Below are 53,979 nucleotides of genomic sequence, written 5' to 3' on the forward strand. Positions count from 1 at the left end.
GCGAAGCTCGACGTGCGCGTGGTGATTCCGGGCCATGGCAAGCCGTTCACAAACGTCGAGGCGGCGCTGGAGCGCGCGTTCTCGCGCCTCGCCTGGCTGCGCGCCGACCCTGCCCGCAACGCGAAGAACGCGCTCAAGGTGCTGATCGTCTTCAAGCTGCTGGAAGTGCGCGCGATGACCTTCGACGCGCTACTGGCGATGCTGGAAAACGCCGCCTCGCTGCGCGCCGCGGCGCAACAACTCGCCCCGCGCAGCGCGTGGCCCGGGCTGCTGCGCGAGCTGGCCGGGGAGCTGGCGAAGAGCGGCGCCCTGGTCATAAACGGCGAACGCTTCGAAGCACCGGCGGCAGCGGTCTAGCCGCGCCGCAGGACAAACGCTGGGAAAGCGCAAAAAAAAACGCTCGTCCGTTTTCCGGACGAGCGTTGGAATTAGCTCTGACGTGATCAAACTGTCGAGGTCATCATACTCGCGCCGGAATTTCCGAAGCATCGGTGATTTCCCTACAGATGACCTACGAGCGCAGGCCTGGCGCATCTTCGCACAAACTATTCATCTGGAATCCGAATCAATCTCACTGCCCGAGCTTGAGCCGCACGAGTTCGAACAGATGCGAACACAGGTAGAGTCCGAGCCCGATCGCGCCGCCGATCACCGTGCCGTTCACGCGGATTTTCTGCAGATCCTTGCCGATTTTCAACTCGATGAGCCGGGCGGTCTCGCGCGTGTCCCAATTCTTCACGGTGTCGCGAATGTGGTGCGTAAGGTAGCGAGCAAAGTCGGGCGCCATGGCGCGCGCGGCGTCTTCGAGATGGCCGTTGAGCGAGGCGCGCAGGTCGGCGTCGGCGGCGAGCGTCTCGCCTAGCCACTGGCCAGTGGCGGCGACCTTCGCGTGCAGCGCCGAATCTTCGCGCTCCAGATCGTCGCGCAGCCACGCACGCAGGCTGTCCCACAGCGCGCGCGTGTAATCGTTGAGCGCGCCGCCCTCGCTCAAGCTCGCCTTCAGCTCCTCGCCCTTGCGCAGGAACGCCGGATCGCTCTTGAGCTTCACAATCAGCTTTTCCACGACTTCGTCGAACTTCTGGCGCAGACGATGTTCGCGATCCTCGCTCACCTGCAGCAGCAGCCGGTTCACGGCGCTTTCCACCACGCGCGCGCCGCTCTCGCCGATCCACTCGCTCGGCAGAAACTTCTCGGTCGTCGGATAGTCGCTCTTGAGCCAGTCGACGATGGCCGACGCGACGAACGCGCGCGTGCCCTCGTCGCGCAACAGGGTGGCGAACTGCTCGAGCATCTGGTCGAGCAGCTCCTGGTGGCGGCCATCCCGGGTAAGGGTGTCGAGAATCGCGCCCGCCGACTTCGAGAAGTCGACGCGCGCGAGCGCCGCGTGCAGGCTGTCGCGGATGAAGCTCTGGATGCGCGCGTCATCGGTTAGGCCGAGCACGCCCGACATCATGCGTACCGCGTAGTCGCCCAGGCGCTGCGCATTCTGCGGCGCGGTGAGCCAGCTGGAGAGCCGCGCCACGGGATCGTGACGCCGGATCAGCCCGACGAGCGAACCCACGTCGAGAAACTTGTCGCGCACGAAGGCGGCGAGTTCGTCGGCGATGCGCTCCTTGTTGCGCGGAATCACGCCCGTATGCGCCGAAACGAACGGAATCGGGACGCGCCGGAACAGCGCGACCACCGCGAACCAGTCGGCGAGGCCGCCGACCATGGCCGCTTCGCTCACGGACTTGACGCCATCCGTCACGACGCCTGGCGGGAAAAAGAGTGCCGTGCCGGCGAACACGAGCGCCGCAACCAGCAGAAAGGCCAGCGCCTGGCGCTTGGCGCGCGTGAGTTCGGCTTCGTCCCGTGGGGCGTGCGAAGGCGTCATGAGGAGCAGGGAGTCGCGGGTTCGAATCGCAACATTATGCTGCCCGCGCGCCAACCGCCGCATGCCGAAGCGCCGCGCCAGCGCGGCGCGCTCGCGACGCCTCAGGCGGAACGCGCGCTGCGCCGCTGCGGCACGATCCGCCAGCCGAGGTTCACGCCCGCCGCCGCGACGAGGATGAGCGCGGCGCCCACCACCTGGATCCACGCGAGACGCTGGCCGAACGCGAACCAGTCGACGAGGATCGCGACCACCGGGTAGATGAACGAGAGCGCGCCCGTCATCGCCGTAGGCAGCTTCTGGATCGCGCCGTAGAGCAGCACGTACATGATGCCCGTGTGCACGATGCCGAGCGTGACGAGCTGCGCCCAGTGCAGCGGCGTAGCCGGCAGCGTGCCGTAGTGGATGAACGGCGCGAGCGCGAGCGCGCCGAATGCGAGCTGCACGAGCGCGATGAGGTGCGGCGGCGTGCCCTTGAGATGGCGCGTGATGATCGACGAGATCGCGTAGAGAAACGCCGCGCCCGCCGCGCAGGCCACGCCCTGCAGATACTCGCCGGGCACGGCGAGCACGGCAGGCTGCACCTCGACCACGCACACGAGGCCGAGGAAGGCCACCGCCAGCCACGCCACCGTCGAAGCGCTCACGCGCTCGCGCAGAATGACCACGCCGAGACCGACGAGCATGAACGGCTGCGTGTTGTAGACGGCCGTGGCCATGGAGATCGAAGCACGCGAATAGGCGGCGAACAGCAGCACCCAGTTCGCAACGATGGCTGCGCCTCCCAGGACGGCAAGCGCGAGCGTGCGTGGCGGCAGGTGCTTGCGGCGCAACAGGCCGAGCGCGGCGCACACGAGCGTGAGCGTCGCGCCGCCCAGCACGCAGCGCAAAAAGGCGATGTTGATCGGAGCCTGGCGCGAGGCGACCACGAGCCAGCCGATGGTGCCGGACATCAGCATCGCGACGACCATCTCGGCGGCGCCGCGGCGAATTTCAGGGGTGGTGGAAGACATGAGCTTGCATCCTCGTTGTAGCGGACGAAGGGCGCGCGGCCCTTCGCATCTGCAAGTCAGTTTATCGGCTGCAGGGCGAGGAATACATGGCTAAACTTAGGCGATAGGCAACCCTTGCCTTCGATTGAAAGGCCAACCTGGCGGAGCACCCGCGCAATCATGAACCGACGCCCGAACCCAACGCCCACCGCCGCCCCGCTCGACGACATCGACCGCATGCTGCTCGCGGCGCTGGCCGAGGACGCCCGCGCGAGCGTCGCCGAACTGGCCAAGCACGTGGGGCTGTCGGCGCCTAGCACGTCCGAGCGGCTGCGCCGGCTCGAAGCGCAAGGCGTGATTGGCGGCTATACGGTGCAGATCGATCCGCGCGCGCTCGGCTACACCTTACAGGCCATCGTGCGCGTGAAGCCGCTGCCCGGACAATTGCATCTGGTGGAAGAGGTGCTGCGGCGCATTCCCGAATTCGTCGAGTGCGACAAGGTCACGGGCGACGACTGCTTCATCGCCCGGCTGTATCTGCATTCGATCGAACAGCTCGACGAGATTCTCGCGAAAGTCACCGAGCGCGCCGAGACCAGCACGGCCATCGTCAAGTCCACCCCGGTGCCGCGCCGCCTGCCGCCGCTGCGTTGAAGCGGCATATCATCAGATTGACTTGCTTTGGGCAACGCCGGGAGTTGGTGGAAAGCTGAGCCAATCAATAGTCGACGGTGTCTCCCTCAAATACGGCCACCCAAATACAGCCCATTAGCGGCGGGAGGCTTTCACGCTACCAGCGATGCCGGCAATGAGGACCATCCCAAGCCATAGAAGAAAGAACCGATTGGCAGCGTCAGGATTTGCGTCGAACAAACTACCGGGCCCCCGAATCATTCCGAATAAAAACAGGCCGCTCCACGCAAGCACCGTCGCTCCGACGGCGCCCAACATTGCTCCGAGGACAACGCGTAACAGCTTCATTTGATCGGGAAGAACAGAATCGTCCTCGAACTTCGGAAGTCCGACCATATTCCTGGGATAACAATGTTCCAGCTGACTCGTACTCCAGTCCCGAACCCTGTCAATTTTTCGCCGTTCCACAAATCGATGTGGCCGCCGCTTGCATTGCCTTGCGATTCGCCATCACGCGTCCAGTAGCCGTCAAACATGATGACCCCAGCACGATCTTTGACCTTGGATACCCAATTGGCGCCAGTGATATTTTCCGCCTTGCCGAGACCGGCGAACGGTTGGAGCTTGAGCCACTCCCCGAGTTCGTTCGCACGAGTCGCGGTCACTTCTCCATCCAGAAGAATGCGTCCGATCGAAGGCTGCCCAGACAGCGGTTTAACGAGCTTCGAGGAGAACGATTTCATGTCGACTCCTACACGATGAAATGCGACACTCATACGAATTGCGCACTGATCTGGGTACGCTGGATTGTCATAGGGATTACCATCAGGATAGTTGTCCCACAATTCCTGAAAGGTCACGGCCTTAAGTTGCACAGCTTTGAGCGAATTCGATGTCGAATTGGTGCGCACGACGGTAGGTCTATTTGGCATGATTAACCCGCATTCGCCTTTATGAGGGCGTCTTCGCCCCAATAAACGATGTAGTCGTCGCGACTTGTCCCTGTCGACATTCGGGGCAACACACCGCCTGAATCGACGCGACCAAAGAACGATTGACCGTCCACCATTTCGATGAAATATGGGTATCCGTCGAGCACACCAGAATTCGCCCAAACCCGAACTTGCTCATCGAATATTTTGGCTCCTCTTAGCGGCTTGTCGCGGATCGGGTCTGCGTCCTCCTGATTCGCCCGATCTTTGCAGCTTCGGACAGTAAGCCAAACACCGGGACTACCGCCAACGATTACCCGGTTTCTGCCACAGGGGCACAAGACCCTGTCGTCGTCCACAATGGCGTAGCGCCCAGCGTTGAATATTTTTTGGCCAGTGCCATGGACCGGAAAAACGCCTTCGCAATTTCCGCAGCTCGCTTCACTCCCATCGAAGGCAATTGATCGACCTTTGTCCTTGATTGGCGATGCACAAGCGAATACACGGCCACCTGTGGTTGTCAAATCACCATCTCGAGCGGCTGCCTTACGCATCGGAACACTCCTCCGATACCGCGGGCCTCATAAAGTCGACGAGATCCACCGCTTTCCTACACCTTTTTTGCATACACCCTCCCTTCGCTGGCGAATCGCACAGTAGTGGAATACCAGACTAAAGGAGCCTCATAACCTCGAATCGAATATGCGTCAGGAAATTGCCGAGTTCGACAAAATTTGACATCTTTGGCGATGTTGCTCGTCGGCGCTTGCGTCGCATTCGGCAATGTCCATTGATTCGTGGCGCGGCAGCCCGTCAGCGCTCCGTGGTCTCGAAGAAGGCCAGCATCTCCTCGACCAGCGCCTCGCTCGCCTCCTCGGGAATGTAATGGCCGCACGGCAGCGAGCGCCCGCTCACGTCGCGCGCCACCTTGCGCCATTCGGCGAGCGGGTCGAAACAACGCTCGATCACGCCTTCCGCGCCCCACAGCACGCGTAGCGGGCACGCCACCTTGTTGCCGCGCTCGAGGTCGGCGCGGTCGTGCTCGAGGTCGATGGTGGCCGAGGCGCGGTAGTCCTCGCACATCGCATGCACGGCGCCCGGCTGGCGCAGCGCAGCGCGGTAGGCGCCCAGAGCCTTCGGCGCGAAGGGCGCGAGACCCGCGTGACGGCTGCCCATGACGCGCTCGATATAGACGTCGGGGTTCGCTTCGATCAATGTTTCCGGCAGCGGCGCGGGCTGGATCAGGAAGAACCAGTGGAAGTAGAGCGTGGCGAACTCGCGGTCGGTCTGCTCGTACATGGCGAGCGTGGGCGCGATGTCGAGCAGCATGAGCCGCTCGACGGCGTCGGCGTGGTCGAGCGCCATGCGGTGCGCCACGCGCGCGCCGCGGTCGTGCGCGCATACGAGAAAACGCTCGTGGCCGAAGTGGCGCATGGCTTCGACCTGATCGGCCGCCATCGCGCGTTTCGAATAGGCGGCGTGCGTGTCGTCGCTGGCCGGTTTCGAGGAGGCGCCATAGCCGCGCAGATCCGTCGCGATGACGGTGAAGTGCTGCGCGAGCGCGGAAGCGCACCGGTGCCAGATCATGTGCGTCTGCGGATGGCCGTGCAGCAGCAATAGCGGCGGTCCATCGCCGCCCTTCACGCCGCAGATGTCTACGCCGCCCGCAGTGCGAACGGTGAAAGGCTGGAATCCGTCGAAAGGCATGGGGCTAGTCTCTTGTGTTTGTTGGTCTGCGGTCATTGTATGAGGCGAGCGCGGCTCGAAAATGTGCTTTTGAGCCCATTGCGGTAGAAACCGAACACTCCCTCGAATACCGCACGAGGGATCCGCACGCGCGATGCCCGAACGACCCCACGCCTATAATCGAACGGCCGATTTCGCGCCCCGCCGTCTATCGAAGCGCCGCAAGGAGACCTCTCCATGGCACTGCCTGCCGTCCTGCAAAACCTCTCGCTGCCCGTCGTGGGCTCGCCGATGTTCATCGTCAGCTATCCGGAGCTGGTGCTCGCGCAGTGCAAGGCGGGCATCGTCGGCTCCTTTCCGGCGCTCAACGCGCGCCCCGCCGAAGAGCTGGGTGTCTGGCTCACGCAGATCCGGGAGGAACTCACCGCTTACAAGAACGCGAACCCCGAGGCCGTCATCGGGCCGATCGCCGTCAACCAGATCGTGCATCAGTCGAATGCGCGGCTCGAGCACGACGTGCGCGTCTGCGTCGAGCACCACGTGCCGATCTTCATCACGAGTCTGCGCGCGCCGCCGCGCGAGCTGCTCGACGCCGTGCACAGCTACGGCGGCATCGTGCTGCACGACGTCATCAACCTGCGCCACGCCGCCAAGGCGCTCGAAGCGGGCGTAGACGGCCTGATCCTCGTGGCCGCGGGCGCGGGCGGCCATGCGGGTACGACCTCGCCGTTCGCGCTCGTGGGCGAAGTACGGCGCATCTTCGACGGCCCGATCGTGCTGTCGGGCGCGATCGCCAACGGCGGCTCGATCCTCGCCGCCCAGGCCATGGGCGCGGACCTCGCCTACATGGGCACGCGCTTCATCGCGACCAAAGAAGCGCACGCCGTGGACGACTACAAGCACGCCATTCTCGAAGCAAAGGCCGCGGACATCGTCTACACGAACCTCTTCACGGGCGTGCATGGCAACTACATCCGCGAGAGCATCGTGAACGCCGGGCTCGATCCGGATGCGCTGCCCGAGTCGGACAAGTCGAAGATGGATTTCGGCGCGGGCACCTCGAAGGCAAAGGCCTGGAAAGACGTGTGGGGTGCGGGCCAGGCGGTGGGCCTGATGGACGACGTGCCCTCGGTGGCGGATCTCGTGGCGCGCCTGAAGCACGAGTACGAGGCGACGAAGGCGCGGCTGGGCGTGGGCCGCTGAGCGCGAGGCGCGCCCGGTTTCAGCGCCGGGCAGACATAACGCGCGCGGCGTCGGCACTGAGCGCCGCCGCGCGGATCGCCTCGACGCCCGGCCACAGCTCGCGCTCCGAAAAGCGCGCGGCCAGGAAATCGACGAACGAGCGCACCTTCGCCGACAGATGGCGGCGGCTCGCGTACACGGCGTAGATCGGCAGCTCGCGCGGCGGCAGTGCGTCGACGAGCAGCGGCACGAGGCACCCTTCGGCGATATCGTCGCCCACCACCTCGGTGCCGAGCATCGACAGCCCGCCGCCTTGCAGCACCACCACACGCAGCGCTTCCAGGTGATTGACGATGAGGTTGCCGCCCGGCTTGGGCTTCACGCCGCCCGCGCCCTCCGCGAACGGCGCGAGTTCCTGGGCCGAAGCCCCCGCGTACTGGACGAAGTTGTGCCGCGCGAGATCGGCCACGCTTTTCGGCGCGCCGTGGCGGCGCAGATACTCGGGCGAGGCGCACAGCACGATGTGCGCGGTGGCGAGCGGCCGCGCGATCAGCGAAGAAGACTTGAGCCCCGACGGCGCGGCGCGGATCGCCACGTCGAAGCCCTCGTCGATCAGCTCTACCACGCGGTCGGACAGCGTGATGTCGACCGTCACCTGAGGAAATCCGGCGGCGTAGTCGGCGACCGCGCCCATCACATGACGCAGCCCGAATGCCGTGAGCGACGACACGCGCAGCCGCCCCTGCGGCACCACGCTCGCCGCGCCCACGGCCTGGCCGGCCTCGTCGAGTTCGGTTAGCGCCTGGGCCACGCGCTCGTAGTATTCGCGCCCCGCCTCGGTGGGCGCGACGCGGCGCGTGGTGCGGTTCAACAGCCGCGCGCCGAGCTGCTGCTCCAGATGCATCACATGCTTGCTCGCCATCGCGGCGGACATGTTCAAGCGCTCGGCCGCCGCGACGAAGCTGCCCGCCTCCACCACCTGGCGGAACACTTTCATGCTGACGAGGGTATCCATTGCGCGGCCTTCAACTCGAACATCAAAGAATGGGAATCAATCGGCGATATTTTCCTCGTTTTATCAAATGCGGGTGTTCAAACGCGCAGGCGCGCTTCCTATGTGAGGCGGCCCAGAAAGCAAAAAACCCCGCGCTGCAAATAGCGCGGGGTTTTCGCGTCGAACTTCGAACTGACAGGCTGCGCCGCTTAGAACTTCGCGCGCATGCCCACGCCGTAGGTCTGGCCGCTCGACATGTTGTCGAAGTGGTCGTACATGTACGCGGCGTAGACGTCGGTGCGCTTGGAAAGCGGGTAGTCGTAGCCGATCGCCGCCGTCTGGCGCGTCTGGTTCAGGCCGCCGCCGTCGCGCGAGTACGCATACGACGCCATCACCGTGCCCGGGCCGGCCGGGACCGTCACGCCACCCTGGGCGGTGTTGACGTGCCAGCTGCCCACCTGCTGCCAGTTCGCCGTGTACATGTACTGGCCGAAGAACTTCACGTACTTGAGGTCGTAAGAAAGACCGACCTGCGCCACGCCCTGGCTCTTCAGGCCGATGATGGTCGTGTCGCCGCTCACGATGCTGCCGATGTCGCCCGGCGTGTTGTTGAAGTTCACGTACTGGTAGACCGCCGTAGCCGCGAACGGGCCGTGGAAGTACAGACCCTGCACGCTCCACTTCTTCGAGCCGTTCTGGCCGGCCTGGTTGCCGAACGCATACATGGCCGAACCCGAAAGGCCGTTGAAGTTAGGCGTCGAGTACTGCACGGCGTTGTTCCAGCCCGAGTCGCCCACCACGCCCTGATCGGTCGTGTAGGTCGGGAACGTCGAGAGGCCGAGGTACACGTGGTACACCATCGGCGAGAAGGTGTACGAATCGATGAACGGGTTGAAGAGAATCGTCGAGACGAACAGCTGCGTCGTCAGGCGCCCCGCCGTGACCGTGCCGTACGGCGACTCGAGGCCGACGTACGCATTGCGCGCGAAGAACGTGTCGCCCGCGAAGCGGCCGTACTGACCGTTCTGCGCGCGGAAGAAACTTTCCAGTGTGAAGATCGCCTTGAAGCCGCCGCCCAGATCTTCCGATCCCTTCATGCCCCAGTACGACGTGGACATGCCCCCGCCGCTCACGTTCCAGGCGGTCTGGCCGCCCGGAAATTTCGTCGCCCCGACCCACTCGTCGACCTGGCCGTAGAGCTGGACGCTCGACTGCGCAAACGCCGACGACGACGCGGCGGCAAGAACAGCGGCGAGCGCGCTCGCCTTCAGGGTAGTGCGCAGCGCGCGGCTGACCGTTGTATTCATGGGTTCTCCAGTCTTTGTCAAAAAAGGGTGTCGGGCGGCTGAGGCGCTCGCGCAATGCCTGGTTTTTTCGTCGTTCGCAGGCGTGGCCGTTCTGGGCGGATCCATCTTTGCGGACCATTTTTATGGTCAAAAATAACCGGTGTTATTGCCGGTATATCGGGCGGATTAGTTTGCCGCCGATAGCACCCGGTTTGCCGCTGTCGACTTTGCTTTGCGCTGCGCTGCGTCACGGTTAGTCGCAGGCTGCCGCGCCGCGCCCAGTGGGGCGCTGCCGCACGCGCGTAGCTGCGAATGACGCGCCGCCAAAACGAAAGCGAGATTTGAGACGAAAGGGTTCTGCATGACGAGGGATTTCCAAAAAAGTGTGGTATCCGCGCGTCAGTTTTCGCGGCGTGGACGAACGCAACTTGTTTTGGACGTGTTTCGGCGGCGCTAACAGGTCAATGCCTGAAGCGAATCCTGAGGAGAGTCAAACGAAGACAGCGGGATAAAGCGTGCGGAGGGAAGAAAGCGAAAGCGCGCGGCGTGGCACCGCTCAATTACGGTAGGGCGAAGGCATGGGCGGACGCGGGACCTCGCCGCCGTTGCGCGTGAAGGGCCGGTAGGTACCGCCGCGCTCCTCGTTGTAGCGCGCGACGTCTTCGCGGATCGAGCCCGCGCGCACCGGCGACTCGGGCGGCGGATGCGGCACCTGGCGCGATTCCGCGCTCACGGGCGTGATGGGATTGCCGCGATAGCCACCGTAGCCGCCGAACGGCGTGCCGTAGCTGTAATCGCGATGCGGGGCCGGCTGCTGAACCTGGCCTTGCCACTGGTTCGGCGAGCGGTTACCGCCGCGCTCGTACCGGCCGCCCTGGTCGGCCACGCGCATGGGCGAAGCGGCACCGGTGTAAGCGGCGGGGCCACGGCCGCGTTCAGGGGCGCCGTGGTAGCCGCTGCCCCACGCCATGCCGCCGCCGCGTGGCGCGGGCATCGATTGCATGGCGGGCCTCGTGGGCATGGAAGGGGCGCGCGCGAAGCCGCCGCCCCCGCCGTGCCCTGGAATACCGGGCTGAGCATGGGCGAGCGCAACAAAGGCCGCAAATCCGGCCCCCAAGACCCACTGTCCGAGTTTTGACAACCCTGCCTGCATTGTGACGTTTCACCTGCCCGACGTTCGCGCCTGGCACCCGCCGCTCGGGCCATGGCGGGCCAGTCCCGGGACGCTCGCCGCGCTGGCGCGTAACGATTGCCGCCACAACGGTCGCGGCGTCCCATTGACGGTAATTTATGGGCGTGCTGTATGGGTGTCGAGCCAAAAGATGTTATGCCGCCCGAAGGGTTGTAACACCATGTTACTGCTGGGTTTTCTGCCTTCGGGCAAGCCCTGGGAAGGCCGCCAGGCACGCCTCTCCGCGCAGGTCTGGGAACGGTTCGTTTTATGGTTGATAGACGTCTGAAGATCTGAAGAATGCGCGGAGTCCTGACGGCTTTTGCGGCCCGGGAATGCCCCTCGCACGTCGATAAGGAATCCGGCATAAAGGTGAGATCGATGCCGGCGATACATGCGCATCCGTCATTAATCGATGCTTCAAATGAATTTGCTTTTTCAATCGGCTTGCGCCGACAATAGACGATCCGATTCACCCGTTGCACGCACATCGATCTGCGCGCAGCCAGGCGCCCAGGCGCGCACTTGAGATTGTCCGATGGCACGTCCGAAATTCCTGCCCGATAACTTCACCCTTTGCCTCGTCGGCACGGTGATTCTCGCGAGCCTGTTCCCCGTGCACGGCCAGGCCGCCACCGGTTTCAACTGGCTGACCAATGTGGCGGTCGGCCTGTTGTTCTTCCTGCACGGCGCCAAGCTCTCACGTGAGGCGATCATCGCCGGCGCGACGCACTGGCGGCTGCACATCGTCGTGCTGCTCAGCACCTTCGTGCTCTTTCCGGCGCTGGGCCTGGCTCTCAAGCCCGTGCTTTCGCCGCTCGTCACCCCGGCGCTCTACGCGGGCGTGCTGTTCCTCTGCACGCTGCCCTCGACGGTGCAGTCGTCCATCGCGTTCACCTCGATCGCGCGCGGCAACGTGCCCGCCGCCGTGTGCAGCGCTTCGGCGTCGAGCCTGATCGGCATCTTCGTCACGCCCGCGCTCGTGAGCCTGATCGTCACGAACCAGAGCGCGAGCGGCGGCTCGGCCTGGCACACCGTGTGGAACATCGTGCTGCAACTGCTCGTGCCGTTCGTGGCGGGCCAACTGCTGCGCCCGGTGATCGGCCGCTGGATCGAACGCAACAAGGGCGTGCTCAAGTTCGTCGATCAGGGCTCGATCCTGCTCGTGGTGTTCGGCGCGTTTTCCGAGGCCGTGAACGAAGGGCTCTGGCATCACCTTCCGCTCACCGCGCTCGGCGGCCTGCTCGTGGTGAACGCCGTGCTGCTCGCGCTCGCGCTCGGCATCACGATGTTCACGAGCAAGAAGCTCGGCTTCTCGCGCGCGGACCAGATCACCATCATTTTCTGCGGCTCGAAGAAGAGCCTCGCGGCCGGCGTACCGATGGCGAAGGTCATCTTCGCCTCGAACGCCGTGGGCGCGGTCGTGCTGCCTCTGATGCTGTTCCACCAGATCCAGCTCATGGTGTGCGCGGCGCTCGCCCAGCGCTGGGGCGCCCGCGACATGAGCGCCGAGCGCGCCGCCAGCGCGGGCGACGAATCGCGCGCCGGCGCGAACGAGCGCACGGCTACTGCTGCGCGCCGTTAAGCGGCATCAAGTACGTCACCCGGGGCGGCGAGAGGCCGCCGCCCCGCAGCAGCAAACGCCGTGGCGAGCGCCCGGCATTTCACCCTCCCCCGCCAGCCTCCCCTCCCCGCGTCACATGCCCAAAGATTGGGCTTCGCGGCGCTGTCACCAAAATTTCATTTAATTCATCCGATCATATGCCGTTAAGTTCATCGTCTTCGCCCGTTCCGGCCTGTCCATGTCTGCTCCCGCGCCACTCCTGCACGCGGCGCCCGGCGTCGGGGCGCTGATCGCCCAGCGCCAGCTGCGCGCCGTCTTCCAGCCCATCGTCGATTTCGAGGGTGGCGCGATCCTCGGCTATGAAGGCCTCATTCGCGGGCCGACCGGCTCGCCGCTCGAAACGCCCGCCGCCCTCTTCGCGCGCGCCGGCGACGAACAGTGCACCGCCTCGCTCGAACGCGCCGCCGCCCGCACCTGCATCGAAACGTTCGCGAAACTCGACTGCCCCGGCAAGCTGTTCCTCAATTTCAGCGCCGACGCGCTGCGCCAGCTGACCGCCGACGGCGACGCCGCACTCGCCCTCTTCGACGGCCCGATCGACCCCACGCGCGTCGTGATCGAGCTCACCGAGCAAAGCGCCATCCACGACCTGCGCAACTTTTCGGCCGTCGTCGAGACGCTGCGCGCGGCCGGCGCCCAGTTCGCGCTCGACGACTACGGCACGGCCAACGCCAGCCTCAACCTCTGGGTGCAGCTGCAGCCCGATGTCGTGAAGATCGACCGCTTCTTCATCCACGACATCGCCAACGACGCGCTCAAGTTCGAAGCCGTGCGCGCCGTGCAGCATTTCGCGCAGGCGAGCGGCACGCGGCTCGTGGCGGAAGGCATCGAGAACGCGGCCGATCTGATCGTGCTGCGCGACATGGGCATCGACTGCGGCCAGGGCTTTTTCTTCGGCCGCCCCAACGTGGAGCCGCTGCGCGTGCTCGCCCGCGAAGCGCGCGAGGCGATTCGCGCGGATCATATCGCCGTGTTCCCCGAGGCCACGCGCAGCGCCGCCACGCAGCCCGCGGGTGGCGGCGCGCCGGCCAGCAAGATGCTCGTGCGCGCGCCCGCGCTGCCGCGCGAGGCGACCAACAACGACGTGCTCGAACTGTTCAACGGTCAACCCGACCTGCACGCAGTGGCCGTGGTGGAAGACGAGGCGCCCGTCGCGCTCATCAACCGGCGCGCGTTCATGGACCGCTATGCGCTGCCGTATCACCGCGAGCTGTTCGGCAAGAAGGCCTGCCTGCAATTCGCCAACGCGCAGCCGGTGGTGATCGAGCAGTCGATGACGGTCGAGCAGATGGCGACGCTGCTCGTCAGCGACGACCAGCGCTATCTCGCCGATGGTTTCGTCATCACCGATAACGGCCGGTACGCCGGGCTCGGCACCGGCGAGAGCCTCGTGCGAGCCGTGACGGAGGTGCGCATCCAGGCGGCGCGCTACGCCAATCCGCTCACCTTCCTGCCGGGCAATATTCCCATCAGTTCGCATATCGAGCGGCTGCTGTCGCACGACGCGGGCTTTCACGCGTGCTACGTCGACCTGAACCAGTTCAAGCCCTTCAACGATCAGTACGGCTACTGGCAGGGCGACGAGGTGCTGAAGTTCGCGGCGACGGTGCTCGCCGACGCCTGCGACCCCACGCGCGACTTCCTCGGCCACGTGGGCGGCGACGACTTCCTGATCCTGTTCCAGAGCGAGACGTGGCGCGAGCGAGCGCGCCAGGCGATCGAAACGTTCAACGAGGGCGCGCAGCGCTTCTACGCGCCGGGCGACCGCCTCGCGGGCGGCATTCACGGCGAGGATCGCCACGGCAACGCCACCTTCTTCACCTTCGTGACGATGGCGATCGGCTGCGTGCACGTGGCACCGGGCGAAGGTGCACAGCACAGCAGCGACGCCATCGCCTCGCTCGCGGCGCTCGCCAAGCGCCGCGCGAAACAGGAAGCGAGCGGCCTCGTCGTGATCGACGGCAACGCGAGCGCCAACCTCGTGCCCACGCTCAGTTCGGCATCAGGCGAAACGGCCGGTACAGCATAGCGACCTGAGCCTCCCCTGCGGCAGCCCGCAACATCAACGGGCCGACCGCGCGGCTCGTGCCGCGCGCCGGCCCGTTTTGCTTGCGTTGCTTGACTGCTGCGCAGTCGCTAGATCGTCCCCATCAAGACCAGCACGACCACCACGACGACGATGATGCCGAGCGTGCCCGAAGGCGCATAGCCCCACGAGCGGCTATACGGCCACGCCGGGAACGCGCCAATGAGCAGCAGGATCAGAATGACCAGAAGCAGGGTGCCGAGCATGAGGCCTCCGAAAGTCGAATGTTGGCATCCGCCTTTCCGCAACCGTCGTGCCCGCACGTGTTTAGCTAATTTTACTAAACACTAATGTTTGCGTTTATTTCATTGTTTACTGGTATTTACCTGGAATTCGAGACGTCGATTCGGGTTTTTCGAACAGATTTTTACTATACAATCGCCGCACACCTGACCACACCCGGAACGCTCACCGCGCCACCGCTAGCCAGGAATCATGGGGACAACCATTCGCGACGTCGCGCAGGCCGCCAACGTGTCGATCGGCACGGTGTCGCGCGCGTTGAAAAATCAGCCGGGCCTCTCCGAGGCCACGCGCGAGCGCATCGTCGAGATCGCGCGCACGCTCGGCTATGACTGCGCGCAACTGCGTCCGCGCATTCGCCGGCTCACCTTCCTGCTCCACCGCCAGCACAACAACTTCGCGGCGAGCCCGTTCTTCTCGCACGTGCTGCACGGCGTGGAAGACGCGTGCCGCGAACACGGCATCGTGCCCGCGCTGCTCACCGCCGGCCCCGCCGACGACACCGTCCAGCAGTTGCGCCTGCACGCGCCCGACGCCATCGCCGTGGCGGGCTTCGTCGAACCGGAAATGCTCGCCGCGCTCGTCGCGCTGCAACGCCCGCTCGTGCTAATCGATCTGTGGGCGGCGGGTCTGCGCTCGGTGAACATCGACAACGCGGCGGGCGCCGCGCTCGCCATGCAGCATCTGTTCGAGCTGGGACGGCGGCGCATTGCGTTCATCGGCGGCTCGCTCGCGCACTACAGCATCGCGCAGCGCGCGCTCGGCTACCGGCGCGCGTTCTTCGAGGCGGGCCTGTTGTTCGACCCGTCGCTCGAAACGACGATCGACGGCGGCCTCGATCCCGACACGGGCGCGTCGCTCGCCATGCAACGCTTGATCGACACGGCGCGCGCCGCATCGCGCCCGCCGCCCGACGCGCTTTTCGCCTACAACGACGCCGCCGCGCTCGCTGCCATGCGCGTGTGCCTCGCCAATGGCCTGCGCGTGCCCGAGGACATCGCCATCATCGGTTTCGACGATATCGCGGGCGCCACGCACGCCACGCCGCCGCTTTCGACGATCGCCGTCGACAAGGAAGCACTCGGGCGGCGCGGCGTCGAACTGCTGCTCGAAGAAACGCCTGCCGCGAACGAAATCCGTTTGCCGGTGCAGCTCGTCGCGCGTGCGAGCACGCTGGGTGCGGCGTCATCGAATCTCGTTGCCGCGCAGGCCGTCCACCACGCTGCAGGCGCGCCGCAAAGCGCCTGACGCGCGCCGTCGAAAACACGCTGAACACACACGAAATACGCTGAAGCCACGTCCAGGACAGAAGAGAAAGCCATGACGATGACCGCCGACACCGCCACTCCCGCCACCGCAAACCCCGTCGCCGTACCGGGCGTCGCGAGCTTTCGCGACCGCGGCTTCCTGCTCGGCCACGTGCAGGACACGCTGCGCTTTTACGCGCCGAACGTGCTCGATCCCTCGGGCGGCTTCTTCCACTACTTCCGCGACGACGGCTCGATCTACAACGCGCACTCGCGGCACCTCGTGAGCAGCTGCCGGTACGTCTTCAACTACGCGATGGCGTATCGCGAGTTCGGCGATCCGCAGCACCTGGAATATGCGCGCCACGGGCTGCAGTTCCTGCGCGAGGGCCACTGGGACCCGCAACTGCAGGGCTACGACTGGGAGATCGACTGGCGCGACGGCAAGAAGCGCGTGCTCGACGCCACGCGCCACTGCTACGGCCTCGCGTTCGTACTGCTCGCTTACGCGCATGCGGCGATGGCCGGCATCGAGGAAGCGCGGCCGATGATCGGCGCGACCTTCGATCTGATGGAACACCGCTTCTGGGACGGCGCGGCGGGCCTCTACGCCGACGAGGCGAGCGCCGACTGGATCGTCTCGGGCTATCGCGGCCAGAACGCCAACATGCACACGACCGAGGCGCTGCTCGCGGCCTACGAAGCGACGGGCCATCTCGTCTATCTCGACCGCGCCGAGCGCGTCGCCTCGAACATCACGCTGCGCCAGGCGAAGCTCTCGCAAGGGCTCGTGTGGGAGCACTTTCACGCGGACTGGTCGGTGGACTGGCACTACAACGAGGAAGACAGCTCGAACATCTTCCGCCCGTGGGGCTTCCAGCCGGGCCATCAAACGGAGTGGGCGAAGCTGCTCTTGCTGCTCGAACGGCACCGGCCGCTGCCCTGGCTGCTGCCGCGCGCGATCGAACTGTTCGACGCCGCCATGGCGCACGCCTGGGACAACGATCACGGCGGCCTCTACTACGGCTTCGGCCCGGACGGCACCGTGTGCGATCACGACAAGTACTTCTGGGTGCAGGCGGAAACCTTCGCCACGGCGGCGCTGCTCGGCAAGCGCACCGGCAACGAGCGCTTCTGGGACTGGTACGACGAAATCTGGCGCTACAGCTGGGCGAATTTCGTCGATCATCGTTACGGTGCGTGGTATCGCATCCTCACCTGCGACAACCGTAAGTACAGTGACGAGAAGAGTCCCGCCGGCAAGACCGACTATCACACGATGGGCGCGTGCTACGAAGCGCTGAACGCGCTGCCCGGACGCGGCATGGCGCCGGTCATCGGCCGCGAGGAAGCGACCGCCGCCGACGCCGGTGGCGCGAACGCATGACGGGCACGAGCGGCCAGAACTAGAGAGAGGAACACGACGATGAGCACCTGCAGCACCGGCCCGGACTTTTCGTCCGGCTTCCCGGCCTTCATCTCGGCCGGCGACATTCTCACCGATCTCGTGCGCACTCCCGCGCCCGAGGGCACGCCGCACACGTCGCAACCCGGCGCACCGGGCATGGACTCGCACTGGCGCGCGCATCCTGGCGGCGCGGGCTGGAACGTCGCGCGCGCGGTCGCGCGCCTCGGGCTGCCCACGGCGAGCGTGGGGGCGCTCGGCGTCGACAACTTCTCGGACGAGCTCTGGAACGCAAGCGTGGCCGCCGGTCTCGACATGCGTTTCATGCAGCGCGTGGAGCGCGCACCGCTGCTCGCGATCGTGCATCAGACGCATCCGCCCGCGTACTACTTCATCGGCGAGCACAGCGCCGACCTCGCCTTCGATCCCGCGAAGCTGCCCGAAGGCTGGCGCGCGCATGCGAAGTGGGCGCACTTCGGCTGCATCAGCCTCGTGCGCCAGCCGCTCGGCGAAACGCTCGCCACGCTCGCCGCCGAGCTGCGCGCAGCCGGCGTGAAGATCAGCTTCGATCCGAACTACCGCAACCTCATGGCGCACGGCTACGAGCCGATCCTTCGCCGCATGGCCGCGCTCGCCGATCTCATCAAGGTCTCCGACGAAGACCTGCGCATGCTGTTCGCCGGCAAGAGCGAGGCCGACGCCATCGACGCCGTGCGCGCGCTCAATCCGGCCGCCACGCTGCTCGTCACGCGCGGCGCGCAGGCGGCCACGCTCTATGTGGGCACCGAGGTGATCGAGGCGGCGCCGCCGCGCGTCGAAGTGGCCGATACGGTGGGTGCCGGCGACGCGTCCATCGGCGGACTGCTGTTCAGCCTCATGAGCGCGCCGCAGCGCAACTGGCGCCAGCATCTCGCCTTCGCGCTCGCCGCGGGCGCGGCCGCGTGCCGCCGGCCCGGCGCGCATTCGCCGACGCTCGACGAAGTCGTCGCGCTGCTCGCCGACTGAAGGCGCCCGCGGCGCGCAGTCTGGCGCGCCGCCCGGACACGGCGCGGGGCTGACACGAAAGCGCCGCGCCGTCGTCATATGGGTGTCCCGCAGCCGCGCGGGCAACGTGCTAGCATGGAATCTCCCTCTTGTTGCGGGTCAGGCGCGACGCTTGCGCGCCTTCATCCACTGTGACCCGTCGAGGGGAGTTTCCTTCCACGAGGAGCACGTTATGGAAGACGTCAGCTACACCAAGGGGATCTACACGGCCGTCGCCACAGTGCGGCCCATGAACGCCGGCCAGTACCAGGGCCTGGTCTCCCTGGCGCGCGACGACGGCGAGGAACTCGAAAACGCGGTGTATGAAGTCGAAGCCGCATCGGGCACGCCGGAAGAAGCTCTCGAAGAAGCCAAGGCGCTGGCGCATCGCATTCTCGGCGAGCTCGAGCTGTAAGTCGCCCGGTGAGCCCAGGGCCCGCTCGGGGACTGCCGGCAGCGCTGCAAGAGACGGGGGCTCTGCATGGGGCCAGAGTAATGGCGTTGCATGGGCCCGGAGTAAGTGCTGAAGCACTAACTCCGGCCGACAGCTAAAGCGCCAACTCTGGTCGACAGCTGTGCATGGGACCAGAGTAAGTGCGTTGCATGGGCCCGGAGTAAGTGCTGAAGCACTAACTCCGGCCGACAGCTCAAGCGCTAACTCTGGTCGACAGGAGGTTAGCCATGTCCGAACAGCTCTTTCTATACGGCGTTTACGCCATCCACGTGCATCCGCTCGAACTGCAGGGCGCTCGCTGGGACGCCGAGTATCAGATCACGCATCGCGACAAGGCCGTGCAGCCGTGGGTCACGGTCGGCGGCAACTCGGGATTCGACGCGGCGACGCTCGCCGTGGACGCCGCGCGCCGCCAGGCCATCGCCGATATCGAACATGGCGCGGGCATTCCGAAGCCGCATGGGTTTCCGTAAGCCTTTCGTTCGACGCCGCTCCTGCCGCGTCTCGCTGCTGCTCTCGTCGCGCTAGCCCTGCGCCCTGCCAGCGCCCGTCGGCGCGTGCCCGCTTGTCCTGTCCCTGCGGCATTGCTACGCTCTTCTCCTTACTTCAGATCCGCAGGGACCATCATGACGTCCGAGACGCCGGAGCGCTTCGCCAACCAGGAAGCAGCCCAGCAAGCCGATTCGGCATCCGGGGCTTCGCCCGGCGTGGATATGGACGCCTGCAAGGCCGAAACGCCCGCGGGGCCCAGGAAAAGAGCCAGACGCGGCACGCCGCGCAAGCTGATGATCGGCACGCGCGAGGTGCTCGTCTACGGCATGCCGCAGTCCTGGGGCGACTTCTATCACACGGCGCTCACCATGCGCTGGCCCACCTTCTTTGCGTCGCTCGCGGCCCTCTTCCTGCTCATGAACGGCGTGTTCGCGTGCCTCTACCAGCTCGGCGCCGCACCCATCGCCAACCAGTATCCAAAGGGCTTTCTCGGCGCGTTCTTCTTCAGCGTGGAGACGCTCGCCACCGTCGGCTACGGCGACATGCATCCGCAAACGCTCTACGCGCATATCGTCGCCACGTTCGAGATCTTCGTCGGCATGTCGGGGATCGCGTTGGCGACCGGCCTCGTGTTCGCGCGCTTCTCGCGCCCGCGCGCCAAGATCATGTTCGCGAGCCAGGTGGTGGTGCACCCCATCGAAGGCCGCATGACGCTGATGGCGCGCGCGGCCAACGCCCGCCAGAACGTGATCGCCGAAGCGGGCGCGAAGCTGCGGCTCATCCGCATCGAAACCTCGTCGGACGGCTTTCGCGCGCGGCGCATCCACGACCTCAAGCTCGTGCGCGACCAGCATCCGCTCTTCACGCTGGGCTGGAATCTCATGCACGTGATCGACGAGTCGAGCCCGCTCTACGGCGTCACACCCGAGATGCTGGCCGAGCAGCACGGTACGCTGCATGTCGTGATCGAGGGCTCCGACGAATCGACCGCGCAGACCATGCAGGCGCGCTTTAACTGGTCGGACCGCCAGATCCGCTGGGACTACCGCTACGTCGACCTGATGAGCGACGCGGACGGCGTGAGCACGATGGACTACACGCACTTTCACGATGTCGTGCCATTCGATCGCGCGAAGCCCTACGCACCGCGGACGATCTGACGGATTGTCCCGAAGGCCGATCCGGGCGGGATCGCGGCCGCGCAGGGAAAATCTCTCTCCAAATTCGCCCGGCGCGGGCAGGCTCTCGCGCGAATAGGCGGCAGCGCCGGAGAGTTAGCAAAAAATTTCCGTCATTGGCGAGAAAAAATAGAGTCTCTTTCGCCGCTCTCCTCGGAGGGCGTACGACAGCAAAGCTAAGCATGAGATCGCAGCAAGTGCTCTGCATGGGCCCGGAGTAAGTGCTGAAGCACTAACTCCGGGCGACAGCTGAAGCGCTCACTGCGGTCGATATATGGAGACTCCCCCAATGACCGCGCGCCCCGCGTTCGGCGACACGTCCTCGCCGCTTGATACGCCGCCCCTCGCTGATTACAAGCTCACCGACAACCTCACCGCCACGCGCGGCCGCATCTTCCTGACCGGCACCCAGGCGCTGATCCGCCTCGCGCTCATGCAGCGCGCACTCGACCGCGCGCATGGCCTGAACACCGCGGGCTTCATCAGCGGCTATCGCGGCTCGCCGCTCGGCATGGTCGATCAGCAGGCGTGGAAGGCGAAGAAACTGCTCGAAGCCGCCGACGTGCGCTTCCTGCCCGCCATCAACGAGGAGTTGGGCGGCACCGCCGTGCTCGGCACGCAGCGCGTGGAAGCGGACCCGGAGCGCACCGTCGAAGGCGTGTTCGCGATGTGGTACGGCAAGGGCCCGGGCGTCGATCGCGCCGGCGACGCGCTCAAGCACGGCAACGCCTACGGCTCGTCGCCGCACGGCGGCGTGCTCGTGGTGGCCGGCGACGACCACGGCTGCGTGTCGTCGTCCATGCCGCATCAGAGCGACTTCGCGCTGATGGCGTGGCACATGCCTGTCGTGAATCCGTCGAACATCGCGGACATGCTCGAATTCGGCCTGTATGGCTGGGCGCTCTCGCGCTACTCGGGCGCGTGGGTGGGCTACAAGGCGATTTCGGAGACGGTGGAGTCGGGCTCGACCGTCGATCTCGATGCCATCAAAACCGACTGGCAAGCGCCCGATTTGGCCACTGCGGGCTTCACGCCGCCGCCGGGCGGCCTGCACAACCGCTGGCCCGATCTGCCGAGTCTCGCCATCGAGCAGCGCCTCGCCGCCAAGCTCGACGCCGTGCGCCACTTCGCGCGCATGAACAGCATCGACAAGTGGATCGCGCCGAGCCCGCACGCGAACGTGGGGATCGTCACCTGCGGCAAGGCGCACCTGGATCTGATGGAAACGCTGCGCCGTCTCGATCTCACCGTCGACGACCTCGATCGCGCGGGCGTGCGCATCTACAAGGTGGGCCTGTCGTTCCCGCTGGAGATGTCGCGGATCGACGCGTTCGTCTCGGGCCTCACCGACGTGCTCGTGATCGAGGAGAAGGGCCCGGTGATCGAGCAGCAGATCAAGGACTACCTCTACAACCGCAAGGAAGGCGCGCGCCCCACCGTGATCGGCAAGCACGCCGAAGACGGCACGCTGCTGCTCTCCGAGCTGGGCGAGCTACGTCCCTCGCGCATCCTGCCCGTGTTCGCCGCGTGGCTCGCGAAGCACCGTCCGGCGCTCGACCGCCGCGAGCGCGTGGTCGATCTCGTCGCGCCGCAAATCCTCTCGAACGCCGCCGACGCCGTGCGCCGCACGCCCTACTTCTGCTCGGGCTGCCCGCACAACACGTCGACGAAGGTGCCCGAAGGCTCGATCGCGCAGGCCGGCATTGGCTGCCACTTCATGGCTTCGTGGATGGAGCGCGACACCACGGGCCTGATCCAGATGGGCGGCGAAGGCGTGGACTGGGCCGCGCACTCGATGTTCACGAAGATGCCGCACGTGTTCCAGAATCTCGGCGACGGCACCTACTTTCACTCAGGCATCCTTGCGATTCGCCAGGCAGTCGCGGCGAAGACCAACATCACCTACAAGATCCTCTACAACGACGCCGTGGCGATGACGGGCGGCCAGCCCGTGGACGGCAGCATTTCCGTGCCGCAGATCGCACGCCAGGTGGAAGCCGAAGGCGTCTCGCGCTTCGTGGTGGTGAGCGACGAGCCCGAGAAGTACGACGGCCATCACGGTCTGTTCCCGAAGGGCACGACGTTCCATCACCGCAGCGAACTGGACACGGTGCAGCGCGAACTGCGCGAAACGCCGGGCGTGACCGTGCTGATCTACGACCAGACCTGCGCCGCCGAAAAGCGCCGCCGCCGCAAGAAGGGCGAATTCCCCGACCCGGACAAGCGTCTCTTCATCAACGAGGAAGTGTGCGAAGGCTGCGGCGACTGCGGTGTGCAGTCGAATTGTCTTTCGGTCGAACCCGTGGAAACGGAGCTGGGCCGCAAGCGCCGCATCGACCAGTCGTCGTGCAACAAGGACTATTCGTGCGTGAACGGCTTCTGCCCGAGCTTCGTGACCGTCGAGGGCGGCAAGCTCAAGAAGGCCGCGGGCGCCGCGTTCGATCCGCAGGCGCTCACCGCGCGCGTGAATGCGCTGCCCATGCCGGCCACGCATCTCGACAACGCGCCCTACGACATCCTCGTGACGGGCGTGGGAGGCACCGGCGTCGTGACCGTGGGCGCGCTCATCAGCATGGCCGCGCATCTGGAAGGCAAGAGCGCTTCGGTGCTCGACTTCATGGGCTTCGCACAGAAGGGCGGCTCGGTCCTCTCGTTCGTGCGCTTCGCGGCCACCGACGCGCTGCTCAACCAGGTGCGCATCGACACGCAGCAGGCCGACCTGCTGCTCGCCTGCGACATGGTGGTGGGCGCGAGCGCCGATGCGCTGCAAACCGTGCGGCACGACCGCACGCGCATCGTCGTGAACACGCATGAGATTCCGAACGCGTCGTTCGTGCAGAATCCCGAAGCGAACCTGCACGCCGACGCGCTGCTCGCGAAGATGCGGCATGCGGCGACCGGCGGCGCATCGAACGCGCAGGATCCGCTCTCCGCATGCGACGCGCAGGCACTCGCGCAGCGTTATCTCGGCGACACGATCGGCGCCAACATCGTGATGCTCGGCTTCGCCTGGCAACTTGGCCTCGTGCCGGTTTCGCTCGCGGCGCTCACGCGCGCCATCGAACTGAACAACGTGGCCGTGCAGGCGAACCTGTTCGCGTTCTCCATCGGCCGCATGGCCGCCGCCGATCCCGCTGCGCTCGAAGCGCTCGACACGCAACGTGCGGCCGCCGCGAAAGCCACGGCGCGCAAGCTCACGCAAACGCTCGACGAACTGATCGCCGACCGCGAAGCGCGTCTGCTCGCGTATGGCGGCGCGAGCTACGTGAAGCGCTATCGCGCGCTGGTCGATGCCGCACGCAGCGCCGACAAGAGTGCGGAGAAAACGCTCGCGCGCGCCGTCGCGACCACGTTCTATCGGCTGCTTGCCGTGAAGGACGAATACGAAGTCGCGCGCCTGCACGCCGACCCGGCGTTGCGCGCCGCGCTCGAGGCGCAGTTCGAGGGCACGGCGGGCAGCGACTTCACCGTGAAGTTCAACCTCGCGCCGCCGCTCATCGCGCGTGAAAAGAACGGCCAGCCTCCGCGCAAGATGCAGTTCGGCCAGTGGATGTGGAGTGCGTTCGGGCTGCTCAAGAAGGGCCGCAGCGTGCGCGGCACGTGGCTCGATCCGTTCGGCAAGACACTGGAGCGCCGCATGGAGCGCGCCCTCGCCGGCGACTACGAGGCGACGCTGCGCGGTGCGTTCGCGAGCCTCACCGCCGAAAACGCCGACGACATCGCCAAGCTCGCGAATCTGCATCAACGTGTGCGCGGCTATGGGCACGTCAAGCTGGCGAACCTCGCGGCGGTCAAACGCAGCGAGCGCGAACTGGCGGCGCGCCTTGCCATCGACGTGAAGACGAGCGCCGCGGTCCAGGAAGCCCTCGCGTCGTTCAAGGGCGCCGGCGCGTTGCGCGGCATTCCGGTGGTCGTGGCGAAATAAGGTGAAGTGAGCCGGCAGGCGCGCGCCGTTCATCTGAATGGCGCGCGCTTTTTTATGGGTCAGGCGTCGAGCAGGTTCCGCGCGCGCCGCACCTTGTTTTCGTCGACGGGAGCGAGTCCCTTGCCGTCGATGCGCACGCCCGAGCCGAAGTGAACCGCGCGCACGCGCGTCGAACTTACGAATTGCGCCACGCGGTCGAGCGTGAGTCCCGCGCCCGCCAGCACCGTGCAATGCGTGTGCGCCGCGCGCTGCACGAGCGTTGCGATCTGCGCCTGCGCGTCAAGCACCGAAGGCTTGCCGCCCGAGGTGAGGACGTTCGTCACCGCGTCGAAACCGAGCAGCACGTCGAACGCCTCCTGCAGATCGCGCGCTTCGTCGAACGCGCGATGAAACGTGAGCGACATGCCGTCGGCGGCGTCGATCGCGCGCTGCAGTCCTTCGCAATCGACTTCATGCGAAGGCGTGAGCATGCCGATCACGGCCGCATGCGCGCCCGCGAGCTTCGCGGCGCGCACGTCGCGCAGCATCACCGCGTAATCGTTCGAATCGTAAATAAACGAGCGGCTGTGCGGCCGCACGATCACGTTCACGGGAATCGCCACCGCCGCGACCACGGCTTCGATCATGCCGATGCTGGGCGTGAGGCCGCCCTCGCCAATTGCGGTCACGAGTTCGAGCCGATCCGCGCCGCCGCGCTCGGCGGCTTGCGCATCGGCGACGGTGGTCGCGATGACCTCCAGCAGGACCCGTTCATGTGGCATGTTTGCGCGCCATGTCGTGAGAAACACGACATGATCGCAGATGCACGCCTACTCGAACCAGTCGATGTCGCCGCACAGCACGCACAGGCGCTCGCCCACCTGCACGGCCATCGAAAGCGTCAGGCACGGCAGCGCCTCGTTGATCGACAGATACGGTCCGGTCACGTGCACGCGCCCCGGCGTGACGAGCGCCGTGCGGAAGTACGGCCTGCGCAGCCAGCTCGCGCCTTGTGCGTCCTCAAGCGGCAAAAAGCGCGCATCGCGCTCCGCGCGGTCGACGCGCAGCACCACGTTGCGGCCCGCCTGCCGGCCGTTCGAATCGAGCAGATAGCAGCGCGCCGCATGATCGAGCGCGAGGAAGTTCCAGCACACCTCCTCCATCGATTCGCCGGCCGAAAGCCGTTCGGCCGCGCGCTCGAACGCACGCAGATAAGGCACGAGGCGATTCGTCTCGCCGCGCTCGCGCGTTTCGGTCTGCTGACGAAAACGCTCGGTCGCCTCGGCGATCACGGCTTGCGCCTGGGCGGCGTCGGCGAGTCCGGGCGCGGGCCGCGCGAAGAAGAAGCCCTGCACGAAGTCGGCGTTGCACGCGAGCGCGAGCTGCGCCTCGTGTTCCGTCTCCACGCCTTCGATCAGCACGAGCTTGCCCGCGTCGTGCAACAGCGCCACGAGCGCGGGCAGCGTCGCGGCCATGTCGGCGCGATGCTGCGCGTGCATGAGCATGATGCGGTCGAGCTTCACGATGTCGGGATTGAGCTGCCACACGCGGCCGATATCGACGTTGCCCGCGCCGAAGTCGTCGAGCGCCACGAGAAAGCCGCGCTCGCGAAACGTCGCCACGGCCTGCGCGAGGGCGTCGAGATCGGTCGCGTCGTCTTCCAGCACCTCGAGCACGACGCGCCGCGGCGCGATGTTCAGCCGCCGCAGGTTCGCGAGCAGCGCCGCCGAGTGATACGGCTCGATCAGCGTGCCCGGATGCACGTTGAGAAAGAGCCACTCGCGCTCCGCGCCGAGCAGCGCGAAGTTCTCCAGATGCAGCCCCTGGGCGAGCCGGTCCACCAGCAGCGCTTCGCCCACGCGCGCGGCGTCGCCGAACACGTCGAGCGGCGAAACCGGGCGGTCGAGCGGATCGTGCGCGCGCAGCAGCCCTTCGTAGCCCACCGCACGCATGTGCGAGAGGCTGAACACCGGCTGGAACACACTCGTGAGCGTGAGGTCGCCATGGTGTGCGCTGTAGCGCTGCAGCCCCGAAGTGACGCTGAGATCGAAGCCGTGAGGGGTCACGGCTGTTTTGTCCTGTTGCTCTGTGATCATGCCATCCTCTAGCGCGTAGGAAGGACGCTGCAGTCCGCACAGCCTCTGCACGGCCCGCGCTCGTCCTCCATAGCCTGATTTTCGTTGCGTCACAGGAGGGGTTAAGCAAGGTCCGTGCTCGCTCGCACCGCGATCTGGCACGCATCGCGAAATGCGTTCGCGCCCATCGCGTGCGCCGCGAAGGGGCACGCCGTGCACCGCGCGAGACCTCGCACGGCGCACCGATATCGTGCGCCTTTCCACGCGCCTTTGCTTCGGTGGTGGCGCACACAGGGCGGACAAATTGCCGCATTTTCGGCACATATCGGGCTTGCCACGCGCTCGCCCTGCGCGCTTCGCGGCAGCTTACAGACGCGTCAGGCTACACTGTCCCTCGACCGGCGCGCCCTCCTCTAATGCGCGCCAGAACGCCGTGCCGCACCGCGCGTGAAAAGAGGCGTCGTCCCCTCTTCCACGCTTCCCCCTGGTCCCGTTTGGCCTCGTTTGGCCTCGTTTGGCCTCGTTGGGTCCCGTTTGGCCCCCGCTACGTTTTTCGATGGACATTCTCTTCACCGTTCTCATTCTGCTGCTCGCCGTTGCCGTGTCCGGCATCCTCGCGCGCACCGTGCCACTCAAGCTTCCGCTGCCGCTCGTGCAGATCGGTATCGGCGCGTTGCTCACGTTTCCGCTCGTGAATCCGCACGTCACGTTCGATCCCGACATCTTCATGGCGCTGTTCATTCCGCCGCTGCTGTTCGCGGACGGCTGGCGCATGCCCAAACGCGAGTTCTTCTTGCAGCGCCGCGCGATCCTCATGCTCGCGCTCGGGCTCGTGCTGCTGACGGTCGTCGCCGTGGGCTATTTCGTGCACTGGCTCGTGCCGCAGATCTCGCTGCCCGTGGCGTTCGCGCTCGCCGCCGTGCTTTCGCCCACCGACGCCGTCGCGCTCGCGGGCATCGCCGGCAAGGACCGCATTCCCGCGCAGCTCATGCACATCCTCGAAGGCGAAGCGCTGATGAACGACGCCTCGGGCCTCGTCGCGCTCAAGTTCGCCGTGGCGGCCGCGCTCACCGGCTACTTTTCGCTGCGCGCGGCGGCGCTCAGCTTCGTCGTGATCGCGGCGGGCGGTCTGGCGCTTGGGGCGGCGATCGGCTGGCTCTTCAGCTTCGTGTCGGCGCGCTTTCTCAACACGACCGAAGAGGGCGACCCCGCGCCCGGCGTCGTGCTCACCTTGCTGATTCCGTTCGCGGCGTATCTGTTCGCCGAGCACCTCGAAGTGTCGGGCGTGCTCGCGGCCGTTTCCGCCGGCATGACGATGAACTTCACGAGCGTCGCGCACAAAGGACCGGTATCGACACGCGTGCGCGCCACGAGCACCTGGTCGATGATCGAATTCGTCTTCAACGGCATGGTGTTCACGCTGCTCGGCCTGCAGTTCCCGGGCATTCTCGGCAAGGCGCTGCTCGACGCGCACCACACGAGCAACGTGCAGATGCTGCGCCTGATCGGCTATATCGCCGCCGTGCTTGCGGCGCTCTACGCCATGCGCTTCGGCTGGGTGTGGCTGCTGCGCTGGGTGGCGAGCCGCGGCGCCGCGCGTCACGGCGTGGCGAATGCGGTGCCGGGCCTGCGCACCGTGGCGATCACCACGGTCGCGGGCGTGCGCGGCGCGGTGACGCTCGCGGGCGTGCTCTCGCTGCCCGTGGCGCTCGCCAACGGCAGCCCGCTGCCCGGTCGCGACAGCGCCATTTTCATCGCGACGGGGGTGATCCTCGCCTCGCTGCTGGTGGCGATCGTCGGCCTGCCGCTCCTGCTGCGCGGCGTGCGGCGCGGCGCGCAGGGACCGCACGCGGCCGAGGAGCGCGCGGCGCGCATCCAGGCGGCGCAGGCGGCCATCCGCGCCGTGGATGCGGTGCACGAAAAGGTCAGCGAGGATCTCGACGAATCGCAGGCCGCCTACGCCGCCGACACGACCGCACGCGTGATGGACGCCTATCGCCGCCGCCTCGCCTCGCTCGACGCCGACCGCGACCGCAGCGCGAACGCGCGCCGCTCGGACGCGCTGGAAATGGAAATGCGCCTCGCCGGCATGCGCGCCGAACGCGCGACGCTGCTCAAGCTGCGCAACCAGATGCAGATCAACGACGAGACGCTCGCGAAGCTGATGCGCGAAGTCGATCTTTCGGAAACGGCGATGACGACACGTGGGCGCAATCGCAACTGAGGGGGCGCCTCGCGCAGAGCGGGAAAAAACGGGAGAGAGAAAAACGCGGCGCCGAGGACCGGCGCCGCATGTCACGGTGAGGCTTAAACCGCCGCTTCCTGCGCCGGCTTGCGACGCAGCAACGCGTAGAGAATGATCGCGCCGAACGTGGCGGTGCCGATGCCGCCCAGCCCGAAGCCGCCGAGCTTGAGGGAGAAGTCGCCCGCGCCGAGCACGAGCGTGACCGCGGCGACGATGAGATTGCGATTGTCCGAGAAGTCCACCTTGTTGACGACCCAGATACGCGCGCCCGTCACGGCGATCAGACCGAACACGACGATCGAGACGCCGCCCAGCACCGGGCCGGGAATCGTCTGAATGACGGCGCCGAACTTCGGCGAGAAGCCGAGCACGAGCGCGATGAGCGCAGCGATCACGAACACGAGCGTCGAGTAGATTTTCGTCACGGCCATCACGCCGATGTTTTCCGCGTAGGTCGTGACACCTGTGCCGCCCGCAAAGCCCGAGACGATCGTGGCGAGCCCGTCGCCAATGAACGCGCGGCCCACATAGCGGTCGAGGTTGTAGCCCGTCATCGCGGAAACCGCCTTGATGTGGCCGAGGTTCTCCGCCACCAGAATCACGGCGATCGGCACGAGCAGCGCCATGGCGTGCGGGTCGAACACCGGCGCGGTGAACTTCGGCATACCGAACCAGGCGGCGTTCGCGACAATCGAGAAGTCGATCGGCTTGCCCAGGCCCATGCCGTTCGTGACGATCGCGTAGATCACATAGGCGATCAACAGGCCGACGAGAATCAGCAGACGCTGCAGCATGCCGCGCGTGAACACGGCCACGCCGCCCACGCAGAGCACGGTGACGATCGCCATCCACGAGTCGAAGATCGAACCGCTCACGCCCTTCACTGCGATGGGCGCGAGATTCAGCCCGATCACGCAGACGATCGCACCGGTCACCACCGGCGGCATGAGCGTTTCGATCCATTTGGTGCCGACGGCCGAGACGAGCAGGCCGATCAGCGTATAAGCCACGCCGCACGCGATGATGCCGCCGAGCGCGACCGGGATGTTGGGATTGGGTCCCTGCCCGCCGTAGCCCGTGACAGCGATCACGAGACCGATGAACGCGAAGCTCGAACCGAGATAGCTCGGCACGCGCCCCCCCACCACCACGAAGAACAGCAGTGTGCCGACACCCGACATGAAAATGCACAGGTTCGGATCGAAGCCCATGAGCAGCGGCGCAAGCACGGTCGAGCCGAACATCGCGACGACGTGCTGCACGCCCATGGCGAACATCTGCGGCCAGGGCAGGCGCTCGTCGGGAGCCACGACGCTGCGGGCGTCACCCGTCTGCGCGCGCCAGCGGGGGAAATAGGAGTCGGACATGGGTTCCTCTTGTCGGCGTGATTTGCGGTCTGGTTGTGGTTTTGATTGTTGGCGCGCACGCATCGAAGCAACGGCCGCCCTTGATGCAGGTCAGGCGGGAGTGTACGGAGCCGCAATCAGCGTGGCAAGCCGGATGTCGGGCATCCGAAACACTCCCGGCGGCCGTCGACCCGAGCCGTGAAGTCAGCACCGAATGGAGTTTCAGACTCATCCTATATTAGGGGTGGGATGCCGGATCTAGACTGTCCTTGCTGCGTGACCCTCACGAGAGTTCATGCAGTGTTGGCAAGCAGCAAACTCTCCGACTTCCCCGCTCCAGTTCCCCGCTGGAGCGGCTTTTTTTGCCCACACGATTGGAGCCCTTCGCGCGTTCAGGCGAATGCGGATTCCGCGAGTTCCCGCGCGTAATCGCGCACGTCTTCTGGCCAGGGTGCATTCGCCGCTTCGAAGCGGCTACGCTCGCCCGCGTACAGCGCGCGCAACGCCTCCTCGTAATTCGGCATATCGCCGGCCAGTGCAGTCATGAAGCGATGCGCGGCTTCCTGGGCCGCGCGCACGCGTTCGCGTGCCTCGCTCGCATGGCGCGCGGCATCCACGAGCCGGCGCAACACCACCGAGGCCCCGCCGGGCTGCGCGCCGAGCCAGTCCCAGTGGCGCGGCAACAGCGTCACCTCGCGCGCCACCACGCCGAGCTTCGGGCGGCCGCGGCCACGCGGGGCGTCGTCTGGGGCGGCTTCGTCCATGACGTCCGGCGCGGTTGCGCCTTGCTCGCGACTGGCCTGTGCGACGATGCGCGCCTCGATGTCCTTATCCGTGCCGCGCAGATCGAATTCGACCGGACGCGCGTCGCGGTCGTCGAAGACCAGCACCGTTGCGCCGTTTTCGTTTCCGTTTTCGTTCCCTTCACGTTCGAGCTCCGCCTTGACCGCCAGCGCCACCTGAAGCGGTGCGCCGCGCGCGATCAGGCGCGTGCCCGCAAAAGCCGTACAGCCGTTCGCCACCACCATGGTGTTCTCCTTGGTATCCAATGATGGGCGAATATTACCCGGGTAAATTGGGTGGTGCAATATCATCCGGGTAAAATTTGATGACGGTCAGCCGGAGCGGCCTCTTAGATCCGCGCCGCGCGCGTCGTCGGTCGCGGCGGGCAGCCATGCCGCCACGCGGTTGCGGCCCGAGCGCTTGGCGGTGTAAAGCGCCGCGTCGGCGGCATCGGTCAGCGCGCGCCAGTCGGCAAACGCACTTTGCGTCGTGCAGGCCACGCCCACGCTCACCGTGAGCACGCCGTTCGGGCTGTCGGCATGCGGCAGCGCCAGCGCCTCGATCGCGGCGCGCACCTTCTCGGCCAGTGCGAGCGCCTGGGCCTCGCCCGTGTCGGGCAGCACCAGCACGAATTCTTCGCCGCCGTAGCGCGCCGCACAGTCCGCCGCGCGGCGTGCGTGTGCGCCGATCGCGTGGGCGACGGCCGCGAGCGCGTCGTCGCCCGCGAGGTGACCGTAGCGGTCGTTGTAGAGCTTGAAGCGGTCCACATCGAGCAGCACGAGCGCGAGCGGGCTGCCCGAGCGGCGCGCGCGCGCCCATTCGTGGTCCGCGCGGGTTTCGAAGGCGCGCCGGTTCGCGAGCGACGTGAGCGCGTCCGTGCCCGCCTGCGCGCGCAACTCCGCCTCCACTGCGCCGCGCTGGCGCAACTGGCGCGTGAACATCAACGCGAGCGCGATCAGCGAGACGTCGAGCACCGCCGTGAGCGTGCCGATGATCCAGGCGCGCACGCGCCATTCGCGATAGATGTCGTCCGCCGCGACCGCGACGCTGAACACAAGTGGATAACCCTCCACGCGCCGCAGCGCGAACCAGCGCCGCACGCGGTCGACCGGACCGAGCGAGAAGAAACCGCTAGCCTGGGATCGCTGGAACCGCTGGAAGAGCGCGGATTCCGCAACGCTCTTGCCGATCAGATCGGGAACGTACGGGCGGCGCATGAGCAGCGTGCCATCGGCGAGCGTGAGCGCCAGCGCGCCGTTCGTGCCGATGTCCACGCCGCTGAACAATTGCCGGAAATAATCGAGCCGCATCGTGCCCACCACCACGCCCGCGAACGAGCCGTCGGGGTTCGAGAGACGGCGGCTCAATCCGATGGTCGCGTTGGCCGGTCCGTCGCGTGGAATGAACGGGTGGCTCAGAAAGAGGCCCACGTGCGGCGAGTCGCGCTGCGCGATGAAGTAGTCGCGGTCGGCCACATTGAGCGCGCGCGGCGGCACCGCGCGCGAATCGAACACCACGTCGCCCACTGCGTTGGTCACGAAGATCGCGCCGAGATTCTTCGCCGTGGCCGAGCGGTCGAACAGCACATTCTGGCGAATGTCGGGGGGCAGCGAGGCGAGACGCGGATCGTCGATGGCGTCGATGACGGCCTGCAGCGAAAGGTTGTAGACGTCGAAATTGCGCGCCGTGTCGCGCTCGAAGAGCAGCGCCATATTGGAGGCGGAAGCGCGGGCGCTCGCGAGCGCGTCGTGCCGCATCTGCGCCATGACCCACGCGGCGATCAGCGTCAGCACTGCGGCCAGCGCGATGCCGATGGCAAGCACGGCGTTCGGTCGGCGGATCATCATCTCGGGCCTTCGGGGACTGGCCTTGCAGCAGCGCCGGTTGCCGGGCGCTTGCTGTGCGTATGCATTCATCCTCGCATGCCATGTGAGTCGTGGCTATGCGGGCAAGTCCGGTCGAGCGCCCCATTCTCCTGAATAAAGTGCGCTTCGAGTGCCGTGCGTTTTGTTAGTTTGGATTCCTCTGCTTTATCGTGTGAGTCCGTTTGCGCTTGTCATGCTGCAGGGTCAGTCGTCGCGCACGCCGACGATTGCGCGCGCCTCGATCCATGCTCGCCACTGGCCGCCGAAGTCGAAAGCCGGGTCGATGTCGAAGGCTTGTGCAAGCGCATCGTCGAGCGTGGCGCCGTCGCGCAGCGCCACAAAGGCCGCGTGGGCGGCATGCGTGTGCACGAGCGGCGTGGGCCGCCATTGCGGCCGGACCACGAGCGTCCACGACGGCATGTCCACACGCTCGGGCCAGACGCCGCCCGGCTGGTGCGCCCGCCAGATCGCCACGGCATCGAAGCGTAACGCGAGCGCGGCGCAGGCGGGATGCACCGCGAGACGCGCCTGCGCCAGACGCTCCGCGCCGAGCGCTTGCCATTGCTGCGCGTTAAGTGACGTGGCGTTCGCTGCGTAACTGGCGGCGTGCAGCGCCCATTCGAGCCGCGCGACGTCGCCGAAATACGCATAACGTATGTCGGTCTCGTAGCGCTCGACGAATTCGGGCAGTCGCGCGCCGAAGCGGTTCAGATCGGCATCGCGAGAAGGATGCGCGCGCGCGTAGGCTAGCGCGAGTGCATCGAACCAGGCCTCGCCAGACAGGGCCGCGAGCACCGGATACGCGTTCGCAAGCGCAAGCTGCCGCGCCGCCCGCCCATTGCCGCGATACAGGCCCATGCGCTCGTGCAGCAGCGCGGCATCGGCGGGAAGCAGTTCGTGGACGAGCGCCGCATCGGCGGCGGCATCGTCCAGCGCGGCGGCGAAGGCTTGTTGCGTCGCTTCCAGTGTGTTGCGCGCAGTCACGAGCGCAGCTCCGATGCTTGACGCGCATGTTTCGCGAAGCGTTCGCGCGCGAGACGCGCCTCGTCGAGCAGCACCTCGAGCGCCGGCACCGCCGTGTCCCACTCGATGAGCGTGGGCGTCGCGCCGAATCGCTCGAGCGCGGCCTCGTACAGCGCCCAGACCGCCGGCGCGACGCGCGAACCGTGATCGTCGATCACGGCGGCGGGCGTCGCGCGATGCCCTGCCAGATGGATTTCGCCGACGATCTGCGGCGGCAGTGCGGCCATGGCCGCCAGTGCATTTTCACCGTGGTTGCATTGATTCACGTACAGATTGTTCACGTCGAGCAGCACGCCACACCCCGTGCGCTGCGCGAGCGTCGCGAGGAATTCCGCCTCGCTCCAGGTATCGCCGCGAAATCGTACGTAGGTCGAAACATTTTCGATCAACACGGTGCGGCGCAGCGCGTCCTGCATCTGCGAGACGCGCGCGCTCATGTGATCGAGCGAGGCTTGCGTGAGCGGCATCGGCAGCAGATCGTGCAGCGCGCCTTGTGCGCTCGCGCCCCAGCATAAATGCTCGGAAACCACAGCGGGGTCGATGCGCTCCACGAGCCGCGCGAGCCTCGCGAGATGCGCTGCATCGAGCGGCGCGGCAGAGCCGAGCCCGAGCCCCACGCCGTGCAGGCTCACCGGCAAATCGCGGCGCACGGTTTCGAGCACGTGCAAATCGTAGCCGCCTTCGCCGAAGTAGTTTTCGCTGTGGACCTCGATCCAGTCGACCGCAGGGGGCTCGGCCATGAAGGCCTCGTAGTGCGCGTGACGCAGGCCGATGCCCACGCCACTGAGTGCGCCTGGCGCGCTCATCTTGCGCGTCCCGCGTTGCGCGCCGCCTCAGCCGCGAGGCTCATTGTTCCGGCGTGCCGCCAAGCTTCTCGCACGTGCCCTTCGGCATGGTCTTGAAGTCGCCCTTGTCGTGATCGACCTTGGCCTGGCCCGCGCAGTCGTGCACACCGGTCTTGCTCGAACAATCGTTCTGGCCGGCCTTGGCGACGCCGTAGCAATTCACGGTGTCGTCCGCGCGGGCCACGCCCGCGCCGGCCGTCGCCAGACCCGCGAGCGCGGCGGCGATCAGCGCCTGGCGGCCGAGAGAGTTCTTCATAGCGTTTCTCCTTGAACTTCGAAATGGGTTTCGCAGCAAGCGATCGGCTGCGCAGCCGTCGCAACGCGCGGCCCTGGGTGCCCTATTTTGCCTCACCAGAGCGCGACCAGCCCGGTCGAAGCGCCGCTGATCGGCGGAATTATTGCAATCTCGGTAATGAAGTTTGCTGGACTGCGGTATTTTTCTTTGAAGTGCGCTGCAATAAACTGTCATCAACGGTTCGAACAGCACGATTGTTACGGATCGACAACATAATTTTCGGAGGTTGTTACCATGAAGAATCTGTTTGCTGCTGCACTCGCCGCTACCGTCCTCGCCGCTCCGGCCCTGTCGTTCGCACAAGCCGAGCAAGCGCCCGTGACGCGCGCTCAAGTTCGCGCCGAACTGGTCCAGCTGGAAAAGGCCGGCTACCGCCCGAATCTGTCGAGCCCGTACTATCCGGAAGACCTGCAGGCTGCCCAGGCGCGCGTCGCCCAGCAGAACGGCGCTGCAGAAGCCACGGCCTACGGCGCATCGACGAACGGCAGCGCCCAAACCGGCACCCGCGCACCGAACATCAAGCCGACCTACTTCGGCCAGTAATCGCGGCTCACACGTAGTGCCGGCGCACTACGCGAGCAACGCCTGGCGGGCCCGCTCTCCCGATTGGGAGAGAGCGGGCCCGCCGTTCATTTCTGCGCCGCCCGTGCAATGCGCGCGGCGGAAATAAGCGGCACGCCCACGAAAACCTCCGCCGCCGGAAATCCGGCGGCTTTGCCCGGACTGCGGTCCGGGCCTTTTTCCTCTTCCCTCTCGCGACGCATGCGGCCCGCTTTATTAGCGCGGGCCGCGCACGAAGGCGGCTCACTCGCGGGGCCTAGAAGCCGTGGGTCACGAGCGAGAGCACGGAAAGATCGGGGTGCGTGCCGTCGATTATGCTGCGGCCGACGTGCACCGCCTCTTCGATGGCATCCTGCTCGCTGCGCCAAGTTTCGTCGCCATCCGCGTGATACGTGACCGTATGGCCCGGCTTCGCGGGATTCGCGCCGGGATGGCAAACGTAGGCCGTGTAGGTGTAGCGGTTCGCGCCTTCCTCGGCTGGCGTGGCGCTGACGTGAATCTCGAAGCCTTCGTAGTCGACCTCATGCATCGCAAGCGGTTGAGCGCTCATGGTGACCTCCGGGTGCCGCGGGTTGGCGGCTACGGGCTAACCGGCCGATGGGTATGCGGCCAGGTGTTCGGTATTGATTCGGTATTGGGAAGTTTAGGCGATGGGTCCCGGGCAGGTGGCCTACTATTGCAGGGCGATCCACCACCCTTGGAGCTTAGACATGGCATCGAACACCGTCCGCCTGCATCGTGTGCTGCGCGCGCCGCCCGAGCGCATCTATCGCGCCTTTCTCGACGCGAGCGCAGTCGTGAAATGGCTGCCGCCCAACGGCTTCACCTGCACGGTTCATGAACTCGACGCGAAAGTCGGCGGCCGCTACCGGATGTCGTTCAAGAATTTCACGGCCGGCCACGGTCATTCGTTCGGCGGCGAATATCTCGAGCTCGTGCCGAACGAGCGTTTGCGCTACACCGGTGTGTTCGAGGATCAGCACCTGTCCGGCACCATGCAGACGACCGTGGAGCTGCGCGCCGTGTTCTTCGGCGCGGAAATGACCGTCGTGCAGGAAGGCATACCGGAGATCATTCCGGTCGAGGCGTGTTATCTGGGCTGGCAGGAGTCGCTGGCGTTGCTCGCGAAGCTGGTCGAAGCCGAAATCCAGCAGTAAAGAAAAAGGGGCGCTCGCGCCCCTTCTTTCCGACCGTGTGCTGCCTCAATACCCGAGCGCGCAGCCGTCCTTGCGATGATCGGACGCGCCGGTCAACACGCCCCGCTCCCAGTCGATGCGGATCGCCTGCGAACCGCCAATCGGCCCGGCAGCGGGCACGAGCTTGAAGCCGCGATCCGCGAGCACGGCGCGCGCGGTGGCGGGCAAGGTCGATTCGATTTCCACGGTGCCCGTGCCCGGGCGCGGAAAGACGCGCGGCAGATCCATCGCCGCCTGCATGTCGAGGCCGTAATGCAGCACCTTCGAGAGAAAGTGCGCGTGCCCCATGGCCTGATAGTGGCCGCCCATCACGCCGAAACTCATCTGCACGCGGCCGTCACGCGCGACCATCCCGGGAATGATGGTGTGCATCGGACGCTTGTGCGGCGCAATCGCGTTGGGGTGTCCTGGCGCGACCGAGAAACTCATGCCGCGGTTGTGCAGCATCACGCCGGATTCCTTGCCCATCAGCCCGCTGCCAAATGGATAGAACAACGAATTGATGAAGCTCACGCAGTTGCGGTCGCGATCGACGACGGTGATGTAGACCGTGTCGCGGTGCTCGACCTGGGTAAGCGCGGCGGCCGGGTCCACAACGCTTTCGAGGTCGATGCGGCTGCGGAGTTTGTCCACGTAGTCGTCGGATAGCAGGCGCTCGACATCGACGCCGCCATGGCGCGGGTCGCCCAGCACGGCGTCGCGTACGGCGTAGGCGAGCTTCGCCGCCTCGATCTCGCGATGTAGACGATCGGCGTCGAGCGGGCTGCCTTCGGCGTCGTATTTGTCGAGCAGACGCAACAACAGCAGCGCGATGACGCCCTGCCCCGCCGGCGGGCATTCGATCACGTCGTAGCCGCGGAATTTCGCGCGAATCGGCGTGACGTATTCGCCGCGGAATTCGGCGAAATCGTCCAGCGTGTGCAAGCCGCCGTGCGCTTGAAGCTGCGCGACGAGATCGGCCGCGATGGCGCCGCGGTAGAACGCGTCCCGGCCCGATTCGGCGATGGCGCGCAGCGTGTTCGCGAGGCGCGGTTGACGGTGCGTCGAGCCGGCTCGCGGCGCAGCGCCATCCACGAGCATGGTGGTGCGCGCTACGGCGTCGCGCGAGAGCGTTTCCACTTCTGCCGCCCAGTCGTGCGCGGTGCGCGGCGCGACGGCGTAGCCTTCTTCAGCGAAACGGATGGCCGGAGCCAATACGTCGCGCAGCGGCAAATGGCCGTGATCGCGATGGAGCGTGGTCCATGCATCCACCGCGCCCGGCACCGTGACCGCGTGCGGCGAATGACGCGCGATGGTTTCCACGCCCATGGCGCGCAGACGCTCGGCGCTCGCGGCCGCGGGGGCCCAGCCGGAGCCGTCGTAGGCGATCACGCCATCGGTGCCGCCGCGCGAATAGAGCGCGAAACAGTCGCCGCCTACGCCCGTCGAGCCGGGTTCGACCACACACTGCACCGCGCACGCGGCAATCGCGGCATCCATGGCGTTGCCGCCGGCGGCGAGAATCTGGACGGCGGCGAGCGTCGCGCTCGGGTGCGAAGTCGCCGCCATGCCGTTGCGTGCCATGACGAGCGAGCGGCCCGGCGTTTCGAAGTTACGCATCGAAGCGTTCTCCTCTTTGGTGTCCTGATGATGTTTTATTTCAGCTGATGCAGCATTGCGGCTATTGCCTATGCAGAAGCAGGCATGGCAGTTCGCAACGTGCGCTTCAAGAACGTCTGCGTACGCGGATGCGAAGGCGCGGTGAAAATGCGCTCGGGCGGCCCCTCTTCGATCAACTCGCCCTGGTCGAGCACGACCACGCGATCGGCCACCTCGCGCGCGAAGCCCATTTCGTGCGTGACGACGACCATCGTCATGCCGTCTTCCGCAAGCTCCTTCATGACCTGCAGCACTTCGCCGACGGTTTCCGGATCGAGCGCGCTGGTGGGCTCGTCGAAGAGCAGCACCTTCGGCTGCATGGCAAGCGCGCGGGCGATGGCGATGCGCTGCTGCTGGCCGCCGGAAAGCTGCGACGGATAGTGGTCGGCGCGATCGGCAAGACCCACGCGGGCGATCAGCGCCTTTGCCTGCTTGATCGCCTCTTCGCGCGGCATCTTCAGCACATGGATAGGCGCCTCGATCACGTTCTCCAGCGCCGTCATGTGCGGAAACAGATTGAAGCGCTGGAACACCATGCCGATATCGCGGCGCTGCCGTGCGAGCTGACGCGCCGAATCGCGCACCAGCGTGCCGTTCGGGCGTTCGACAAAGCCGAGCAGATGGCCGTTCACGCGCACCCGCCCGCTGTCGTACGACTCGAGCAGATTGAGGCAGCGGATGAACGTGGTCTTGCCCGACCCCGACGAGCCGATCAGCACCACCACTTCCCCCTTCGCGACGCTCAACGAAATGCCGTTGAGCACCTTGGTCGGGCCGAACGACTTGTGAATGTCCGACGCCTCGATGACGATTTCGCGTGCTTCGTTCATGTCAACGCCCCCGCAGCAGTTTCATCGTTTGCGCGCCGAACAGACGCGTATTCGCAGCCGGCTTCGCCTCGCCGCGGCCGAAGTGCGCTTCGAGCCGCCGCTGCACGAAACCCCAGAGCGTGGTGAGCGCAAGGAAGTAGATGCCGAGCACGAGATACAGCTCGAACACGCGGAAGTTCACCGACGTAATCATCTGCGTGCTGAGCAGCAGTTCCGGCACGCCGATCACGCTCACGAGCGTGGTGTTCTTGAGCATGACGTTAAACTCGTTGCCGAGCGGCGGCACGATCACGCGGAACGCTTGCGGCAGCACGACCCGGCGCATGAGCAGCACCGAAGTCATGCCAAGCGAGCGCGACGCTTCATACTGCCCACGATCCACCGAACTCAAACCCGCGCGAATGATCTCCGCCTGATAGGCCGCCGAATTCATGCCGAGCGCAAGCACGGCTGCCTGAATATTGCCGGGAAGCGAGACGATGCCGAAGTCGAGATCGTGAAAGTGAAAGATGTTCGCCGCGGCAAACGCGGTGTACAGGAACACGATCTGCATGAGCAACGGCGTGCCGCGCATGACCCAGATATAGCCGCGCGCGAGATACTGCACGGGCAGACTCGACGAAAGCCGCATGAGCGCGACAATCAGGCCGAGCGAGGCGCCGAACGCGATCGCGCAGGCGCTGATCGAGAACGTGAGCCACAAGCCGTGCAGATACGCCGGGCTTGGGTCCAGCAGGAATTTCCGGAAGATTTCCCAACTGAAATTCATGGCGTCACTCCACGCTCACAGGCGATCGTTTTCGAGCTTCCAGGTGGCGAGCATCTTGCCGTAGCGATCGCTCTTCACGAGATCGGCGACGGCCTTCGCCACGGCCGGCGAAAGCGGCTCGCCCTTGCGCGCGCCAATGCCGGTCGCGATGCGATTGAAACCGGGCACCGCCTCCTCGAACATGTCGCCCGAGACCTGCTGGAAGTGCGCGGCACTTTCCGAGGTGGTGCCGTAGGCATCGACCTGATTCAGACGGAAGGCCTGAAATGCATCGGCATCCGAACTATAGACAACGATGTTCATGGGCGACTTGCCCGCAGCCTTGAGCTTCTCGTTTTCCTTGTCGAGCAGCGTGCTGATGGTCGTGCCGTTGAGCACCGCGACCTTCATGCCCGAAAGGTCGTCGAGCGAGCGCACGTGATGCGGATTGCCGCGCGGCACCATGATCGACTGGCTCGAATACATGTAGTCGACGATGTCGATGATCTGGCGACGCTCGGGCTTGTCGAAGAGCTGGCCGATCACGAGATCGCATTGCTTCGCCTGCAGCGCCGGAATCTGCCCGCTGAAGGACATGACCTTCCACTCGACCTTGAGATTGCCGAGCTGCTTCGCGACGTCATGCGCCACGTCGACGGAGAAGCCACGCGGCTGTTGGTTCTCGTCGTAGGATGCGAGCGGCGGCGCGTCCATGCTCGAACAGTAGGTGAGCGTGCCGCCTTTCACGAGACCCAGATCGGCGGCCTGCGCCGCGGAAGTTCCAGCAACCTGCGCGAGGAGCGCAAAGCCTGCGCAGGCGGCGAGACGGAGACGCTTGAACTGTTTTGCTGACATCGAGAGGCTCCTGGTGTGAGCTGCGTGAGGTACGACGACAGTTAGGACGCCGACGCGTTACGCTCGTGACGCGGGCGATTCGAGGAACTTGATGATCTGGGGAACGGTTGATTCGAGGTGCTCGCGCAGCGCTTGCTCGGCTTGCGCGGGGTCGCGGGTGCGCAGCGCGTCGATGAGGATCTGGTGGGCGTCGCGCGCGCGTTTGCGTCTGAAGGTGGCTTGCTCGATCCACAAGCGCATGGGGCCTTCGATCAGCGTGTAGAGCGAGTGAACTTGCTGGTAGAGGCGCGTGCGGCCGCTGATTTCGCACAGGTATTCGTGGAACGCGCAGTGGCGTTGGACCCAGGTGTCGGTATCGCCTACGCAGGCGTCCATGTCTTCCAGCAGGCGTTGGAGCTTCGTGAGATGTGCTTCGGTGCAGCGCGGGGCGGCGACGCGCATGGCCAGGCATTCGAGCGCGATGCGCATGTCGAAGATGTCCTGGACTTCTTCTACTGTGAGGCCGCGGACGATGGCGCCGCGGTTGGGGCGCTGGATGATCAGACCTTCGGTTTGAAGTCTTTTTAGTGCCGCGCGGATAGGCATGCGGCTCATTGAAAGCTCTTCTGCAACCGTCTCGGCGACGATGCGCTGGCCTGCGGCGTAGCGGCCTTCGATGATGGCCTCCAGCAGGAAGCGGTAGGCCTCTTCCTCGGCGGTTAAGGCCAGACCGGCGGTGTTGCGGACGTTGGTGGCAGGCATTTTTGTGCGCTTGATCCGTTTTGTGCGGTGCGGGAGGATGCCATTGCGGTTGCTGAGTCGTTGGGGCAGATTACTCCAAGTGGATTTGTGGATCCAGTCTTTCAAAAAAGATTTGGTGATGGCTGCAGATGGCGTGAAGGCCACGAACCTTGTGGGTTCGTGGCCTTCTTTGTGGGGCTTTGGTCTGACGGGTGGGCTAGTCTGGGGTGATCACAAGCCTTTTGTCTTCTACCGTGATTCGGACGCGCTGGCCTGGTTCAAAGCCTGCGACTTCGAGCCATCGGCCAGAAAGCTTGAGCCAGGGGTAAAGCGGCGGGTCATTTCTTGCCCGTGAACTGGACCTGCGGTACCGCCAGGACTGCTGGATGGTTACGCGGCGCTCGGGATGTGCGTGCGATGCATTAAGATTGGCGTCAGCCATGGTCAACTCCTCAGTTGAGTTGGTTTTGGTTAGCGGGCCGTGAGTGCTGGTAACACTCATGGCCCGCGCTTCGTTTACTGCATTGAGACTTCTACTACTTCCGAGCTTGGGCGAGCACGGTGTCCAACATTTCTGAGACAAACTGCTGTTTGGGCTTGGGTAGTTGTTCGATTGCGGCGATTTGCAGTTGTAGGCGCGATATCGAACTTCCTTTGCCTGGCTGTCGCGCGACTGGCCTGCACAGCAACTCTTCGAAAGAGGACATCAACCGGTCCACTAAAGCTGGCAACAGCGATGCCGGCACGCGCGAGCGCCCGACTTCATAGTGGGCTAGCGTTTGCTGTGCGATTCCGAGCGCTTCGGCTAATTCTTGTTGCGTCATGCCGCGCGCTCTTCGCGCCCTGGCAATGCGTTCGCCAAGTTCAATAAAATATTCTCGATCTATTGCGTTCATGGTTAAATCCTGCGCTGATCATACACAGGTCTAAATAATCCGCTCAATTCCTGAGTCATGGCTAATTGTAGCGAATCCACTATCGCTAAAATCTAGAGTTGCTTTTACTCGGATCATTATTTAAGGTTTATTAATCGCGATCAAATTGCAGATGCGCACCTCGCAGGGAAGAGATAGATACATCACCGGCAATCGCGCGCTGGAACCGACGGGTTTGCCGCATTTTTCGCTGCATGGCCTGCGCCGCTCATTCGGCACATTGTCAGAGTCGGTGGAGGTCCCGGTCGGCGTTGTCGCACAAATCCAAGGGTACAAGCCGTCGGCAATTGCCAAAAAACACTATCGCCGACGCCCTCTCGATCTGTCGCGCATGTGGCACGACAAGATCAAGGCTTAGAGTGCGGAGGAGGATCGAACTCACGACCTTCGCATTGCGAATCAGAAGCTCACATCAATAAAATAAAGGGCGATTGACCATATTTCGAATAATTGGGACAATTCTGAGACACCGACGTCCCACAAACGAATGCTAGCGAGCAATTGGCCTATGGCGACCTTTACCAAACGCGGCGACCTGCAGTGGCAAGCCAAAATTCGCAGAAAGGGCTATCCCCAACAATCAAAGACCTTCGACACCAAAGCAGACGCTGAAAGGTGGGCAAGGTCGGTCGAAGGAGAGATGGATCGGGGGCGCTTCGTTAGCAGCGCGGAAGCGGAGAGCACTACCTTTACAGAAGCGTTGGATCGCTACGAGCGCGAAATTGCATCGAACAAACGAGGCGCGACGCAGGAGAAGTCGATCATCCGACAACTGCGCGACTCATGGCTCGCAATGCGCCCACTCGCCGGGATTCGGCGGGCTGACATTGCGAAGCTGCGCGACGAATGGTGTGCTACTCATAGCCCAGCGACGGTCGTGCGCCGGCTTGCCGTAATCTCGCATCTTTTCACAATTGCGCGCAAAGAATGGGGCTTGGAGAGCCTCTCCAACCCAGTCGAGCTGGTTCGAAAGCCTACAATCAAAAACGAACGCACTCGACGCATTTCTAGCATCGAACGTGACGACGAGAGAGGCGCCACGACCGACGAGCTCACTTACGTAAAGGCGGCGACCGCTTCTGCTTTCCTGCCAGCCCTCATCGACATTGCAGTCGAAACAGCAATGCGTCGAGGCGAGTTGATCTCACTCGGCCCAAGCCAGGTGGACCTAACAAAGCGCGTTGCACGGCTTTCAATGACCAAAAATGGCAGTTCCCGCGACGTGCCCCTTTCGAGCAAAGCGATTGCCGTCTTTAAAGAACTCGCTAACGACGACCGGCAATTATTTTTCCCACTCCGAGCCGATGCGGTAACACGAGCGTTCGAAAGAGCGGTCGCAAGGGCAAGGCAAACATACGAAGAAGATTGTGCAAGTAAGGGCGTGGGACCCGACCCAAAATTTCTAGTTGACCTGTGTTTTCACGACTTGCGACACGAGGCAACATCACGCCTTGCCGAGAAATTTCCACTCCACGAGCTGGCGAAAATTACGGGTCACCGAGACACGAAGATGCTTATGCGGTACTACCATCCGAGGGCGGAGGATCTTGCAAAGAAGCTAGACTAGTGCCGCGGCTTGAGGTCCCCGGCGCTAGCCAACAAGGTGCTCAACTTGACCTGAAAACGCACAACCGCCCCATCGCCGCAATTGCAGTAGTCGCCGTGAACAGTAGGCCCTGAAAGACGCGAATTCCGATTCCACCGCCGTGTTACATCTCGTCGTCGGGCGCACATGTACTGAAGTCGATACTGACGATTAAAGCCGAACGGTAAAATGGCACCGTGAATGCAACGAAGCACCACGCCACGCGCCCCGACGCGGAGAGCGTTAACAAGCGTTGAAATTCGCCCTCCGTCATATCAACCACGCCCTGCAACTCTGGCTTTACCGATATAAACGCCCCAACGTTTGGCACGACGGCATTCCCCATCTCCGGCTTTTCTGTTGGAGAAACCTGGATCAAGAACCGTCCAACACCGCGCACCGCCTCGGTGAACTCTCCTTCAAACCGAATTGAAGCGCGACTCTCTCGTCCCGGCGGATGTCCACGAGGCCTGTCTGCCCGGACTGATACGCTCGCGTGCCAACTAGTGATGCGCCCATAGCGACTCAGCAATTCGCGCCGCGGGCGCTGGTCCCTTGCCTTGGTCATAGCGTCCCTCCCAAACTTAGCGATCCCGTTCACACGAACAAGCGCGCCGTACCGGCACTGAGCGCCGCCGGCACCGCGCTGCAGGCAAAAAAACTCCGAGCGATCCAATCTTGGGGAGCCCCCGCGTCCCCATGGACAGAGTGGGACAACTCTACGAGTTGCCCCACTCTGCCCACAGGTCCCCTCGCGGCGTGGAGCCTACGGCGTGACTCGCTTCGCTCGCCCAATGCGAGGATACGCACCTTCAACATTTACCCCTGTACGCTTAGGAGAAGTCCCCGGCCTCGATTAAAGAAATAGGCTACTCAGGGAAGTGCAAGAGGTAATTATTGTTCGGCTGTATGCGCTGGTCTTGTCCACAGCCCGACAGCCTGTGTGCAACCGGCCGGGCGGCCATGCCGCACGCAAGAGGCCGGTTGTGCACAAGTCGTGGCCGTAAGGCCACGAGGCTGTGGGCAAGGGGGAACGGAGCATTGAGCGATGCTTACGCCGGTGGTCTCGGCAAGCAGCTCCGCATCAAATCAGTTTTCTGATTGCACATTGACCGCTGCTGCGAAAGCTATCACTTCGTTGATATCATTTTTTGGCATGCAAGGCAGATTGCACGGACACCCGACAAAGAACGCGATACAACCGCGGCTTCCAGGTTGGCAGTCAGCCGACGCGTACCAACGATTTTTGGGGGCCGCCGAACGGCGGGCGTAGGGCCAGGCGGCCCGGAGCTCCGCGCGTCTTCGCGCGGGCCGGGGGGGAGCCGTTCGACGCTGGGCGCCCCAGCGCCCAGAGGCCGCCCTAGCGGCCGGCAGTCGAATGGGGGGGCGAAGCCCCAGAGCGCCGAGTGAAGCGCGGCCCCCTGCTTGGCGAGTGGCCCGAACCAGGGCCACGTGGTCGGCGTTCAGCCGAGTCCGAAGGACCGAACGAAGCGCATCGCGCGTAGTGAAGCCCGCGAAGCAGGGGGCCGCGCTTCGCGCGGCGCTCCCCCGAGGGTCGGCAACGCTGACCCGCTGGAGACCCGGCCAACGAGCCGGGTCGTGAAGGCAACTGGAGACGATCGAGACGGGCGTCCAGCCCGTCAGGCAAGGGAATCCGGGCATCCAGCCCGGACGGCGAAGCCGCCTTGCCGGTCGTTCGACGGAAGGCGCAGGGGCCGCATTGCGGCACCGCAGCTCGTAAAATAATTAATCCACGAATCTTGTTGCGAATACTGTAGGTGGTGGCACAACACCCACTACAGGATGACACGGTTGATGGAACAACAGGATCGGGCAAGCAAGGCACGCGCACGTATCGCTGAAGCGCTTGGAGAGAAAAGCGCAAGGCAGCGGGGTGAAGAGAAAACACTGCTCGCCCTCGACTGGATATATCGATGGGGATGCTCCTCGCCGTCGATTGTCGACATGCTGAGCGGAGCCGCGGCGGCAGGCTTGGCAGCACGCCTCGTTCGGCGCGGACTGCTCGTCAAAACGAAGACCGAATCCGGCGGTGGCCGGAAAGACGTGCCCAACTTTATCCTGACGCTCTCTTTGAGCGGACTCGAAGAAGTCGAACGGGTCCGGGATGCGCTGCTTCCCTACGAGTTGGATCCGTTCAAGATCAGGCAGGACCAACTACGACACACCATCATTGCGCAGGCCGCCACGGCAAGGAACGTACTCAGTGGTGCGATCAACGGGTTTCAGTCCGAAGCCGAGATGGCGCAGAAATCAAAGCGGGGAACCAAGCAGCCGGACATATGCTGGCTGATGCCCGACGGCCGACGGGTTGGGGTAGAGGTCGAACTGACAGCGAAATGGGGAAGAGACCTGGATGACTTTGTCGGCGCATGTCTCGTTGCAACCCGCCGACGTGAGGGAAGCAACCCGCGATTCGACGAGATCTGGGTTGTGACCGACAGCCCTGCGATCGAGAGACGATACAAGGCCGCGTTCAGCCCAGGTGCGCCCATCAACATCTGGAAAAAAAACGAACAGAGACGGTGGATCGTCGAAAAGCCCGCCACGGTCCCCGACTGGGCAAAGGATAGAATCACATGCCATCTACTCAAGTGATCGAGCTGTTGATTGTCGCCGTTGGAACCGTGGCCGGCGTACATTCTCTTTGGCCCAGAAAGCCTGCTGCATCACGCAAACCTCTCGCCTGCCAGCCGGAGGAAGAAGCGTTAATTCGGCGACTGGAGCACCTGCGTGGGCAGATAAATGCAGCCGAAACCGAGTTCGCAGCCCTGCTCGAGGACAACGACGCGCTGGCTTTGGCGAATCACGAGCTGCAGGTAGATCACGCCCAGTTGCAGACCGACATTGAGCGACTGAAAGCGGATCGGCGCGCGCTAGACGGGTTTTCCTGAAACGATACGCCAGACCAATCGCGCAATTCGCCTTTGGTCCTCCACTGACTGGCGGCAACCGGCGAGGAAACTGGCAAGCACGTCGCGGATCATAACTATCTCCAAATAAGCGAGGCGACGATGCCGCCAAAGCCGACGAAGGCGGCGCCGACCCCAAGGCACGTCATAAGGAACATTTGCACGGCCTCCCGACCGTGGTAATTCGGGAGCTCTGCATGTGCCGGACCCGGCGTCGCGCGGCCCTGCACGGCGGGTCCACCAATGAAAAGCGCATAGTAACCGAGGCCGTAAGCGGTCAGCAGACCGAACGGTACGACCTGCGTGTACATCATTGCCCCCCCCGACGTTTGAACAGATCCATCACGACCGGAGCGCACAGTGCGCCCAGAATGGCGCCCACCGCGAGTCCCATCAGGAACACCGCTGCCCAAGTGCCGTGCGTGCCACCAGCGGACAGCCAAGTTTCGGTCTGCTCGCTTCGCATATCCTCAAACCACTTGAGCAGGATGTATCCCACCACCACCATGCTCGCTGCCCGTGCGCTCCGCGAGCGCCACAAGTGACCGGTCGAATTTCTCATACCACCGCGCTGCCGTCTTCACGCGCTCCTGAATTTCTCGACATATGGGCGATCCGCACCTGACCGATCCGCATAATCGCGTCCGTGGCGTCACCAATGTGCGAGTGATATTGCTTGACCATCTGCTCGGTGTCGCCTCGTTCCTCGCGCAGCCGTACAGCATGGCGCATGACCGTCACATTTTCGCTTGCACAACTGTGTAATTCTTCGATACGGTCCGCCTTGGCTTTGGGTGATTGCTCGCCCGGACTGCGCGACGAAAAAGCGATTGTTTCCGCGTCCTCTGCCAGCCTTTGAGTATCAACAGCCATGAGCTTGAACCAGTTCTCTGCGAGGTCTTGCCTGTTGTCCAGTATCCATCTGGCGCTGATCCTGTCTGCTGGGGACATACATTCTCCAAGGTGAGCATGGTCGACACGCCGACGAAGCGATTGGGTTCTGGCAATATTAGTACCGGATTCGCTTGACCTTATCAAGCTTGATATTGTCGCTCCGACCGCCTTGCAGCTGGTATCAGCTAGATGATCGGGCGGAAATTTGTCCAGAACAATTACAGAAAGGCCGCTTTAAATGAAGACGGACGTTACGCAGGTGCTCCTTCAGTTTGTCGCTGGTCCTGCGGTTTTCGCAGTGTTTATCAAGTATTTGCTCGACCGATTCGACGGTGCCCTCAAAGAACGACACGGTGCAAAGAGTCTCGCTTTCGTATGTTGGTACGGGCCGCATCGACGTCCGCGACGTTTCCCACACTGGGTGACTTCATTGGCCTCGGTAATACGGCGCTCCTTTCGACGGGAGCGCAAGCCTATCGATGAGCACGCGCCCTCGAGCAGAAAGACAATCGCATTTATTTTCAACAATGGACGGGTTCCACTGACCACCGACGATCTCTTCACGGCAGCCCCACTAAAGCTCGTGCTCCAAGGAGATGGAGAACTAACGAACGTCAAAGTCGCCTTTGAAACCGATCAGACGGCGGCCATTAAACTGGGTCAACGGGCGTTCTTGCGGCGACCGAAAAACTATGCGACGGAGCGATCGCTAATGTTTTCGTACATGGCTCCGGGCCACGGAGTGGCAATCGAAGTCGAATATCGCGCTTCGAAGACTCTCGGATTGAGTTTGCAAGGACCAGTGAAGGGAATGAGGAACTCCGTTCAACAGCAGATTCTTTTCGAGGTCGACATCGAGAATGACGAGCGTCGGCGCCGCCGTCGCCGAGTCGATACTTGGAAGCTTTGGGTCGGCGGCCTCATGATGGCCGGTGCGGCGGTGACTATGTTGCTCAACGCGCGCGCTAATAGCGGACGTAGCGCCGTAGATCACAGTTGGCAATACTGGTCTGCCATGCTGCTTATGACGATAGGGGAATGGACGGCGCTATCGGCTTGGTACAGGTTGAAGCAGCGTAAGAAAGTGCCATCGCGGCTTCGGTACTGGGAGCCTCAAGAGAACGTGCCTGCTATTCCCGTTGGTGACCAAGTTAGCTCCTAGTCTAGAGATGTAAAAAATCTCTTGAAGATCAAGGATCTTTAGCTTCTGAAGCGACTAGATGCGTATCCGCTCGATTTCGTCGAGGCTAACGTCGTCGCGCCGTCGGTCATAGAGCTGCGTGGTGCGCGTCGAGGCGTGATTGGCCATTGCCGCGGCGTTCTCGAGCGTGCCACCGTTTTTTAGGTAAGCGGTGATACCGGTCGCGCGGAACGTGTGATTACCGATCTTCGTGGCGATGCCGGCCGCGAGCGCACGCCGCCTCACCATCGCGTACGCGTTCGCCTGTGGCAGGGGCGTGGCGCTCAGCTGCCCGGTGCCACGCGCGATCGTGCGGAAGAGCGGCTCCTTCGGCTCGGCCGCGATCCCCGTTCCATCGATGTAGGCGTGTAACCAAGCTTCGAGCGTGTGATGACAGGGCATCGCGTGCGCCTCGCCGCCTTTTTCGCGCAGTCGTATCCACAGACGCCGGTTCTGCACATAGACGTCGTCGACGCGCATCGCGAGCGCAGCACCGATCCGCGCGAACGAAAACACCATCAGCGCAATCAGCGCGCGGTCGCGCAGGCCGATCGGTGTGCTCACATCGATGCTGTCGAGCAGCTGCCGCGCCTCGGCGGGATCGAGCACCGGCGTTTTGCCTTTTTTCATGATGTGACTGGGCCCGCGCACCGAGGCGGCCGGGTTCACCGGCACGACCTGACCCGTGAAAAGCCAGTCGAACAGATGGCGGATCGCCGCGAGGCGCTGCTTGACGGTCGGCGCCGCGTGCGTAACCGCCTGCAGCTCGATCCACGCGGCCACATGCAGCGGCTGCACCGCCGTGATCGAGGTCACGCCGGCGCCCGCGCACCAGACGAGGAAGTCGGCTGCCGCGCGCGCATAGGCGCGGCGCGTGTGCGGATTGCGGATCGCCGAGGCGAAGAACTCAAGGAAGCGCACGCCAGCCCGTTCGCCCGCCGCGAGGACGAGCGCCGGAGTTGAAATGGCGTCAACCCGAGCGAGCTGGCTCATGCCTGCATGGCCTTCTTCCAGTCGATTTCATGCCCAGCTGCGTCGAGCTCCCTGCACAAGGCGCTCTTCCAGTTACCGCCGGCATCCATCGCCTCCCACACAACGCCAAGATAGTCACTTGGAATCTCGGGGTCACCACGCTTGAGCGCACATACCCTGTTGCGACCAAGACGCCCGATGAAATAACCCAGCTCGAGCAGCACGTTCTGCCGCGCACGGGGCTTGGGTTGGCCGCCCTTCACACACCCCTCGTCATCGGGTGTGAGTAGCACTATCGCGAAATCAACGTCCCCGTGCGCTTCGATCTTTTCAATAACGGTACGCCCCTGATTCGCCTGTTCGTGCAGGATAATTGGTTTGAAGTCGACCTTTTCGAGGAACCGGGCAACAGTCTCCCGAGCCCCCTCATCGTGACCATGAACGACAAACACGCGCCGATTGCTAGGCTTATGTTCTGTGACCGTAGGCGCAGGCAAGGCTGCTGCCTCGTGCTGCGCGTCCGCCAGATCCTCTCTTAGCGCACGCTGCGCCTCCTGTAGAAGCAAGATCGCCTGTGCGATGTTTTCACGAGCGCCGTCCTGATAGTGATGCCGTTGGGGATAGTCGCCGCCGAAGACCACCGGGCGAAGTTGCAGGTTCGCCGCCGGCTGGAAGCGCCTGTATGCAGACGTGTTCTCGCCAAAGCAGCGCTCGAGCGTGTCCTTGATGCTCGCTGACAATGCCGTGAGTTCCGGGGAATTCCCACTCGGAACGCTTGCGACGTTGAACGCGTTCAGTTCGTCAATCCGCTCGCCTAGCCGCGCAATGCCACGCTCGATCGCGGCGGGAGTGAGCTGCAGCTTCGGTGCAACAGATTGTTCAGCGGCGGTACGGCGGGTGACCATGGGGCTCTCCTATTTGTGTGATAAAGGACATTATCACATATATGACTCCAAAGTCAGAATTCGCAAAACCTCCTTGACTTACTCTAAAAACACTCCTAGATTACTCATTAAAGGATTTATCCCCGCTGTCTCAGCACTCACCATCCCAAGGAAACAATCATGAGCCTCGACCCGATTATTCGATCCAACCCTCCTCCATGGAGAACCAGACATGGATTCCCTCGATCCAAAACCTCTTCCTCCGTTCCGGGAGCCTGCAGAAACGCTGGTTATCAAGGAATTTATCTTGGATGCCATGGAGGGCAGCGCGCCTGAGATACCGCCTGGTTGCGACGCTCCGGTCGAGCCAGCTTGAGATTTAGGAGGGTTCTATTGCCTGCCAGGATAGAGCCCTACGCTACTGGAGGCGCCAGATTTATTGGCGAATCAGAGAGATGAATGCAAAACTGCAACGCGTGCAATTCGACGTCCCCGAGGACAGACTTGCCGAATTGCAACAGTTAATGAAAACTTGTGGGATCGAAACTCGGAAAGATCTTTTCAACAACGCACTCACGCTGCTGGAGTGGGCGGTGAGGGAAAGCACTCGCGGTAGAACTATTGCTTCTGTGAGCGATGACGAGAAGTCCTACCGGGAACTTCAGATGCCGGCTCTTCTTCATGCAAGTAAATACGCTTCCCAGTAATTAAGTTACTGATACCAAACCCCGCTCGCGGGGTTTTTTTTAATGGCACGGCGATGATGCGGAAAAGGTCTTTATCTCAGGAGTCGCTCAGGGCTGGCTGCTCCAGGCCCAGCAAGCGTTCGCTCGTCATTACTCACACGCTCGCCGAGCCGTTGGTCCGCGAAAAACCGGAGACACTGTCACCAAATATATATGTGGAGAATGTTACCGTGATTAATGTAAATGTAGAAGGCAGCCAGATCGGCGTACTTAACGCAGGCGGGGTGGTTGATAGCATATCTAAAATATCCGTCAACGTTAATACCATGAAAAGCAAAGGCGATGTGGAATTGGCAGAAGCGTGCTCGACGCTATCCCGCGCACTTTCTTCATGCGACGCAAACGATAAGGAAAAAACCGATCTACTTCATAACCTTAAACTTCTGACAGAAGAAACGAGCAAACCGGTAGAGGAGAGAAACACATCACTGGTTGGTTTCGTTATAAGTCATTTCGACAAGATTCTTCCAACAATAGAAAGCGCAAAAGGCGTTTGGGATGGCTGCAAGGATATTTTCCAGGGCCTCATTTAATCGTGCTCTTGCAATTTCTAATAGAGATTGCATACACCGGTCCTGCCGAACGCCTACCTGCCCCATGTCGGGGGCTGTACGGGACGCATGGCATGTGGTGCAAACATAAAAGCACCGCAGCACGGCTCGACTCCGCCAATCGCACTATCCGAGCAGATACGGTCCGCCGACCTTAAGGCGATCAACAAGACGACCCAATCCGGTGATGAGCCGCCGCCGGGTTCGGAGGCGTCGGGTGAGAAACAGTCGTGGTGGAAGCGGAAATAGACCGGATTCTCAAACGCCCCGTTCCGAGTTCAAGCTCTTAAAGCCGCTCCGAGCCCATCCAATAATCCGCGTCGCGCAAGCGACACGAATGAGGACTAGACCTGCCCCGGTCGCGGATGACCAGGGGAGTCAGCAGGACGCTACGTGTTGCGGGTTCATCCACGGCAGCGCACGTGGTGCCAGCAACATGCCAGCGAAGCTGGAATCAGTCTTTTCGAGTTCGTACACGTGCCACTTGAGCACGAAGCCAAATCTCGCCCGGCGCTTATTCACAAGATTGGCTGAAGAGGTAACCGATGGAAATTGAACGTCGGTCGCACCCAAGGAAGCGCCCCCCGGGGCGCGTACGACACGTGGTTCCGCGAACAAGTGCAGGAGGCACTGGACGATCCGCGCCCGAATGTGCCGCACGCGCAGGTGCAGCGGGAGATGAGCGGAAAAAAGGCTGAGCAGCGCAATCAGCTCGCGCGTCGGCGCTAAACCATGGTCCTCGAGATCGCGTCGTCCAGCAACGTCTGTATCGCAAGCGACGGGCTGGGTACGGCGGCCTGATAGTTCGAGCAGTCCCGCAAGCGCATAGTGTCGTTCCCCGCCGACGGATGGGATTTCGCTACCACTGCACACAGCGGTTGATGCTTTATGAGTAGCTCACAGACGTCCGCGGATGCATGGGCGACCAATCAGCAGGGCCAGGTCCTTCGCGCGATGCAATGGAGCGACCCAGTATCATGCGCGGCATTGATACAATTCTGTGCGCGTCCGCCGGAATTAGCTTATTAGGTGGCGTATGACCACCCGGGGGAAACAATGGCAGTCGATCTTCAGGACCTTTCTCGGCGCCTGTTCGCCACAGCGAACCAGCTCTGGACCAATACCGAGCTGCGGCCGGATCAGTATGCGCAGCCAGTATTGGCACTGATTGCTCTGCGGCAGATGGAGGCGCGGTTCGATTTCGTCGATGCCAAGCTCCCGCGCGGCGGCCGCCTCGGCAATCCCACGCCGCCGGATTACCATGCGAAAGGCGCGATCTTCCTGCCACCGCATGCACGCTTTTCCTATCTGCTTGGCCTGCCGGAGTCAGAGAATTTGGCCGAGGCGTTGAACGAGGCGATGAAGGCCATCGCCGAGCACAATCCCGATCTCTCGGGTGTGCTGCCGCAGGGCTACGGCTCTCTGCCCAATTCTGTGCTGCGCGAACTGCTGCGGCTGCTGCAACCGCTCGCGATTGACGGTGACGCCTACGGCCTGATCTTCGAATATTTCATGGGTGAGTTCGCCTCCGCCTTCATGCAGAAGGGTGGCGAGTATTTCACGCCCGCTAGCATAGTGAAGCTGATCGTCGAGGTGATCGAGCCTTTTCATGGCCGCATCCTCGATCCCGCCTGCGGCTCCGGCGGCATGTTCGTCCATTCCGCCGAATTCGTGAAGCGGCACAATGAAAACCCCGCGCGTGCCATCAGCATCTATGGCGTGGAGAAGATGGCCGATACGCAGAATGCGTATTTCGGGGAAGCTGAACGCCCGTTTCGGTGAAGTCGAACAGGCCAGGAGGGAGGTGCTGCGTAGTGCTTAGATTGTACTGCGGGTGTTCGACATCAGGCCACTTTTTGATCAGGTGCGTTC

At 64.1% G+C, this 53,979-nt stretch carries 55 protein-coding genes and 1 pseudogene (1 of these 56 cut by a window edge); 25 read left to right on the top strand and 31 right to left on the bottom strand.

What is annotated here, in order from left to right:
* Positions 1–357: the final stretch of an MBL fold metallo-hydrolase gene (locus tag AB3X98_RS33790; protein ID WP_368606335.1), read on the top strand. It extends 576 nt beyond the left edge of the window; the window shows 357 of its 933 coding nt (coding positions 577–933); the start codon falls outside the window, past its left edge; the stop codon is at positions 355–357.
* A 214-nt stretch (positions 358–571) separates the two neighbouring features.
* Here the strand turns inward: AB3X98_RS33790 and AB3X98_RS33795 are convergent, their stop codons facing one another.
* Together AB3X98_RS33795 and AB3X98_RS33800 are read right to left on the bottom strand one after the other, a co-directional pair.
* Positions 572–1,876 carry a DUF445 domain-containing protein gene (locus tag AB3X98_RS33795; protein ID WP_069265152.1) on the bottom strand — a complete coding sequence of 435 codons (1,305 nt, stop codon included), beginning with the start codon at positions 1,874–1,876 and terminating at the stop codon, positions 572–574.
* A 101-nt stretch (positions 1,877–1,977) separates the two neighbouring features.
* Positions 1,978–2,886, bottom strand: a complete 909-nt coding sequence (locus AB3X98_RS33800; RefSeq protein ID WP_342949582.1) for a DMT family transporter — start codon at positions 2,884–2,886, stop codon at positions 1,978–1,980.
* Between the two features lie 159 nt (positions 2,887–3,045).
* Here AB3X98_RS33800 and AB3X98_RS33805 point away from each other — a divergent pair, with 159 nt between their 5' ends.
* Positions 3,046–3,519 (top strand): Lrp/AsnC family transcriptional regulator, encoded by a 474-nt coding sequence (locus tag AB3X98_RS33805; RefSeq protein ID WP_368606334.1) that lies wholly within the window; start codon positions 3,046–3,048, stop codon positions 3,517–3,519.
* Between the two features lie 323 nt (positions 3,520–3,842).
* Here the strand turns inward: AB3X98_RS33805 and AB3X98_RS33810 are convergent, their stop codons facing one another.
* The 3 genes from AB3X98_RS33810 to AB3X98_RS33820 all read right to left on the bottom strand — a co-directional run bounded on the left by AB3X98_RS33810 (position 3,843) and on the right by AB3X98_RS33820 (position 6,137).
* On the bottom strand, positions 3,843–4,430 hold the full coding sequence (locus AB3X98_RS33810) for a type VI secretion system amidase effector protein Tae4 (protein WP_368606333.1): 588 nt from the start codon (positions 4,428–4,430) through the stop codon (positions 3,843–3,845).
* A gap of 2 nt (positions 4,431–4,432) precedes the next feature.
* Complete coding sequence (locus AB3X98_RS33815) at positions 4,433–4,984, bottom strand: PAAR domain-containing protein (protein ID WP_368606332.1); 552 nt, start codon at positions 4,982–4,984, stop codon at positions 4,433–4,435.
* Positions 4,985–5,243: 259 nt separating this feature from the next.
* Complete coding sequence (locus tag AB3X98_RS33820) at positions 5,244–6,137, bottom strand: alpha/beta fold hydrolase (RefSeq protein WP_069265155.1); 894 nt, start codon at positions 6,135–6,137, stop codon at positions 5,244–5,246.
* A gap of 216 nt (positions 6,138–6,353) precedes the next feature.
* Here AB3X98_RS33820 and AB3X98_RS33825 point away from each other — a divergent pair, with 216 nt between their 5' ends.
* Positions 6,354–7,319, top strand: coding sequence for a nitronate monooxygenase family protein (locus AB3X98_RS33825; RefSeq protein ID WP_069265156.1), 966 nt, complete (start codon positions 6,354–6,356; stop codon positions 7,317–7,319).
* Positions 7,320–7,338: 19 nt separating this feature from the next.
* Here the strand turns inward: AB3X98_RS33825 and AB3X98_RS33830 are convergent, their stop codons facing one another.
* The 3 genes from AB3X98_RS33830 to AB3X98_RS33840 form a co-directional block, all read right to left on the bottom strand.
* On the bottom strand, positions 7,339–8,313 hold the full coding sequence (locus AB3X98_RS33830) for a LysR family transcriptional regulator (RefSeq protein WP_368606331.1): 975 nt from the start codon (positions 8,311–8,313) through the stop codon (positions 7,339–7,341).
* Between the two features lie 188 nt (positions 8,314–8,501).
* Positions 8,502–9,599, bottom strand: a complete 1,098-nt coding sequence (locus AB3X98_RS33835; RefSeq protein ID WP_368606330.1) for a porin — start codon at positions 9,597–9,599, stop codon at positions 8,502–8,504.
* A 535-nt stretch (positions 9,600–10,134) separates the two neighbouring features.
* A complete protein-coding gene (locus tag AB3X98_RS33840) occupies positions 10,135–10,581 on the bottom strand; it encodes a hypothetical protein (protein WP_069265159.1) in 447 nt (148 codons plus the stop codon).
* Between the two features lie 706 nt (positions 10,582–11,287).
* Between AB3X98_RS33840 and AB3X98_RS33845 the strand changes: the two genes are divergently transcribed.
* Together AB3X98_RS33845 and AB3X98_RS33850 are read left to right on the top strand one after the other, a co-directional pair.
* The gene (locus AB3X98_RS33845) at positions 11,288–12,334 is read left to right on the top strand and encodes a bile acid:sodium symporter family protein (protein WP_069265160.1); all 1,047 of its coding nucleotides are present in this window, start codon (positions 11,288–11,290) and stop codon (positions 12,332–12,334) included.
* Positions 12,335–12,551: 217 nt separating this feature from the next.
* On the top strand, positions 12,552–14,402 hold the full coding sequence (locus AB3X98_RS33850) for an EAL domain-containing protein (RefSeq protein ID WP_368606329.1): 1,851 nt from the start codon (positions 12,552–12,554) through the stop codon (positions 14,400–14,402).
* A 107-nt stretch (positions 14,403–14,509) separates the two neighbouring features.
* Here the strand turns inward: AB3X98_RS33850 and AB3X98_RS33855 are convergent, their stop codons facing one another.
* Positions 14,510–14,665 (bottom strand): DUF3309 family protein, encoded by a 156-nt coding sequence (locus AB3X98_RS33855; protein ID WP_069265162.1) that lies wholly within the window; start codon positions 14,663–14,665, stop codon positions 14,510–14,512.
* Positions 14,666–14,894: 229 nt separating this feature from the next.
* Between AB3X98_RS33855 and AB3X98_RS33860 the strand changes: the two genes are divergently transcribed.
* The 7 genes from AB3X98_RS33860 (at position 14,895) to AB3X98_RS33890 (ending at position 24,426) form a co-directional block, all read left to right on the top strand.
* The gene (locus AB3X98_RS33860) at positions 14,895–15,950 is read left to right on the top strand and encodes a LacI family DNA-binding transcriptional regulator (RefSeq protein ID WP_368606328.1); all 1,056 of its coding nucleotides are present in this window, start codon (positions 14,895–14,897) and stop codon (positions 15,948–15,950) included.
* A gap of 78 nt (positions 15,951–16,028) precedes the next feature.
* Positions 16,029–17,336: an AGE family epimerase/isomerase gene (locus AB3X98_RS33865; RefSeq protein ID WP_368606341.1), complete on the top strand. Its 1,308-nt coding sequence runs from the start codon at positions 16,029–16,031 to the stop codon at positions 17,334–17,336.
* A gap of 39 nt (positions 17,337–17,375) precedes the next feature.
* Positions 17,376–18,359, top strand: a complete 984-nt coding sequence (locus tag AB3X98_RS33870; protein WP_069265165.1) for a carbohydrate kinase — start codon at positions 17,376–17,378, stop codon at positions 18,357–18,359.
* 211 nt (positions 18,360–18,570) lie between these two features.
* Entirely contained in the window at positions 18,571–18,792 is a 222-nt protein-coding gene (locus AB3X98_RS33875; RefSeq protein WP_069265166.1) for a hypothetical protein, read from the top strand.
* 266 nt (positions 18,793–19,058) lie between these two features.
* Positions 19,059–19,304, top strand: a complete 246-nt coding sequence (locus tag AB3X98_RS33880; protein ID WP_069265167.1) for a hypothetical protein — start codon at positions 19,059–19,061, stop codon at positions 19,302–19,304.
* Between the two features lie 240 nt (positions 19,305–19,544).
* Positions 19,545–20,483 (top strand): ion channel, encoded by a 939-nt coding sequence (locus tag AB3X98_RS33885; protein WP_368606340.1) that lies wholly within the window; start codon positions 19,545–19,547, stop codon positions 20,481–20,483.
* Positions 20,484–20,790: 307 nt separating this feature from the next.
* The gene (locus AB3X98_RS33890; RefSeq protein WP_368606327.1) at positions 20,791–24,426 is read left to right on the top strand and encodes an indolepyruvate ferredoxin oxidoreductase family protein; all 3,636 of its coding nucleotides are present in this window, start codon (positions 20,791–20,793) and stop codon (positions 24,424–24,426) included.
* 59 nt (positions 24,427–24,485) lie between these two features.
* Here AB3X98_RS33890 and AB3X98_RS33895 read toward each other — a convergent pair whose 3' ends face one another.
* Positions 24,486–25,187: a copper homeostasis protein CutC gene (locus AB3X98_RS33895; RefSeq protein ID WP_368606326.1), complete on the bottom strand. Its 702-nt coding sequence runs from the start codon at positions 25,185–25,187 to the stop codon at positions 24,486–24,488.
* Between the two features lie 48 nt (positions 25,188–25,235).
* The gene (locus tag AB3X98_RS33900; protein ID WP_368606325.1) at positions 25,236–26,501 is read right to left on the bottom strand and encodes an EAL domain-containing protein; all 1,266 of its coding nucleotides are present in this window, start codon (positions 26,499–26,501) and stop codon (positions 25,236–25,238) included.
* 535 nt (positions 26,502–27,036) lie between these two features.
* On the opposite strand from AB3X98_RS33900, the gene AB3X98_RS33905 reads away from it, so the two are divergent.
* A complete protein-coding gene (locus AB3X98_RS33905; RefSeq protein WP_069265171.1) occupies positions 27,037–28,704 on the top strand; it encodes a Na+/H+ antiporter in 1,668 nt (555 codons plus the stop codon).
* An 83-nt stretch (positions 28,705–28,787) separates the two neighbouring features.
* On the opposite strand, the gene AB3X98_RS33910 is transcribed toward AB3X98_RS33905, so the two are convergent.
* The 6 genes from AB3X98_RS33910 to AB3X98_RS33935 all read right to left on the bottom strand — a co-directional run bounded on the left by AB3X98_RS33910 (position 28,788) and on the right by AB3X98_RS33935 (position 34,843).
* Positions 28,788–30,092, bottom strand: coding sequence for a solute carrier family 23 protein (locus tag AB3X98_RS33910; RefSeq protein ID WP_342949589.1), 1,305 nt, complete (start codon positions 30,090–30,092; stop codon positions 28,788–28,790).
* Positions 30,093–30,463: 371 nt separating this feature from the next.
* Positions 30,464–31,099, bottom strand: coding sequence for a DUF2239 family protein (locus tag AB3X98_RS33915; RefSeq protein ID WP_368606324.1), 636 nt, complete (start codon positions 31,097–31,099; stop codon positions 30,464–30,466).
* Between the two features lie 87 nt (positions 31,100–31,186).
* Complete coding sequence (locus AB3X98_RS33920; protein ID WP_368606323.1) at positions 31,187–32,701, bottom strand: diguanylate cyclase; 1,515 nt, start codon at positions 32,699–32,701, stop codon at positions 31,187–31,189.
* Between the two features lie 222 nt (positions 32,702–32,923).
* Positions 32,924–33,703 (bottom strand): putative DNA-binding domain-containing protein, encoded by a 780-nt coding sequence (locus tag AB3X98_RS33925; RefSeq protein ID WP_368606322.1) that lies wholly within the window; start codon positions 33,701–33,703, stop codon positions 32,924–32,926.
* A complete protein-coding gene (locus tag AB3X98_RS33930) occupies positions 33,700–34,548 on the bottom strand; it encodes a DUF692 family multinuclear iron-containing protein (RefSeq protein WP_368606321.1) in 849 nt (282 codons plus the stop codon). The genes AB3X98_RS33925 and AB3X98_RS33930 overlap by 4 nt, the downstream gene beginning before the upstream one ends.
* Positions 34,549–34,588: 40 nt before the next feature.
* On the bottom strand, positions 34,589–34,843 hold the full coding sequence (locus tag AB3X98_RS33935; protein WP_368606320.1) for a DUF2282 domain-containing protein: 255 nt from the start codon (positions 34,841–34,843) through the stop codon (positions 34,589–34,591).
* A gap of 273 nt (positions 34,844–35,116) precedes the next feature.
* Here AB3X98_RS33935 and AB3X98_RS33940 point away from each other — a divergent pair, with 273 nt between their 5' ends.
* Positions 35,117–35,425 (top strand): DUF4148 domain-containing protein, encoded by a 309-nt coding sequence (locus AB3X98_RS33940; RefSeq protein WP_368606319.1) that lies wholly within the window; start codon positions 35,117–35,119, stop codon positions 35,423–35,425.
* 274 nt (positions 35,426–35,699) lie between these two features.
* Here AB3X98_RS33940 and AB3X98_RS33945 read toward each other — a convergent pair whose 3' ends face one another.
* On the bottom strand, positions 35,700–35,993 hold the full coding sequence (locus AB3X98_RS33945; RefSeq protein ID WP_069265179.1) for a hypothetical protein: 294 nt from the start codon (positions 35,991–35,993) through the stop codon (positions 35,700–35,702).
* 160 nt (positions 35,994–36,153) lie between these two features.
* On the opposite strand from AB3X98_RS33945, the gene AB3X98_RS33950 reads away from it, so the two are divergent.
* Positions 36,154–36,600 carry an SRPBCC family protein gene (locus tag AB3X98_RS33950; protein WP_069265180.1) on the top strand — a complete coding sequence of 149 codons (447 nt, stop codon included), beginning with the start codon at positions 36,154–36,156 and terminating at the stop codon, positions 36,598–36,600.
* Between the two features lie 45 nt (positions 36,601–36,645).
* On the opposite strand, the gene ggt is transcribed toward AB3X98_RS33950, so the two are convergent.
* The 7 genes from ggt to AB3X98_RS33985 form a co-directional block, all read right to left on the bottom strand.
* Positions 36,646–38,238: a gamma-glutamyltransferase gene (ggt, locus tag AB3X98_RS33955; protein WP_368606318.1), complete on the bottom strand. Its 1,593-nt coding sequence runs from the start codon at positions 38,236–38,238 to the stop codon at positions 36,646–36,648.
* 68 nt (positions 38,239–38,306) lie between these two features.
* Positions 38,307–39,107, bottom strand: a complete 801-nt coding sequence (locus tag AB3X98_RS33960; RefSeq protein ID WP_028201726.1) for an amino acid ABC transporter ATP-binding protein — start codon at positions 39,105–39,107, stop codon at positions 38,307–38,309.
* 1 nt (position 39,108) lies between these two features.
* Positions 39,109–39,876 carry an amino acid ABC transporter permease gene (locus tag AB3X98_RS33965; protein ID WP_368606317.1) on the bottom strand — a complete coding sequence of 256 codons (768 nt, stop codon included), beginning with the start codon at positions 39,874–39,876 and terminating at the stop codon, positions 39,109–39,111.
* A gap of 15 nt (positions 39,877–39,891) precedes the next feature.
* Positions 39,892–40,710 (bottom strand): ABC transporter substrate-binding protein, encoded by an 819-nt coding sequence (locus AB3X98_RS33970; protein ID WP_368606316.1) that lies wholly within the window; start codon positions 40,708–40,710, stop codon positions 39,892–39,894.
* Between the two features lie 57 nt (positions 40,711–40,767).
* Positions 40,768–41,595, bottom strand: coding sequence for a GntR family transcriptional regulator (locus AB3X98_RS33975; RefSeq protein WP_368606315.1), 828 nt, complete (start codon positions 41,593–41,595; stop codon positions 40,768–40,770).
* A 52-nt stretch (positions 41,596–41,647) separates the two neighbouring features.
* On the bottom strand, positions 41,648–41,932 hold the full coding sequence (locus tag AB3X98_RS33980) for a SymE family type I addiction module toxin (protein WP_368610378.1): 285 nt from the start codon (positions 41,930–41,932) through the stop codon (positions 41,648–41,650).
* Positions 41,933–41,966: 34 nt separating this feature from the next.
* Positions 41,967–42,326 carry a helix-turn-helix domain-containing protein gene (locus AB3X98_RS33985; RefSeq protein ID WP_368606314.1) on the bottom strand — a complete coding sequence of 120 codons (360 nt, stop codon included), beginning with the start codon at positions 42,324–42,326 and terminating at the stop codon, positions 41,967–41,969.
* Positions 42,327–42,537: 211 nt separating this feature from the next.
* Between AB3X98_RS33985 and AB3X98_RS33990 the strand changes: the two are divergent.
* Together AB3X98_RS33990 and AB3X98_RS33995 are read left to right on the top strand one after the other, a co-directional pair.
* Positions 42,538–42,723 (top strand): annotated as a pseudogene (locus AB3X98_RS33990) (preprotein translocase); the annotation flags it as partial.
* A 150-nt stretch (positions 42,724–42,873) separates the two neighbouring features.
* A complete protein-coding gene (locus AB3X98_RS33995) occupies positions 42,874–43,932 on the top strand; it encodes a tyrosine-type recombinase/integrase (RefSeq protein WP_368606313.1) in 1,059 nt (352 codons plus the stop codon).
* 142 nt (positions 43,933–44,074) lie between these two features.
* On the opposite strand, the gene AB3X98_RS34000 is transcribed toward AB3X98_RS33995, so the two are convergent.
* Entirely contained in the window at positions 44,075–44,329 is a 255-nt protein-coding gene (locus tag AB3X98_RS34000) for a hypothetical protein (RefSeq protein ID WP_368606312.1), read from the bottom strand.
* A gap of 1,436 nt (positions 44,330–45,765) precedes the next feature.
* On the opposite strand from AB3X98_RS34000, the gene AB3X98_RS34005 reads away from it, so the two are divergent.
* Positions 45,766–46,566 carry a hypothetical protein gene (locus AB3X98_RS34005; protein WP_368606311.1) on the top strand — a complete coding sequence of 267 codons (801 nt, stop codon included), beginning with the start codon at positions 45,766–45,768 and terminating at the stop codon, positions 46,564–46,566.
* The gene (locus AB3X98_RS34010; RefSeq protein ID WP_368606310.1) at positions 46,548–46,862 is read left to right on the top strand and encodes a hypothetical protein; all 315 of its coding nucleotides are present in this window, start codon (positions 46,548–46,550) and stop codon (positions 46,860–46,862) included. The genes AB3X98_RS34005 and AB3X98_RS34010 overlap by 19 nt, the downstream gene beginning before the upstream one ends.
* Before the next feature lie 95 nt (positions 46,863–46,957).
* Here AB3X98_RS34010 and AB3X98_RS34015 read toward each other — a convergent pair whose 3' ends face one another.
* The 3 genes from AB3X98_RS34015 to AB3X98_RS34025 are packed head-to-tail and all read right to left on the bottom strand — an operon-like array spanning position 46,958 to position 47,831.
* A complete protein-coding gene (locus tag AB3X98_RS34015; protein WP_368606309.1) occupies positions 46,958–47,194 on the bottom strand; it encodes a hypothetical protein in 237 nt (78 codons plus the stop codon).
* On the bottom strand, positions 47,191–47,388 hold the full coding sequence (locus tag AB3X98_RS34020; RefSeq protein WP_368606308.1) for a hypothetical protein: 198 nt from the start codon (positions 47,386–47,388) through the stop codon (positions 47,191–47,193). The genes AB3X98_RS34015 and AB3X98_RS34020 overlap by 4 nt, the downstream gene beginning before the upstream one ends.
* A 50-nt stretch (positions 47,389–47,438) precedes the next feature.
* A complete protein-coding gene (locus tag AB3X98_RS34025; protein ID WP_368606307.1) occupies positions 47,439–47,831 on the bottom strand; it encodes a hypothetical protein in 393 nt (130 codons plus the stop codon).
* A gap of 181 nt (positions 47,832–48,012) precedes the next feature.
* Here AB3X98_RS34025 and AB3X98_RS34030 point away from each other — a divergent pair, with 181 nt between their 5' ends.
* Positions 48,013–48,936: a hypothetical protein gene (locus tag AB3X98_RS34030; protein ID WP_368606306.1), complete on the top strand. Its 924-nt coding sequence runs from the start codon at positions 48,013–48,015 to the stop codon at positions 48,934–48,936.
* A 54-nt stretch (positions 48,937–48,990) separates the two neighbouring features.
* On the opposite strand, the gene AB3X98_RS34035 is transcribed toward AB3X98_RS34030, so the two are convergent.
* Positions 48,991–49,947 (bottom strand): tyrosine-type recombinase/integrase, encoded by a 957-nt coding sequence (locus AB3X98_RS34035; RefSeq protein WP_368606305.1) that lies wholly within the window; start codon positions 49,945–49,947, stop codon positions 48,991–48,993.
* Complete coding sequence (locus AB3X98_RS34040; RefSeq protein WP_368606304.1) at positions 49,944–50,831, bottom strand: TIR domain-containing protein; 888 nt, start codon at positions 50,829–50,831, stop codon at positions 49,944–49,946. Before AB3X98_RS34040 ends, AB3X98_RS34035 begins: the two co-directional genes overlap by 4 nt.
* Before the next feature lie 211 nt (positions 50,832–51,042).
* On the opposite strand from AB3X98_RS34040, the gene AB3X98_RS34045 reads away from it, so the two are divergent.
* The 5 genes from AB3X98_RS34045 (at position 51,043) to AB3X98_RS34065 (ending at position 53,889) form a co-directional block, all read left to right on the top strand.
* Positions 51,043–51,186, top strand: a complete 144-nt coding sequence (locus AB3X98_RS34045; RefSeq protein WP_368606303.1) for a hypothetical protein — start codon at positions 51,043–51,045, stop codon at positions 51,184–51,186.
* 79 nt (positions 51,187–51,265) lie between these two features.
* Positions 51,266–51,517, top strand: a complete 252-nt coding sequence (locus AB3X98_RS34050) for a hypothetical protein (RefSeq protein WP_368606302.1) — start codon at positions 51,266–51,268, stop codon at positions 51,515–51,517.
* Between the two features lie 209 nt (positions 51,518–51,726).
* Positions 51,727–52,089 carry a hypothetical protein gene (locus tag AB3X98_RS34055; protein ID WP_368606301.1) on the top strand — a complete coding sequence of 121 codons (363 nt, stop codon included), beginning with the start codon at positions 51,727–51,729 and terminating at the stop codon, positions 52,087–52,089.
* A 570-nt stretch (positions 52,090–52,659) separates the two neighbouring features.
* Positions 52,660–52,836, top strand: a complete 177-nt coding sequence (locus AB3X98_RS34060) for a hypothetical protein (protein ID WP_368606300.1) — start codon at positions 52,660–52,662, stop codon at positions 52,834–52,836.
* Between the two features lie 327 nt (positions 52,837–53,163).
* Positions 53,164–53,889 (top strand): N-6 DNA methylase, encoded by a 726-nt coding sequence (locus AB3X98_RS34065; RefSeq protein ID WP_368606299.1) that lies wholly within the window; start codon positions 53,164–53,166, stop codon positions 53,887–53,889.
* Positions 53,890–53,979 lie beyond the last annotated feature (90 nt).

Origin of the sequence: Paraburkholderia sp. BR14312 (assembly GCF_040948675.1) — a bacterium.
In the GTDB taxonomy this organism is placed as follows: Bacteria; Pseudomonadota; Gammaproteobacteria; order Burkholderiales; family Burkholderiaceae; genus Paraburkholderia; species Paraburkholderia nodosa_A.

Bases quoted from the DNA above. Each gene is read 5' to 3' on its own strand.
- AB3X98_RS34030 (WP_368606306.1), top strand. From the start codon at position 48,013: ATGAAGACGGACGTTACGCAGGTGCTCCTTCAGTTTGTCGCTGGTCCT.
- AB3X98_RS33865 (WP_368606341.1), top strand. From the start codon at position 16,029: ATGACCGCCGACACCGCCACTCCCGCCACCGCAAACCCCGTCGCCGTA.
- AB3X98_RS33950 (WP_069265180.1), top strand. From the start codon at position 36,154: ATGGCATCGAACACCGTCCGCCTGCATCGTGTGCTGCGCGCGCCGCCC.
- AB3X98_RS33855 (WP_069265162.1), bottom strand. From the start codon at position 14,665: ATGCTCGGCACCCTGCTTCTGGTCATTCTGATCCTGCTGCTCATTGGC.
- AB3X98_RS34035 (WP_368606305.1), bottom strand. From the start codon at position 49,947: ATGAGCCAGCTCGCTCGGGTTGACGCCATTTCAACTCCGGCGCTCGTC.
- AB3X98_RS33835 (WP_368606330.1), bottom strand. From the start codon at position 9,599: ATGAATACAACGGTCAGCCGCGCGCTGCGCACTACCCTGAAGGCGAGC.
- AB3X98_RS33915 (WP_368606324.1), bottom strand. From the start codon at position 31,099: ATGGTGGTGGCGAACGGCTGTACGGCTTTTGCGGGCACGCGCCTGATC.
- AB3X98_RS34015 (WP_368606309.1), bottom strand. From the start codon at position 47,194: ATGATGTACACGCAGGTCGTACCGTTCGGTCTGCTGACCGCTTACGGC.
- AB3X98_RS33895 (WP_368606326.1), bottom strand. From the start codon at position 25,187: ATGCCACATGAACGGGTCCTGCTGGAGGTCATCGCGACCACCGTCGCC.
- AB3X98_RS33830 (WP_368606331.1), bottom strand. From the start codon at position 8,313: ATGGATACCCTCGTCAGCATGAAAGTGTTCCGCCAGGTGGTGGAGGCG.
- AB3X98_RS33905 (WP_069265171.1), top strand. From the start codon at position 27,037: ATGGACATTCTCTTCACCGTTCTCATTCTGCTGCTCGCCGTTGCCGTG.
- AB3X98_RS33825 (WP_069265156.1), top strand. From the start codon at position 6,354: ATGGCACTGCCTGCCGTCCTGCAAAACCTCTCGCTGCCCGTCGTGGGC.
- AB3X98_RS33795 (WP_069265152.1), bottom strand. From the start codon at position 1,876: ATGACGCCTTCGCACGCCCCACGGGACGAAGCCGAACTCACGCGCGCC.
- AB3X98_RS34025 (WP_368606307.1), bottom strand. From the start codon at position 47,831: ATGTCCCCAGCAGACAGGATCAGCGCCAGATGGATACTGGACAACAGG.
- AB3X98_RS33920 (WP_368606323.1), bottom strand. From the start codon at position 32,701: ATGATGATCCGCCGACCGAACGCCGTGCTTGCCATCGGCATCGCGCTG.
- AB3X98_RS33870 (WP_069265165.1), top strand. From the start codon at position 17,376: ATGAGCACCTGCAGCACCGGCCCGGACTTTTCGTCCGGCTTCCCGGCC.
- AB3X98_RS33930 (WP_368606321.1), bottom strand. From the start codon at position 34,548: ATGAGCGCGCCAGGCGCACTCAGTGGCGTGGGCATCGGCCTGCGTCAC.
- AB3X98_RS34050 (WP_368606302.1), top strand. From the start codon at position 51,266: ATGAATGCAAAACTGCAACGCGTGCAATTCGACGTCCCCGAGGACAGA.
- AB3X98_RS33800 (WP_342949582.1), bottom strand. From the start codon at position 2,886: ATGTCTTCCACCACCCCTGAAATTCGCCGCGGCGCCGCCGAGATGGTC.
- AB3X98_RS33995 (WP_368606313.1), top strand. From the start codon at position 42,874: ATGGCGACCTTTACCAAACGCGGCGACCTGCAGTGGCAAGCCAAAATT.
- AB3X98_RS33940 (WP_368606319.1), top strand. From the start codon at position 35,117: ATGAAGAATCTGTTTGCTGCTGCACTCGCCGCTACCGTCCTCGCCGCT.
- AB3X98_RS33980 (WP_368610378.1), bottom strand. From the start codon at position 41,932: ATGAGTGTTACCAGCACTCACGGCCCGCTAACCAAAACCAACTCAACT.
- AB3X98_RS34020 (WP_368606308.1), bottom strand. From the start codon at position 47,388: ATGGTGGTGGTGGGATACATCCTGCTCAAGTGGTTTGAGGATATGCGA.
- AB3X98_RS34040 (WP_368606304.1), bottom strand. From the start codon at position 50,831: ATGGTCACCCGCCGTACCGCCGCTGAACAATCTGTTGCACCGAAGCTG.
- AB3X98_RS33965 (WP_368606317.1), bottom strand. From the start codon at position 39,876: ATGAATTTCAGTTGGGAAATCTTCCGGAAATTCCTGCTGGACCCAAGC.
- AB3X98_RS33810 (WP_368606333.1), bottom strand. From the start codon at position 4,430: ATGCCAAATAGACCTACCGTCGTGCGCACCAATTCGACATCGAATTCG.
- AB3X98_RS33890 (WP_368606327.1), top strand. From the start codon at position 20,791: ATGACCGCGCGCCCCGCGTTCGGCGACACGTCCTCGCCGCTTGATACG.
- AB3X98_RS33970 (WP_368606316.1), bottom strand. From the start codon at position 40,710: ATGTCAGCAAAACAGTTCAAGCGTCTCCGTCTCGCCGCCTGCGCAGGC.
- AB3X98_RS33840 (WP_069265159.1), bottom strand. From the start codon at position 10,581: ATGCAATCGATGCCCGCGCCACGCGGCGGCGGCATGGCGTGGGGCAGC.
- AB3X98_RS33820 (WP_069265155.1), bottom strand. From the start codon at position 6,137: ATGCCTTTCGACGGATTCCAGCCTTTCACCGTTCGCACTGCGGGCGGC.
- AB3X98_RS33935 (WP_368606320.1), bottom strand. From the start codon at position 34,843: ATGAAGAACTCTCTCGGCCGCCAGGCGCTGATCGCCGCCGCGCTCGCG.
- AB3X98_RS33945 (WP_069265179.1), bottom strand. From the start codon at position 35,993: ATGAGCGCTCAACCGCTTGCGATGCATGAGGTCGACTACGAAGGCTTC.
- AB3X98_RS34010 (WP_368606310.1), top strand. From the start codon at position 46,548: ATGCCATCTACTCAAGTGATCGAGCTGTTGATTGTCGCCGTTGGAACC.
- AB3X98_RS33885 (WP_368606340.1), top strand. From the start codon at position 19,545: ATGGACGCCTGCAAGGCCGAAACGCCCGCGGGGCCCAGGAAAAGAGCC.
- AB3X98_RS33850 (WP_368606329.1), top strand. From the start codon at position 12,552: ATGTCTGCTCCCGCGCCACTCCTGCACGCGGCGCCCGGCGTCGGGGCG.
- AB3X98_RS33875 (WP_069265166.1), top strand. From the start codon at position 18,571: ATGGAAGACGTCAGCTACACCAAGGGGATCTACACGGCCGTCGCCACA.
- AB3X98_RS33910 (WP_342949589.1), bottom strand. From the start codon at position 30,092: ATGTCCGACTCCTATTTCCCCCGCTGGCGCGCGCAGACGGGTGACGCC.
- AB3X98_RS34045 (WP_368606303.1), top strand. From the start codon at position 51,043: ATGGATTCCCTCGATCCAAAACCTCTTCCTCCGTTCCGGGAGCCTGCA.
- AB3X98_RS34065 (WP_368606299.1), top strand. From the start codon at position 53,164: ATGGCAGTCGATCTTCAGGACCTTTCTCGGCGCCTGTTCGCCACAGCG.
- AB3X98_RS33845 (WP_069265160.1), top strand. From the start codon at position 11,288: ATGGCACGTCCGAAATTCCTGCCCGATAACTTCACCCTTTGCCTCGTC.
- AB3X98_RS34005 (WP_368606311.1), top strand. From the start codon at position 45,766: ATGGAACAACAGGATCGGGCAAGCAAGGCACGCGCACGTATCGCTGAA.
- ggt (WP_368606318.1), bottom strand. From the start codon at position 38,238: ATGCGTAACTTCGAAACGCCGGGCCGCTCGCTCGTCATGGCACGCAAC.
- AB3X98_RS33815 (WP_368606332.1), bottom strand. From the start codon at position 4,984: ATGCGTAAGGCAGCCGCTCGAGATGGTGATTTGACAACCACAGGTGGC.
- AB3X98_RS33900 (WP_368606325.1), bottom strand. From the start codon at position 26,501: ATGATCACAGAGCAACAGGACAAAACAGCCGTGACCCCTCACGGCTTC.
- AB3X98_RS33805 (WP_368606334.1), top strand. From the start codon at position 3,046: ATGAACCGACGCCCGAACCCAACGCCCACCGCCGCCCCGCTCGACGAC.
- AB3X98_RS33985 (WP_368606314.1), bottom strand. From the start codon at position 42,326: ATGAACGCAATAGATCGAGAATATTTTATTGAACTTGGCGAACGCATT.
- AB3X98_RS33960 (WP_028201726.1), bottom strand. From the start codon at position 39,107: ATGAACGAAGCACGCGAAATCGTCATCGAGGCGTCGGACATTCACAAG.
- AB3X98_RS33880 (WP_069265167.1), top strand. From the start codon at position 19,059: ATGTCCGAACAGCTCTTTCTATACGGCGTTTACGCCATCCACGTGCAT.
- AB3X98_RS33860 (WP_368606328.1), top strand. From the start codon at position 14,895: ATGGGGACAACCATTCGCGACGTCGCGCAGGCCGCCAACGTGTCGATC.